General features: G+C 72.3%; 45 protein-coding genes, 9 tRNA genes, 1 pseudogene and 1 riboswitch (1 of these 56 running past the window's edge). Of the genes and pseudogenes, 26 read left to right on the top strand and 29 right to left on the bottom strand.

Annotated features, from left to right (window positions below):
• Positions 1 to 421 precede the first annotated feature (421 nt).
• Positions 422 to 961 (bottom strand): MarR family transcriptional regulator, encoded by a 540-nt coding sequence (locus tag ABZZ38_RS24290; RefSeq protein WP_356743509.1) that lies wholly within the window; start codon positions 959 to 961, stop codon positions 422 to 424.
• A gap of 143 nt (positions 962 to 1,104) precedes the next feature.
• Here ABZZ38_RS24290 and ABZZ38_RS24295 point away from each other — a divergent pair, with 143 nt between their 5' ends.
• Positions 1,105 to 2,364: an MFS transporter gene (locus ABZZ38_RS24295; protein ID WP_356743600.1), complete on the top strand. Its 1,260-nt coding sequence runs from the start codon at positions 1,105 to 1,107 to the stop codon at positions 2,362 to 2,364.
• Here the strand turns inward: ABZZ38_RS24295 and ABZZ38_RS24300 are convergent.
• Complete coding sequence (locus tag ABZZ38_RS24300; protein WP_356743511.1) at positions 2,361 to 4,028, bottom strand: ATP-binding SpoIIE family protein phosphatase; 1,668 nt, start codon at positions 4,026 to 4,028, stop codon at positions 2,361 to 2,363. The genes ABZZ38_RS24295 and ABZZ38_RS24300 overlap by 4 nt on opposite strands.
• A 163-nt stretch (positions 4,029 to 4,191) precedes the next feature.
• On the bottom strand, positions 4,192 to 5,592 hold the full coding sequence (locus ABZZ38_RS24305; RefSeq protein WP_356743513.1) for an NAD(P)/FAD-dependent oxidoreductase: 1,401 nt from the start codon (positions 5,590 to 5,592) through the stop codon (positions 4,192 to 4,194).
• Positions 5,593 to 5,944: 352 nt separating this feature from the next.
• On the opposite strand from ABZZ38_RS24305, the gene ABZZ38_RS24310 reads away from it, so the two are divergent.
• Both ABZZ38_RS24310 and ABZZ38_RS24315 read left to right on the top strand, forming a co-directional pair.
• The gene (locus ABZZ38_RS24310) at positions 5,945 to 6,817 is read left to right on the top strand and encodes a helix-turn-helix domain-containing protein (protein ID WP_356743516.1); all 873 of its coding nucleotides are present in this window, start codon (positions 5,945 to 5,947) and stop codon (positions 6,815 to 6,817) included.
• A gap of 393 nt (positions 6,818 to 7,210) precedes the next feature.
• The gene (locus ABZZ38_RS24315) at positions 7,211 to 9,148 is read left to right on the top strand and encodes a sigma-70 family RNA polymerase sigma factor (protein WP_356743518.1); all 1,938 of its coding nucleotides are present in this window, start codon (positions 7,211 to 7,213) and stop codon (positions 9,146 to 9,148) included.
• A gap of 171 nt (positions 9,149 to 9,319) precedes the next feature.
• Here the strand turns inward: ABZZ38_RS24315 and ABZZ38_RS24320 are convergent, their stop codons facing one another.
• Positions 9,320 to 11,410, bottom strand: coding sequence for an asparagine synthase-related protein (locus ABZZ38_RS24320; RefSeq protein WP_356743520.1), 2,091 nt, complete (start codon positions 11,408 to 11,410; stop codon positions 9,320 to 9,322).
• A gap of 573 nt (positions 11,411 to 11,983) precedes the next feature.
• Between ABZZ38_RS24320 and ABZZ38_RS24325 the strand changes: the two genes are divergently transcribed.
• The 4 genes from ABZZ38_RS24325 (at position 11,984) to ABZZ38_RS24340 (ending at position 17,388) form a co-directional block, all read left to right on the top strand.
• On the top strand, positions 11,984 to 13,432 hold the full coding sequence (locus ABZZ38_RS24325) for an MFS transporter (RefSeq protein WP_356743522.1): 1,449 nt from the start codon (positions 11,984 to 11,986) through the stop codon (positions 13,430 to 13,432).
• A 150-nt stretch (positions 13,433 to 13,582) separates the two neighbouring features.
• On the top strand, positions 13,583 to 14,755 hold the full coding sequence (lhgO, locus tag ABZZ38_RS24330) for an L-2-hydroxyglutarate oxidase (protein ID WP_356743602.1): 1,173 nt from the start codon (positions 13,583 to 13,585) through the stop codon (positions 14,753 to 14,755).
• Positions 14,756 to 15,055: 300 nt separating this feature from the next.
• Positions 15,056 to 15,829 carry a tRNA (guanosine(46)-N7)-methyltransferase TrmB gene (gene trmB / locus ABZZ38_RS24335; protein ID WP_356743524.1) on the top strand — a complete coding sequence of 258 codons (774 nt, stop codon included), beginning with the start codon at positions 15,056 to 15,058 and terminating at the stop codon, positions 15,827 to 15,829.
• A gap of 245 nt (positions 15,830 to 16,074) precedes the next feature.
• Entirely contained in the window at positions 16,075 to 17,388 is a 1,314-nt protein-coding gene (locus ABZZ38_RS24340) for a PrsW family intramembrane metalloprotease (protein WP_356743526.1), read from the top strand.
• A gap of 87 nt (positions 17,389 to 17,475) precedes the next feature.
• On the opposite strand, the gene ABZZ38_RS24345 is transcribed toward ABZZ38_RS24340, so the two are convergent.
• From ABZZ38_RS24345 to ABZZ38_RS24360, 4 genes are all read right to left on the bottom strand, one after another.
• Positions 17,476 to 18,537, bottom strand: a complete 1,062-nt coding sequence (locus ABZZ38_RS24345; RefSeq protein WP_356743528.1) for a M23 family metallopeptidase — start codon at positions 18,535 to 18,537, stop codon at positions 17,476 to 17,478.
• 71 nt (positions 18,538 to 18,608) lie between these two features.
• Positions 18,609 to 18,740: riboswitch (cyclic di-AMP (ydaO/yuaA leader) on the bottom strand.
• 227 nt (positions 18,741 to 18,967) lie between these two features.
• Positions 18,968 to 20,125, bottom strand: a complete 1,158-nt coding sequence (locus ABZZ38_RS24350) for a PP2C family protein-serine/threonine phosphatase (protein WP_356743530.1) — start codon at positions 20,123 to 20,125, stop codon at positions 18,968 to 18,970.
• 162 nt (positions 20,126 to 20,287) lie between these two features.
• Positions 20,288 to 20,361 (bottom strand) — tRNA-Met (locus ABZZ38_RS24355).
• A gap of 52 nt (positions 20,362 to 20,413) precedes the next feature.
• Positions 20,414 to 20,977: a carboxymuconolactone decarboxylase family protein gene (locus ABZZ38_RS24360; protein WP_356743532.1), complete on the bottom strand. Its 564-nt coding sequence runs from the start codon at positions 20,975 to 20,977 to the stop codon at positions 20,414 to 20,416.
• Positions 20,978 to 21,018: 41 nt separating this feature from the next.
• On the opposite strand from ABZZ38_RS24360, the gene ABZZ38_RS24365 reads away from it, so the two are divergent.
• Positions 21,019 to 22,473, top strand: coding sequence for a PLP-dependent aminotransferase family protein (locus ABZZ38_RS24365; RefSeq protein WP_356743534.1), 1,455 nt, complete (start codon positions 21,019 to 21,021; stop codon positions 22,471 to 22,473).
• Here the strand turns inward: ABZZ38_RS24365 and ABZZ38_RS24370 are convergent, their stop codons facing one another.
• The 5 genes from ABZZ38_RS24370 to ABZZ38_RS24390 form a co-directional block, all read right to left on the bottom strand.
• Positions 22,474 to 22,875: a DUF393 domain-containing protein gene (locus ABZZ38_RS24370; RefSeq protein WP_356743536.1), complete on the bottom strand. Its 402-nt coding sequence runs from the start codon at positions 22,873 to 22,875 to the stop codon at positions 22,474 to 22,476.
• A gap of 194 nt (positions 22,876 to 23,069) precedes the next feature.
• A tRNA-Lys gene (locus ABZZ38_RS24375) sits at positions 23,070 to 23,142 on the bottom strand.
• 196 nt (positions 23,143 to 23,338) lie between these two features.
• Positions 23,339 to 25,477 carry a DEAD/DEAH box helicase gene (locus ABZZ38_RS24380; protein WP_356743538.1) on the bottom strand — a complete coding sequence of 713 codons (2,139 nt, stop codon included), beginning with the start codon at positions 25,475 to 25,477 and terminating at the stop codon, positions 23,339 to 23,341.
• A gap of 209 nt (positions 25,478 to 25,686) precedes the next feature.
• Positions 25,687 to 26,304 carry a hypothetical protein gene (locus ABZZ38_RS24385; protein ID WP_356743540.1) on the bottom strand — a complete coding sequence of 206 codons (618 nt, stop codon included), beginning with the start codon at positions 26,302 to 26,304 and terminating at the stop codon, positions 25,687 to 25,689.
• A 264-nt stretch (positions 26,305 to 26,568) separates the two neighbouring features.
• Positions 26,569 to 26,919: a metallopeptidase family protein gene (locus ABZZ38_RS24390; protein WP_064072095.1), complete on the bottom strand. Its 351-nt coding sequence runs from the start codon at positions 26,917 to 26,919 to the stop codon at positions 26,569 to 26,571.
• A 69-nt stretch (positions 26,920 to 26,988) separates the two neighbouring features.
• On the opposite strand from ABZZ38_RS24390, the gene ABZZ38_RS24395 reads away from it, so the two are divergent.
• The 4 genes from ABZZ38_RS24395 (at position 26,989) to ABZZ38_RS24410 (ending at position 28,943) form a co-directional block, all read left to right on the top strand.
• Entirely contained in the window at positions 26,989 to 28,569 is a 1,581-nt protein-coding gene (locus tag ABZZ38_RS24395) for a metallophosphoesterase (RefSeq protein ID WP_356743542.1), read from the top strand.
• Positions 28,570 to 28,650: 81 nt separating this feature from the next.
• A tRNA-Glu gene (locus tag ABZZ38_RS24400) sits at positions 28,651 to 28,723 on the top strand.
• 46 nt (positions 28,724 to 28,769) lie between these two features.
• Positions 28,770 to 28,844, top strand: a tRNA-Asp gene (locus tag ABZZ38_RS24405).
• 22 nt (positions 28,845 to 28,866) lie between these two features.
• Positions 28,867 to 28,943 (top strand) — tRNA-Phe (locus ABZZ38_RS24410).
• A gap of 94 nt (positions 28,944 to 29,037) precedes the next feature.
• On the opposite strand, the gene ABZZ38_RS24415 is transcribed toward ABZZ38_RS24410, so the two are convergent.
• The 3 genes from ABZZ38_RS24415 to ABZZ38_RS24425 form a co-directional block, all read right to left on the bottom strand.
• Complete coding sequence (locus ABZZ38_RS24415; RefSeq protein WP_356743544.1) at positions 29,038 to 29,865, bottom strand: cytochrome c biogenesis CcdA family protein; 828 nt, start codon at positions 29,863 to 29,865, stop codon at positions 29,038 to 29,040.
• Entirely contained in the window at positions 29,862 to 30,593 is a 732-nt protein-coding gene (locus tag ABZZ38_RS24420; protein ID WP_356743546.1) for a thioredoxin domain-containing protein, read from the bottom strand. Before ABZZ38_RS24420 ends, ABZZ38_RS24415 begins: the two co-directional genes overlap by 4 nt.
• Positions 30,594 to 30,722: 129 nt before the next feature.
• Entirely contained in the window at positions 30,723 to 31,076 is a 354-nt protein-coding gene (locus ABZZ38_RS24425) for a hypothetical protein (protein WP_356743548.1), read from the bottom strand.
• 106 nt (positions 31,077 to 31,182) lie between these two features.
• Here ABZZ38_RS24425 and hrpA point away from each other — a divergent pair, with 106 nt between their 5' ends.
• The 3 genes from hrpA to ABZZ38_RS24440 all read left to right on the top strand — a co-directional run bounded on the left by hrpA (position 31,183) and on the right by ABZZ38_RS24440 (position 35,752).
• A complete protein-coding gene (hrpA, locus tag ABZZ38_RS24430; protein ID WP_356743550.1) occupies positions 31,183 to 35,130 on the top strand; it encodes an ATP-dependent RNA helicase HrpA in 3,948 nt (1,315 codons plus the stop codon).
• Positions 35,131 to 35,235: 105 nt separating this feature from the next.
• Positions 35,236 to 35,310: transfer RNA gene (locus tag ABZZ38_RS24435), tRNA-Asp, on the top strand.
• Between the two features lie 184 nt (positions 35,311 to 35,494).
• Entirely contained in the window at positions 35,495 to 35,752 is a 258-nt protein-coding gene (locus ABZZ38_RS24440) for a DUF6274 family protein (RefSeq protein ID WP_356743553.1), read from the top strand.
• A 486-nt stretch (positions 35,753 to 36,238) separates the two neighbouring features.
• Here ABZZ38_RS24440 and bldC read toward each other — a convergent pair whose 3' ends face one another.
• Positions 36,239 to 36,445 carry a developmental transcriptional regulator BldC gene (gene bldC, locus ABZZ38_RS24445; protein WP_003949541.1) on the bottom strand — a complete coding sequence of 69 codons (207 nt, stop codon included), beginning with the start codon at positions 36,443 to 36,445 and terminating at the stop codon, positions 36,239 to 36,241.
• 468 nt (positions 36,446 to 36,913) lie between these two features.
• The gene (locus tag ABZZ38_RS24450; protein ID WP_356743558.1) at positions 36,914 to 37,762 is read right to left on the bottom strand and encodes a hypothetical protein; all 849 of its coding nucleotides are present in this window, start codon (positions 37,760 to 37,762) and stop codon (positions 36,914 to 36,916) included.
• A 154-nt stretch (positions 37,763 to 37,916) separates the two neighbouring features.
• Between ABZZ38_RS24450 and ABZZ38_RS24455 the strand changes: the two genes are divergently transcribed.
• Together ABZZ38_RS24455 and ABZZ38_RS24460 are read left to right on the top strand one after the other, a co-directional pair.
• The gene (locus ABZZ38_RS24455) at positions 37,917 to 38,999 is read left to right on the top strand and encodes a Glu/Leu/Phe/Val dehydrogenase dimerization domain-containing protein (RefSeq protein WP_356743560.1); all 1,083 of its coding nucleotides are present in this window, start codon (positions 37,917 to 37,919) and stop codon (positions 38,997 to 38,999) included.
• A 368-nt stretch (positions 39,000 to 39,367) separates the two neighbouring features.
• Complete coding sequence (locus tag ABZZ38_RS24460; protein ID WP_031071635.1) at positions 39,368 to 39,619, top strand: DUF3073 domain-containing protein; 252 nt, start codon at positions 39,368 to 39,370, stop codon at positions 39,617 to 39,619.
• A 69-nt stretch (positions 39,620 to 39,688) separates the two neighbouring features.
• Here the strand turns inward: ABZZ38_RS24460 and purM are convergent, their stop codons facing one another.
• The 4 genes from purM to ABZZ38_RS24480 form a co-directional block, all read right to left on the bottom strand.
• Entirely contained in the window at positions 39,689 to 40,765 is a 1,077-nt protein-coding gene (purM, locus tag ABZZ38_RS24465) for a phosphoribosylformylglycinamidine cyclo-ligase (RefSeq protein WP_356743563.1), read from the bottom strand.
• Between the two features lie 43 nt (positions 40,766 to 40,808).
• Complete coding sequence (gene purF, locus ABZZ38_RS24470) at positions 40,809 to 42,335, bottom strand: amidophosphoribosyltransferase (protein ID WP_356743567.1); 1,527 nt, start codon at positions 42,333 to 42,335, stop codon at positions 40,809 to 40,811.
• Positions 42,336 to 42,519: 184 nt separating this feature from the next.
• On the bottom strand, positions 42,520 to 43,344 hold the full coding sequence (locus ABZZ38_RS24475; RefSeq protein WP_356743570.1) for an META domain-containing protein: 825 nt from the start codon (positions 43,342 to 43,344) through the stop codon (positions 42,520 to 42,522).
• An 88-nt stretch (positions 43,345 to 43,432) separates the two neighbouring features.
• A complete protein-coding gene (locus ABZZ38_RS24480; protein ID WP_356743572.1) occupies positions 43,433 to 44,239 on the bottom strand; it encodes a sterol carrier family protein in 807 nt (268 codons plus the stop codon).
• Between the two features lie 104 nt (positions 44,240 to 44,343).
• Between ABZZ38_RS24480 and ABZZ38_RS24485 the strand changes: the two genes are divergently transcribed.
• Positions 44,344 to 44,748: a nuclear transport factor 2 family protein gene (locus ABZZ38_RS24485; RefSeq protein WP_356743574.1), complete on the top strand. Its 405-nt coding sequence runs from the start codon at positions 44,344 to 44,346 to the stop codon at positions 44,746 to 44,748.
• Here the strand turns inward: ABZZ38_RS24485 and ABZZ38_RS24490 are convergent.
• From ABZZ38_RS24490 to purS, 5 genes and pseudogenes are all read right to left on the bottom strand, one after another.
• Positions 44,745 to 45,650 (bottom strand): annotated as a pseudogene (locus tag ABZZ38_RS24490) (M23 family metallopeptidase). The gene ABZZ38_RS24485 and the pseudogene ABZZ38_RS24490 sit on opposite strands and share 4 nt — an antisense overlap.
• 25 nt (positions 45,651 to 45,675) lie before the next feature.
• The gene (locus ABZZ38_RS24495; RefSeq protein WP_356743576.1) at positions 45,676 to 46,176 is read right to left on the bottom strand and encodes a winged helix-turn-helix domain-containing protein; all 501 of its coding nucleotides are present in this window, start codon (positions 46,174 to 46,176) and stop codon (positions 45,676 to 45,678) included.
• A 102-nt stretch (positions 46,177 to 46,278) separates the two neighbouring features.
• Entirely contained in the window at positions 46,279 to 48,528 is a 2,250-nt protein-coding gene (purL, locus tag ABZZ38_RS24500) for a phosphoribosylformylglycinamidine synthase subunit PurL (RefSeq protein WP_356743578.1), read from the bottom strand.
• Positions 48,525 to 49,205 carry a phosphoribosylformylglycinamidine synthase subunit PurQ gene (gene purQ, locus ABZZ38_RS24505; protein WP_356743580.1) on the bottom strand — a complete coding sequence of 227 codons (681 nt, stop codon included), beginning with the start codon at positions 49,203 to 49,205 and terminating at the stop codon, positions 48,525 to 48,527. Before purQ ends, purL begins: the two co-directional genes overlap by 4 nt.
• Positions 49,202 to 49,447 carry a phosphoribosylformylglycinamidine synthase subunit PurS gene (purS, locus tag ABZZ38_RS24510; protein WP_073756364.1) on the bottom strand — a complete coding sequence of 82 codons (246 nt, stop codon included), beginning with the start codon at positions 49,445 to 49,447 and terminating at the stop codon, positions 49,202 to 49,204. Before purS ends, purQ begins: the two co-directional genes overlap by 4 nt.
• Positions 49,448 to 49,789: 342 nt before the next feature.
• Between purS and ABZZ38_RS24515 the strand changes: the two genes are divergently transcribed.
• The 8 genes from ABZZ38_RS24515 to ABZZ38_RS24550 all read left to right on the top strand — a co-directional run bounded on the left by ABZZ38_RS24515 (position 49,790) and on the right by ABZZ38_RS24550 (position 54,751).
• Entirely contained in the window at positions 49,790 to 50,125 is a 336-nt protein-coding gene (locus ABZZ38_RS24515; protein WP_356743582.1) for an Lsr2 family protein, read from the top strand.
• Positions 50,126 to 50,238: 113 nt separating this feature from the next.
• Positions 50,239 to 50,310, top strand: a tRNA-Gly gene (locus tag ABZZ38_RS24520).
• A gap of 66 nt (positions 50,311 to 50,376) precedes the next feature.
• A tRNA-Gly gene (locus ABZZ38_RS24525) sits at positions 50,377 to 50,449 on the top strand.
• 256 nt (positions 50,450 to 50,705) lie between these two features.
• Positions 50,706 to 51,620: an ABC transporter ATP-binding protein gene (locus ABZZ38_RS24530; RefSeq protein WP_356743584.1), complete on the top strand. Its 915-nt coding sequence runs from the start codon at positions 50,706 to 50,708 to the stop codon at positions 51,618 to 51,620.
• Positions 51,621 to 51,711: 91 nt separating this feature from the next.
• Positions 51,712 to 52,455 carry an ABC transporter permease gene (locus ABZZ38_RS24535; protein WP_356743604.1) on the top strand — a complete coding sequence of 248 codons (744 nt, stop codon included), beginning with the start codon at positions 51,712 to 51,714 and terminating at the stop codon, positions 52,453 to 52,455.
• Positions 52,456 to 52,543: 88 nt separating this feature from the next.
• Complete coding sequence (locus ABZZ38_RS24540; RefSeq protein ID WP_356743586.1) at positions 52,544 to 53,971, top strand: histidine kinase; 1,428 nt, start codon at positions 52,544 to 52,546, stop codon at positions 53,969 to 53,971.
• Between the two features lie 25 nt (positions 53,972 to 53,996).
• Positions 53,997 to 54,656, top strand: coding sequence for a response regulator transcription factor (locus tag ABZZ38_RS24545; RefSeq protein ID WP_356743588.1), 660 nt, complete (start codon positions 53,997 to 53,999; stop codon positions 54,654 to 54,656).
• 22 nt (positions 54,657 to 54,678) lie between these two features.
• Positions 54,679 to 54,751, top strand: a tRNA-Gly gene (locus ABZZ38_RS24550).
• A gap of 45 nt (positions 54,752 to 54,796) precedes the next feature.
• Here ABZZ38_RS24550 and ABZZ38_RS24555 read toward each other — a convergent pair.
• Together ABZZ38_RS24555 and ABZZ38_RS24560 are read right to left on the bottom strand one after the other, a co-directional pair.
• Complete coding sequence (locus ABZZ38_RS24555) at positions 54,797 to 55,696, bottom strand: phosphoribosylaminoimidazolesuccinocarboxamide synthase (protein ID WP_356743590.1); 900 nt, start codon at positions 55,694 to 55,696, stop codon at positions 54,797 to 54,799.
• Between the two features lie 83 nt (positions 55,697 to 55,779).
• On the bottom strand, positions 55,780 to 56,972 hold the 3' portion of the coding sequence (locus ABZZ38_RS24560) for a N,N-dimethylformamidase beta subunit family domain-containing protein (RefSeq protein ID WP_356743592.1). Its footprint extends 268 nt past the window's final position; only the last 1,193 of its 1,461 coding nucleotides appear in the window; the start codon falls outside the window, past its right edge; its stop codon occupies positions 55,780 to 55,782.

Raw genomic sequence — 56,972 nt, forward strand, 5'->3', positions numbered from 1 at the left:
GGCTTTCCTCCGGGCGCTTCCCTTCGGTATTTCGTGTTTCCAGCTTAGCAGATCCGTTTTCCGTTTCCGCCACCCGCTGGAGCGGGCTGCCGGGCCGTTCTCCGCTTTCGCGTTTCCCTTTCCGGCGATTCCGACTCTATCAGATCCTTTCGGGCCTGATTCCCAGTCAGAGGGGCTGTCATCCCGACCCGTTGGGCCGTTCCGACGTTTCAAACTCTAGCGGATTTCCCGGGCGACTCATAATCGGGTCTTCGAAATGAATTTCGGCATGCCGAAAAACATCCCGGTCGGGAGATCGTGCTGAGTTTGGTTGCCGCATTCGCGGCGGGATGGGTCGCCGCAGAACCGTTCCGGCCCCGCGACAACTCGAAGAACCCTACGGATCGGCAGGGGCCGTGTCAAGCCCCACCCGCCGGGGCTTCTAGTCCAGGCCCGTCAGCCGGCCGCCAGCGTCGGGCTGGGCGTGCTCGACCCGCCGCAGGAGACGGATCAGGAGCTCACCCAGCACGCCGCGCTCCTCGCCCGACAGGTCCTGGAGGAGGTCCTCCTCGAAGGACGTCGCCATGCGCATCGCCTCGAGCCACTTGGCCCGGCCCTCGTCCGTGAGCTCGACGATGACCCGCACCCGGTTGTTCTCGTCGCGGTCGCGGGTGACCAGACCGTCGGCCGCCATGCGGTCGATGCGGTGGGTCATGGCCGCGGGGGTCAGCCCCAGCCGCTTGGCCAGCTCGCCCGGACCCAGGCGGTAGGGGGCGCCGGACAGTACGAGGTGCTTGAGGACCTCCCACTCGGCGTTGCTGATGCCGAGCTCGGCGACCTGACGGCCGTACGCGACGTTCATACGGCGGTTCAGCCGGCCGAGCGCCGACACCACCTTCTCGACCTGGGGGTCGAGGTCGCGGAACTCGCGCTGGTAGGCGGCGATCTGTTCGTCGAGGCTCGGCTCCGGCGTATCGGACATGAGCAGCAGTATCCCACGGCACGGCTTGGCGTCGAAGTTCTTCTATGTGTAGAGTTAAGGATCGAACTTTAGTATTGAAGTCTTCCGAGGTAAGACCTCCAGTCTCGAAGTGGGTGAGTGTGACCAAGGCGATGGGCGCGGCGATGCGCCGGATCCAGGCAGGGAACGTGCTGAGCGCGTTCGGGCTCGGGTTCACCGTTCCGTATCTCTATGTGTATGTGGCTCAGGTGCGGGACCTGGGCGCCGGTACGGCGGGGGCCGTGCTGGCGGTCTTCGCCATGGCCGCTCTCGTCGTCCTCCCCTTCACCGGGCGGGCCATCGACCGTCGGGGTCCTCTGCCCGTGCTGGTGGGGGCCGCGTTGCTGGCCGCCGTCGGTGCCCTGGGCATGGGGCCGGCCGACAGTGTTCCCACCGTCGTCCTCGCGGCGGCGCTGCTCGGTGCCGGTACGGCCGTCATGCAGCCGGCGCTCGCCACGATGATCGTGTGGTGCTCGTCCACGTCCACGCGGACCCGCGCGTTCGCCACGCAGTTCTTCCTGCAGAACCTCGGGCTCGGGATCGGCGGCCTGATCGGTGGCCAGCTCGTCGACGAGAGCCGGCCGGGCAGCTTCCTGCTGCTCTTCTCGATCGAGGCGGCGATGTTCCTGGTGCTGGCCGGGGTCGCGGCGACCGTGCGGATGCCGCGTACGCCGTCGATCACGGACGCCCGGCCCGAGGGCAGGGGCGGCGCGCGCACGCTGCTCGGGCACCGGGCGATGGTGCAGCTGTGCGTGCTGGGGTTCGTGCTGTTCTTCGCCTGCTACGGGCAGTTCGAGTCGGGGCTCGCCGCGTACGGGACGGAGGCCGCCGGGATCGAACCGTCGACGCTCGGTGTCGCCCTGGCCGCGAACACGGCCGTCATCGTGGCGGCTCAGTTCCTGGTGCTGCGGTTCGTGGAGCGGCGGCGCCGGACGCGGATGATCGCGGCGGTCGGGCTGATCTGGACCGTGGCGTGGCTCTTCGCGGGGTACGCGGGGCTCGGGCACGGCAGCCAGGCGATGGCGACGGCCGCGTTCATCACGACGTACGGGCTGTTCGGGCTCGGCGAGGCGATGCTGTCGCCGACCGTGGCGCCGCTGGTCGCGGACCTGGCGCCGGAATCGATGGTCGGGCAGTACAACTCGGCGTTCGCGCTCGTCAAGCAGCTCGCGCTGGCGGTGGGGCCGGCCGTGGGCGGGCCCATGGGGGCCGCGCTGCACGGGCCGTACGTCGTGACCTTCGTCCTCTTCTCGCTGGGCATCACCCTCCTGGCCCTGAGGCTGGGCAGGAAGCTGACGCCGGCGCAGGACCACCCGTACCTCGCCGCGAAGTCCCGGGTGGTCGCCCGGCACACACCGGAGTCCGCCGTGGAGACGACCGTCTAACCCGGCAGCGCGAACTCGCACCAGACGGCCTTGCCGCCACCGGGCGTGCGGCGGCAGCCCCAGGACGAGGCGATCGTGGCGATGATCGAAATGCCACGACCCGCCTCGTCCTCCGTTTCGGCGCGGCGGCGGCGCGGCAGATGGTCGTCGCCGTCCGTCACCTCGATGATCAGGCGCCGGTCGGTGCGGCGGAGCCTGAGACGCATGGGCGGCGTGCCGTGCTGGAGGGAGTTCGCCACGAGTTCACTGGTGGCGAGGACACCCAGGTCGCGCAGTTCGACGGGGAAGCGCCAGCTGGAGAGCACTCCGGAGGCGAAGGCACGCGCGCGTGGAGCCGCTTCCACGCCGCCGAGCAGGTCGAGCGCGGCATTGTGGAAGAGCTCGGCGTCCGGGCCCGTACGGCTGGGGTGCTGGAGGACGAGGACGGCGACGTCGTCGTCGTGTTCCGCGGTCACGCCGAGGGAGCGCAGCAGACGGTCGCAGACGACCTGGGGGCTGCCGGTGGCGCCGGACAGGGCCCGCTCCAGGGAGGCGACGCCCTCGTCGATGTCCTCGCGGCGCCGCTCGACCAGGCCGTCGGTGTAGAGGACGGCGGTGGAGCCGGGCGGCAGGGCGATGGAGCCGGAGGTGTGGAGCCAGCCGCCGGTGCCGAGGGGCGGGCCGGTCGGCTCCTCGGCGCGGCGCACGGTGCCGTCCTCGTCCCTGACCAGGATCGGCAGGTGGCCAGCGGAAGCGTAGACGAGGCGGCCTTCGTTCGGGTCGTGGACGGCGTACACACAGGTGGCGATCTGGCTGGCGTCGATCTCGGCGGCCAGCCCGTCGAGGAGCTGCAGCACCTCGTGGGGCGGCAGGTCGAGGCGTGCGTAGGCCCGTACGGCCGTGCGCAGTTGGCCCATGACGGCCGCCGCACGCACACCACGGCCCATGACGTCGCCGATGACCAGCGCGGTGCGGCCGGCGCCGAGGGTGATGACGTCGTACCAGTCGCCGCCGACGGCGGCGTCCGTACCGCCCGGCTGGTACGTGGCGGCGACGCGCAGGTCGTCGGGCTGCTCCAGCTCCTGGGGGAGGAGGGACCTCTGCAGGGTGACCGCGGTCTCGCGGTGGCGCCGTTCGCTGGCGCGCAGCCGCTCGGCGGCGTCGGCGTGGTCGGTGACGTCCGCCGCGTGGACGAGGATCCCGCCGCCCGCGTCCCCGGGCGTGTCGACGGGGAGGCAGGTCACCGTGTACGACCCGCCGTGCGTACGGCGGGACTTGACCGTGCGGGGCTTTCCGCTGCGCAGCACCTGGTCCATCAGGGGGAGCAGGCCGAGCTCGGTCAGCTCGGGGCAGCCGCCCGCGACGGGGGTGCCGGGGGCCCGGTGGCCGAAGGCGGTGGCGTAGGCGTCGTTGACGTACGCGATGCGGTGCTCAGGGCCGTACGCCAGGGCGACCAGGCCCGGGAGGCGGCCGAGGATCTCGCGTACGGAGAAGTCCTCCAGGGCGGGGACGTCGTCGGGCAGGGGGTCCGGTGGCTGACCGGGCTCACCCTTGCCTGACTCACCTCGCGCCGCGGGGACGGAGCCGTCCCCCCGCTGCGCCGGCGAGACCCCAGGGTCGGTTCCGCGCGCGGCGGCGCGGCGCTGCGTTCCGGGGAGCCGGGCGCTCCAACGCGTGAAATTCACGGATCTGTATGCCTCATGGTGTCGTTGCCGTGCCGAGTCACTCTGTGCAGGTGTGAGCCCACCTATGGTCACACGTCCAGTGTGACCGAGCGCACTGACAATGGCGTCGGCATTTGCTTCAGCCGCTTCGGCTGCTTCGGCCCTGTGCCAGCTCACCGTTATGTCAGTCGGACTTGGCTCCGCCGTCCGCGGTTCCGCCTTCCGCGATCTCCTTGGGGTCCGGTTGTGGCGGCGGTCCGGCGGCGAGTTCGAATTCGGCGCGCGGGTGTTCCAGCGATCCGAGGGAGACGATCTCGCGTTTGAAGAGCCCGGCCAGCGTCCATTCGGCGAGCACGCGCGCCTTGCGGTTGAACGTGGGCACGCGGCTGAGGTGGTAGGCGCGGTGCATGAACCAGGCCGGATAGCCCTTGAGTTTGCGGCCGTAGATGTGGGCGACGCCCTTGTGGAGGCCGAGCGAGGCGACGGACCCGGCGTACTTGTGGGCGTACTGCTTCAGCGGCCTGCCCTGGAGGGACGCGACGAGGTTCTCGGCGAGGACCTTGGTCTGCCGCACGGCGTGCTGGGCGTTGGGCGCGCACTCCTTGCCCGGTTCCTTGGCCGTGACGTCGGGGACGGCCGCCGCGTCCCCTGCCGACCAGGCGTGTTCGACGCCCTCGACGGTGAGGAAGGGGGTGCAGGCGAGGCGGCCCCGTCCGTTGAGGGGCAGGTCGGTGGAGGCGAGGACGGGCGCGGGTTTGACGCCCGCCGTCCATACGACGGTACGGGTGGGGAAGCGGGTGCCGTCGCTGAGGACGGCGACGCGGCCCTCGCAGGACTCCAGGCGGGTTTGGAGGCGTACGTCGATGTTGCGGGCGCGCAGCTCACGGACGGTGTACTTGCCCATGTCCTCCCCGACCTCGGGGAGGATGCGGTCGGTCGCCTCCACGAGCACCCACTTCAGGTCCTCGGGCTTGATGTTGTGGTAGTACCGCGCGGTGTAGCGGGCCATGTCCTCCAGCTCGCCGAGGGCTTCGACACCGGCGTATCCGCCGCCGACGAAGACGAAGGTGAGGGCGGCGTCACGGATGGCGGGGTCGCGGGTGGAGGAGGCGATGTCCATCTGCTCGATGACGTGATTGCGCAGCCCGATGGCCTCCTCGACCGTCTTGAAGCCGATGCCGTAGTCGGCGAGGCCGGGGACGGGGAGTGTGCGGGAGATGGAGCCGGGCGCGATGACCAGTTCGTCGTAGGCGACCTGGACGGGGCCGGCGCCCTCCTCGTCGGTGGCGAGGGTCGTGACGGTCGCGGTGCGCTTGGCGTGGTCGACGCTCTTGGCCTCGCCGATGACGATCTTGCACTTGTCGAGGACGCGGCGCAGCGGCACCACGACATGGCGGGGGGAGATGTTGCCGGCCGCCGCCTCGGGCAGGAAGGGCTGATACGTCATGTACGGGTCGGGGGTGACCACGGTGATCTCGGCCGTACCACCTCTGAGCTGCGTCTTGAGCAGCCGCTGGAGGTGCAGGGCGGTGTACATCCCGACGTAGCCACCGCCGACAACGAGAACGCGCACAGGTTCGGTCACCCTCCCATGACGCAACGGGCTCCCGCGTTTGTCCACAGGCCCGTCAATTTATGTGACCGGCGGGCGAGGGAGACGCGGGGTGGCGCGAGCGCCGTGCGAGCGGGTGGATCCGCAGGTCAGGCGGTGAGAGCGGGGTGGTGCGGGGGGCTGTAATCGGGAGTGATCCGGTCCTTGCTCCGATCGGGGGGCGCACCGGACGGAACTGCCCCTTCTGAATTGACCCCGACTCAACTATGTTCGTATGTCGTCGGGGTGTCCGGTCGTTGCGCATGACCTGAGCACGTTGGGTCGGGACCCCGGTTGGTCAGGGCGGGGAGTCTCCGGGGGGAGACGTCATTACCGGGGGAAACGCATGCACATTCAGGATTCGCATTGGCAGGCCGTCGTCACGTCGTCGGACGGGGCCGGGTCCGGGTCCGGTATCGGTCTCGATGCCGGCAGCAGGATCGGCGGCGGTAACGGGATCGGTGCCGGTGGCGGCATCGGTGCCGGGAGCGGCCTCGGCGGCGGAAGCGTACGTGCCGTGAGCGGCGGAGGGCGTACGGCCCCGCTGCGTGTGGACGCACAGCGCAATCTGGAGCACGTCCTGCGGGCGGCCCGCGAAGTGTTCGGCGAGCTGGGGTACGGCGCGCCGATGGAGGACGTGGCGCGGCGGGCCCGCGTCGGGGTCGGCACGGTCTACCGCCGCTTCCCGAGCAAGGACGTCCTGGTACGCCGCATAGCCGAGGAGGAGACCTCCCGGCTGACCGAGCAGGCGCGGGCCGCGCTGGGTCAGGAGGACGAGCCCTGGTCGGCGCTCTCCCGCTTCCTGCGGACGTCGGTGGCCTCGGGCGCCGGGCGGCTCCTGCCGCCGCAGGTGCTGCGCGTCGGCGTGGACGGGGACGGTGCCCCGGCCGGCGCGCTCGACAACACGCCGCTGCCGCAGCAGCGCGGGGCTTCCGCCCCGGGTGGGGCCGTCGCGTCCGGGCTGCGCGTCGTCGCGCCGCGTCCGGCACCGGCGGAGGAGCTGGACGACGCGGGCGCGTCGGAGCTGCTGGAGGTCGTCGGCCGGCTCGTCGACCGGGCCCGGGAGGCGGGTGAGCTGCGCGGCGATGTGACGGTGGCCGATGTGCTGCTGGTCATCGCGACCGCGGCGCCCTCGCTGCCGGACGCGGCCCAGCAGAGCGCGGCGTCGGAACGGCTGCTGGACATCCTGCTGGAGGGGCTCCGCTCCCGGCCCATGTGACGCGCGTCGCCGGGTGGGCGCCGCGGCGCCCACCCGCCGCGCCGCCGAGGACGGGCGTGGTCCGGCGGTTCGGCGGTTCGGCGGTTCGGCGGTTCGGCGGTTCGGCCGAGCATGGTTCGCGGTTCGGCGGTTCGGCGGTTCGGCCGAGCATGGTTCGCGGTTCGGCGGTTCGGCGGTTCGGCCGAGCATGGTTCGCGGTTCATCGCGGGCGTGGCTTGGGGTTCATCGCGGGCGTGGCTCGGGCTTATACCCCGAACGGGTGGGGAATCGTGCTCTATTTCGGTGAACCTCCCCGGATGAGTGGTTGACGGGCCAACGGCTCCGGCCGGGGTGGGGCTCTGTGGCACGCTGGCCCGGAATTCCGGTCCGAGCAGTGGTACGGGGGCGTCCGCGATGAGCGGTGAGGATCGCGGCGAGCCGCTGGGCGGCACCCATCGGACCGACCGGGCCGACGGTCCCGGCCGGGGTGGCGGTGAGGCGAGTGTGCCGGCTCAGCGATGGGGCGGCTCTTCCGATTCCGTCCTTCCGCCGCCGCCGCTCGAGCTGCCGCCGTCGGACGCCGAGTTGGTGCGGCGGATGCGGGACGGTGACGACGGCGCGTACGAGGAGCTGTTCCGCCGGCACGCCGCGGCGGTCCGGCGGTACGCCGGCACGTGCTGCCGGGACGGACACACCGCCGACGACCTGACCGCCGAGGTGTTCGTCCGAACCCTCCAGGCCGTGCGCGGCGGCGCGGGGCCCGAACACGCCGTGCGGGCGTATCTGCTGACGACGGTACGGCGGGTGGCGGCGGCCTGGACCCGGACCGCCAAACGCGAGCAGTTGGTCGAGGACTTCGCGGTGTTCGCCGCGCAGTCGGCGCGTACGGCGGAGGTGTCCCAGGCGGACACGCTCGACGTGGGCGCCGACGTGCGAGCCATGCACGCGGCCGAGCGATCGCTGGCGCTCCAGGCGTTCCGCTCGCTGCCCGAGCGGTGGCAGGCGGTGCTGTGGCACACGACGGTCGAGGAGGAGTCACCGAGCGAGGTCGCGCCGCTGTTCGGGCTGACCGCCAACGCGACGGCGGTGTTGGCGAGCCGGGCGCGTGAGGGGCTCAAGCAGGCGTACCTACAGGCCCATGTGAGTCAGTCCCTGACGACGGGCGGTGACTGTGCGCGCTATGCCGACCGGCTCGGCGCGTACGCCCGGGGCGGGCTGCGGACTCGGGCCGAGCGGGGGCTGCGCAAGCACTTGGAGGAGTGCGCCCGGTGCCGGTTGACGGTGGGCGAGCTGCAGCAGGTCAACGCCGGAATCCCGGCGCTGCTGCCGGTCGCCGTCATCGGCTGGTTCGCCGCCGGGGCGTCCCTCAAGGCCGCGGGGGTGGTGGCCGCCGGGGGCGCGGCGGGTACGGCGGGCGCCGGCGCGGCTGCGGCGGCAACCGGGTCAGCGGGCGGTTCGGCGGGCGGTTCGGCGGGGGCCGGGGGCGCGGCGGCCGAGGGGCTGGGCGCGCCCGTGAAGGCCGGTATCGCGGCGGCCGTGGCCCTCGCGGCGACCGCCGGGCTCGTGTGGGCCCTGTCGGGCAACCCGTCACCCGTTCCCCGGGCGGAGGCCGTGCCGCCGCGGGCGGAGCCCGTCGTACCACGGGAACCGGCTCCCCGGCCGGCCCCGACACGTCACAGGCCCGGCCGGACACCACTACCGGCACCGGCACCGTTGCCCATACCGAGCCCCGCTCCGCCCCGTACGCCGACGCCCACCGCCGCCCCGGCGCGGCCCGCGCCCGTCCGTACCGCGCCCGTCCGTACCGCGCCGCCCACCGCCGCGCCCGCCCGCCCGCCGGCCCCGGAACCGACGCCGACCCGCGTGCCCGGGCCACGGCCCACCGCCACGCCGCCTCCGCCGCCCGCGCCCGCCGTGTACCGGCTCAACGAGCTGCGGTACGACCTCGTCGGCGACCACACCGGGCCGGAGGTGCGACTGGGCCGGTCCAGCTGGCTGTGGCAGCGCTGGGGCATGTCCATCGGCGGCACGAGGTACGGGCACGGCGTCACCGTGCACGCGCGGTCGTCCGTCACCGTCGACCTGAACCGGTCGTGCGCCACGTACGACGCGCTCGTCGGCGTCGACGACATGGCGCTGGGGCTGGGAGCGGTGCGCTTCTCCGTGTACGGGGACGGCGGCACCCGGCTGTGGCAGTCGCCCGTGCTGCGCGGCGGCGACGCGGCGGTGCCGGTGCACGTCGCGATCACCGGCCGTACGACGATCCGGCTCGTCGTCGAGCCGCACGCGCCGACACCTCTGGCCGCGGCGGCCCCGGCCGACTGGGCGCAGTCGCGGATCAGCTGCCGCTGACGGTGCAGTCGGGCAGCGCGGCACGTCGTCGGGCGTCAGCCGCGCACCGGCGGAGGACGCCCGGCCGGCCGCGGCGTGAGCCCCCGCCCCCGAGGGGCTCAGCCCTCTATCGCGCCCCGGGCACAGCGGCACCCCGGCCCTGCGCGGCAGCCAACCGCCGCCTTCCGGGGGTCAGGAGCGCAGGGTCGGGCGTGGGGGGACGCCCGCGGCCACCGCGCGTTGCCGGGGTGCCGCCGTGCCCGTCCAGCAGGTGCCGCGGCGGGCGAGGAGGCGGCGGAGCCAGAGTTCCGTGGAGACCAGGTCCGCGAGGCCGTCCAGGGGGAGCGGTTCGCCCTCGGAGGCGGCGCGCAGGGCCTTGCGGACCACGCGGGCCTCGATCAGGCCGGCGTCCGCGAGGAGCGGGGCGTCGAAGAGGGCCATCAGCTGGGGCAGGGCCAGGCGCAGGCCCGCGCGGGTGGCGGCGGCCGACGGGGCGTGGGAGGGGGCGCCCCAGCCCGGGGGCAGGTCGTGGACGCCGGCGCCCGCGAGGACGGCGCGCAGGACGGCGGCGCGGGCGCCCGGCTGGACGCGGAGGGATTCCGGGAGGTCGCGGCAGGCCCGTACCACCTGGTTGTCCAGAAAGGGGGCGTGCATCCGCTGGCTGCGGATCTCCGCGGCCTGCTCCAGGATCCGGTGGTCCGCCGCGTGCCGTGCCAGGGCCGCACGCGCGCGTGCCTCGCCCGGCCGCTGGACGGACGTCGCCCGGATCGCCGCCTGCCCGAGGCGAACCGATACTTCAGCGAGCGCCTCACCCGTGAGCCATCGCGCCGCGGGGCCCGGCCGGGACCAGGCCAGGGCCGAGAGGGAGGCGCCCAGCGGGCCGCTCGCCGAGGGCGCCGCACGGTTGGCGGCCAGCAGCAGATCGGCGGCGGTCTCCAGGCCGGTCCGGTAGGGCGTACGGGCCAGCTTGCGCGCCGCCCGGTAGACGGTGAGCGGCACCAGCAGCGAGCCCGCCGTGGGCCCGCTGGCCTTGGCGAGCGCGGTGACGGGGCGCAGCAGGTGGCGCCGGCGGCGGTCCATCAGCAGGTCGGCCAGGCGTGCCGGGTGGGCGTCGAGGACCTGCCGGGCGCCGTGCCCGGTGAAGTGGTCGGCGCTGCCCGCGGCGAGGCGGCGGCGGTGCCGTTCGGCGGTCACCAGGGAGGGTCCGGGCTCATCGGTCAACGGGCCCTCCAACTCAACGTAGGGGAGCGCCTCCTCGGCCGCGGCGACCACCACATGGTGCAGCCGGGGGTTCTCCGCGATGAGCCGCGCCCGCTCCAGTTCGTCGTCGCGTCCTCCCGTGGCCAGGTCGTTGAAGGTGACGGCGAGGAGTCGCTCTCCCGCGCCCGTCCCGTGGCCGAGGATCGTGCCGGGCGCGCCGGGAAGTCCGGCCGCCAGCAGGGCCAGGGTGCTGGACGCGCTGCCGCCGGACAGGTCCGCGCCGATCCCGGGGGCGGGCGCCCCGCGGGCCGCGCGCCGGTCGGCGGGGCCCATCCCGGGCACGGGGCCGGGGTCGGGCGGCAGGGTCTCGGGCGCGTGCCTCGGGGCGGTGAGCCGGGCCCGTACGGCCTCGACGAGTGCGTCCCGTACGCCTTCCACGGCCCGGTCCGGGTCGATCTGCGGGCCCGCGACGGCGAGGGAGGCGACCGGTTCGTAGCCGGTGATCTCGCGCGAGCCCTCGCGCAGCACGAGCGCGTGGCCGGGGGGTACGCGTTTGACGCCGACGTACGGGGTGGAGTCGCGCAGCGCCTCGGGCGTTTCGGGGCAGGCGAGCAGCGCCGCGAGGTGGCCGATGTCGAGCTGCGCCTCGATGAGGTCGGCGAGCGGCAGGGCGGCCGTCGCGTACGCCGTGCCGTTCGCCCACGGGGTGTGGAAGACGGGGCGCGCCCCGGCCAGGTCCCCGGTGACGATGATGCGCCTGCCGGTCTGCACGACGGCGGTGTAACTGCCGGGCCAGGCGGTGAGATGGCGCATCGCGCCGCCGCGCGCCGCGAACAGCCCGACCCTCAGTTCCTCGTCGCTCGCGGCGCAACAGCCCAGTACCGCGAGGCGGGTGAAGGGATCGGCCGAGACGACCCGCACCTCGTCGGGACGCCAGTCACCGACCGCCCACAGCGGATCGGGATCCCCCCACAGGAGTTGCGCGCCGACCGGGTGCACGGTGCGACTGTCGTCGTCCGCACCGACGGCACCTGCCGTACCGAAGCTCGCGGCGATACTGCTCCACCCCACCAGCCACCGCATCGCCGCCTCCACCGCCTGTGGACAACCTCAGCACCAGATGAGGACATGCTGCCACGACAACGGCGCACAGGAGGGCTCCAGGGACGCGCGTACAAAAAGGGAACACGCCCCTGGCATTGGCCATATGACGATGGTTCGACCGGCGGAGCGATGGGCATCATTCAGCCAATCTGAACCGTCCTTGTACGTTCCCGGCACGATCTCGACCCCCAGCCCGGGAGGCGCCCTTCGCCTCCCGGACCGGTCCGCCGCCCGCGGGGATTGAGGCGGCGGTGTCCCCCAGCCCACTGGTTCCAGTACGCAGCGGGCCGACCCACGCAGGTCTCATGGAAGCGCTCCCCGCGAGGACCGGGCCAGAGCGCACGTACGGGCGCACGGCCACACGGCCGGAGCACGGCGGCGTGGTGGCGGGCGCGCGGACGGCGACCGGCCATCCGCCCGTACGCACAACAATCTCGCCATACGGGACACCACCTCTTAACGGTCGGGATCCGGCGAACTACGCTGGGTTTACGAATGCCGCGCGCCTATGCCTGGCGTCGCGGCGGCCGTCTGGGTGTCGAGGGGTGGCGCATGTCCAGGGAGCAACGCGGGCCGAACGAGAAGCTCGGCACCGTTCTCGCCCTCGCGGGAATCAGCAACGCCGGCCTCGCCCGGCGGGTCAACGACCTCGGAGCGCAGCGCGGGCTGACCCTCCGGTACGACAAGACGTCGGTGGCCAGGTGGGTTTCGAAGGGCATGGTGCCCCAGGGCGCCGCGCCGCACCTGATCGCGGCCGCGATCGGGCAGAAGCTCGGCCGGCCGGTGCCGCTGCACGAGATCGGTCTGGCGGACGCCGACCCGGCGCCGGAGGTCGGCCTGGCCTTCCCGCGGGACGTCGGCGAGGCGGTGAAGGCGGCGACCGACCTGTACCGGCTGGATCTGGCGGGACGGCGGGCCGGCGGTGGCGGCATCTGGCAGTCGCTGGCCGGTTCGTTCGCGGTGAGCGCGTACGCGACGCCCGCGTCCCGCTGGCTGATCACCCCCGCCGACTCGTCGGTCGAGCGGTCGGTGCCTCCCGAGGAGGGGCCCGAGGGCCATGACGGACCCGAAGGCGTGGGGCACGCGCGCGTGGGCCACAGCGATGTGGCGAAGCTGCGCGAGGCGGCGGAGGACGCCCGGCGCTGGGACTCCAAGTACGGCGGCGGGGACTGGCGTTCGTCGATGGTGCCGGAGTGCCTGCGGGTGGACGCGGCCCCACTGCTCCTGGGGTCGTATTCGGACGAGGTCGGCCGGGCGCTCTTCGGGGCGACCGCCGAGCTGACCCGGCTGGCGGGCTGGATGGCGTTCGACACCGGCCAGCAGGAGGCGGCCCAGCGGTACTACATCCAGGCGCTGCGGCTCGCGCGGGCCGCGGCGGACGTGCCGCTCGGCGGGTACGTCCTGGCGTCGATGTCGCTGCAGGCCACCTACCGGGGCTTCGCCGACGAGGGCGTGGACCTCGCGCAGGCGGCGCTGGAACGCAACCGGGGCCTGGCGACGGCGCGGACCATGTCGTTCTTCCGGCTGGTGGAGGCGCGGGCGCACGCCAAGGCGGGTGACGCGGTGGCGGCCGGGGCGGCGCTCAAGGCGGCGGAGGGGTGGCTCGAGCGGTCGCGGGAGGGCGACGCGGACCCGACCTGGCTGGGTTTCTACTCGTACGACCGGTTCTGCGCGGACGCCGCCGAGTGCTACCGGGATCTGAAGGCGCCGCGCCAGGTGCGCAGGTTCACGGAGCAGGCGCTGTCGCGGCCGACGGAGGAGTACGTGCGCTCGCACGGCCTGCGCCTGGTGGTGAGCGCCGTGGCCGAGCTGGAGTCGGGCAACCTGGACGCGGCGTGCGCGGCGGGCACGCGCGCGGTGGAGGTGGCCGGGCGCATATCGTCGGCGCGTACGACCGAGTACGTACGGGACCTCCTGCACCGGCTGGAGCCGTACGGCGACGAGCCCCGGGTGGTGGAGCTGCGCGAGCGGGCGCGACCGCTGCTGATGGCTCCGGCGTGAGCCGTGTCCCACCTGGTTTAAGGCCATTGTCAGTGGGCCAGTGCAGTATCTGGGGTGGGAGGTGGCACGGTGTCCGCGTACGGCGACGACAAAGACGGCAAGGCCGAAGAAGTCGGAAAAGTCGGCACAGGTGGCTGTTACGACTGCGACGTGCTCGTGATCGGCGGCGGGATCGTCGGCCTGTCCACGGCGTACGCGATCACCCGCGCCGCTCCGGGCACCCGTGTGACCGTGCTGGAGAAGGAGCCCGGACCCGCCCGCCACCAGACCGGGCGGAACAGCGGCGTGATCCACAGCGGCATCTACTACCGGCCCGGCTCCCTCAAGGCGCGGTACGCGGTGCGCGGCGCCGCCGAGATGGTGAAGTTCTGCGCGGAGTACGACCTGCCGTACGAGGTCACGGGCAAGCTGATCGTCGCGACCGAGCGGGACGAGCTGCCCCGGCTGCACGCCCTGGTCCAGCGGGGCCGGGAGAACGGCATTCCGGTACGGGAGCTGGGGCCGGCGCAGATCACCGAGTACGAGCCGCGGGTACGGGGCCTCGCCGCGATCCACGTCGCGACGACCGGCGTGTGCGACTACGGCGCGGTCGCCGCGCAGCTCGCCGAGTCGTCCGGCGCGGACATCCGGTACGGCGCGGAGGTCACCGCCGTCGACCGGCGGCCGTGGGGCGTCGCGGTGCGCACGGCGACCGGGACGATCGTCCGCGGGCGGGCGCTCGTGAACTGCGCGGGGCTGCACTGCGACCGGGTCGCGCGGCTGGCGGGTGACGACCCGGGCGTGCGGATCGTGCCGTTCCGCGGCGAGTACTACGAGCTGGGGCGACCGGAGCTGGTGCGGGGCCTGGTGTACCCCGTCCCCGACCCGGCCTTCCCCTTCCTGGGCGTCCACCTCACACGCGGTATCGACGGCGGCGTCCACGTCGGGCCGAACGCGGTCCCGGCGCTGGCCCGCGAGGGGTACGGCTGGTCCACGGTCCGCCCACGGGACCTGGCCTCCACCCTCACGTGGCCCGGCTCCTGGCGGATCGCCCGCCGCCACTGGCGGTACGGCGCCGGCGAACTCCACCGGTCCGCCTCGAAGGCCGCCTTCACGGAGGCGGTGCGCCGCCTGCTCCCCTCCGTCGAGCCGGGCGACCTGCGCCGCGCCCCGGCGGGCGTCCGGGCCCAGGCGGTGCTGCGGGACGGCACGCTGGTCGACGACTTCCTGATCCGTGAGGCACCCCGCACGGTGCACGTTCTGAACGCCCCGTCCCCGGCGGCGACGGCATCCCTCCCGATCGGCCGCGAGATCGCGAAACGAGCGCTGGCCCACCTGGGCTGACCCTCCCGGGCCGCCCGCCGCGCGCCGCTCGACCCGGCCCGCCGCTCGACCCGGCATGCCGGGCTCGGGCTCGGACCCGCCGGGCTCGGGCTCGGACCCGAATCCGCCGGTTCGGGCCGCCGCCCCGGCTCCCGGGCCCCCACCGTGTCGGGGGAACGTCTCGGGGGCTGCCGTGTCGGCCCCCGCGCCCCGAATCCGTCCGGCGCCCAGCACCGGCACCCGCACCCGCACCCGGGGCGCGCCGCCCCTCGGCGCCGGCCCTGCCGCCCCCTCGCGCGGGCGCCGTAGAATCGGGGCATTGTGTCTGAGATCCCAGAAACCGCCCTCCCCCGCCGCCCCAAGGGCGAGCCCCGCTTTCCCGAGGGGCCCGCGCCCGACCCCGCCGGGTCGCACTTCGAGCGGCGGATCCGCAGCTTCCAGCCCCGGCGCAGCCGCGTCACGCCCGGGCAGGCCGACGCCCTGCGGCGGCTGTGGGGCGCGTGGGGCCTCGACATCGACGGGCAGCGGGTCCTCGACCTGGACGAGATGTTCGGCGGGTTGCCGGTCGTTCTGGAGATCGGGTTCGGAATGGGCGAGGCCACCGCGCAGATGGCCGCCGACGCCCCGTCGACCGGCATCCTCGCGGTCGACGTGCACACGCCCGGCCAGGGCAATCTGCTCGGCCTCGCCGACAAGGCAGGCCTGACCAACGTACGCGTGGCCAACGGCGACGCGATCATCCTGCTGCGGGAGATGCTGACGCCCGACGCCCTCGACGGCGTGCGCGTGTACTTCCCCGACCCCTGGCCCAAGAAGCGGCACCACAAGCGGCGGCTGATCCAGCCGGAGTTCCTCTCCCTGGCCGCGTCCCGCATGAAGCCCGGGGCCGTCCTGCACTGTGCGACGGACTGGGAGCCGTACGCGGAGCAGATGCTGGAGGTGCTGACCGCGCACCCCGACTTCGAGAACACCCAGGCCGACGGCGGCTACGCGCCCCGGCCCGCCTTCCGGCCGCTGACCCGGTTCGAGGGGCAAGGGCTGGACAAGGGCCACGTGGTGCACGACCTGCTGTTCCGGCGCGCGCAGCGGTCCTGACCGGTCCGCGGGGCCCGCGGGGCCCGCGATCAAAGCGGTCTGCCGGTCCTCGCGTCCGCCCGCTCCAACCGTCCGTCTGCTCCGATCGTCCGTCTGCTCCGATCGCGCCGACCCCACCGATCCGACCAACCGCACCGACCCGACCGAGCCCACCGACCCGACCCGACCGAGTCCACCGATCCGACCGATCCGTCCTCGTCACCAACTCGTCGCGGTCTGTCAGTGGTCCTCGTTAGGGTCGTTGTGTGACCCACTCGTTCCCGCCCCACCACCCTGCCGTCCCGGCGTACGAGGACCAGCCGTCCTTCGACGCCGTGCCGGAGCGTGCCCGTTGGCGCTACAAGCCCCGCCGCCTGTGGCGCAGCAGGGTCGTGCGGGTCGGCGCGGTGTTCACTCTCCTCGCCCTCTGCGGGCTGGTGATCCTCGCCCTCGTGCGGGAGCAGACCGGCACCCAGGGCTTCCTGGTGGGCCTCGGCCTCGCCATGCTGCCGGTGCCGCTGCTCATGGCGGCGTTCCGCTGGCTCGACCGGGTCGAGCCGGGCCCCTGGCGGAATCTGCTGTTCGCCTTCTCCTGGGGCGCCTGCGCGGCGGCGCTCGTCGCGATCATCGCGAACAGCTTCGCGACCCGCTGGATAGCCACCGCCACCGCCGACCCCGCGGCCGCCGACACGCTCGGCGCGACCGTCATAGCGCCCGTCGTGGAGGAGAGCGCCAAGGCGGCGGCCGTGCTGCTCCTCTTCCTCTTCCGCAGACGTGACTTCACGGGAATCGTCGACGGCGTCGTCATCGCGGGTTTCACGGCGACCGGCTTCGCCTTCACGGAGAACATCCTCTACCTGGGCAACGCCTTCGGGGAGGACCAGGAGTTCGGGACGTCGGGTATCGCGTCCGTCACGGCCGCGACCTTCTTCGTACGGATCGTGATGTCCCCGTTCGCGCACCCGCTGTTCACCGTGCTCACCGGCATCGGCTTCGGCATCGCCGCCCTCACCGCCCGCCGCAAGCGGGTACGCCGCGTCGCGCTGCCGCTGCTGGGGCTCGCGCTGGCGATGGGCGTGCACGCCCTGTGGAACGGGTCGGCGGCCTTCGGGCCGTGGGGGTTCTACGCGGTGTACGGCGCGTTCATGGTGCCCGCGTTCGGGTTGCTGACGTGGCTGGTGATCTGGACCCGGCAGCGTGAGCTGCGGACCATATCCGGTGAGCTGCCCGCGTACGCGGCGGCGGGCTGGCTCTCCCCCACCGAGCCGCTCGCCCTCTCCTCGATGCGGGCGCGCGGTCTGGCCCGCGCGTACGCGGCGCGCTCCTTCGGCCCGGCGGCGGCGCGCGCGGTGGGCGAGTACGAGGCGTTCGCGACGTCGCTGGCGTTTCTGCGCCACCGGGCCCGCCGCGGTGCGGTGGGCCCGGACTTCGTGGCGCGGGAGCAGGAGCTGCTGCACCACCTGTGGCAGCGCAAGGAGATGGCGGGACCGGCACTCACGTACGCGGCGCGCGCGACGGGCCGGGTGTGGGCGCCTCCCCCGTACCTCGACTACGGCGGCTACAACCCGTACCGCAGCTAGGCGGCCCCACTCCGGCCCCACTCCTGCGTCCTCCGGACCGCGCCGGAAGGCGAGGCGTCGGGCCCTCAGGCCTCGGGCCCTCAGGCGTCAGACGTTCAGGCCCTTGCCGCGCAGCCACGCCATCGGGTCGATCCCGTCGCCGCCGGCCGTGTGCACCTCCAGGTGCAGATGCGGCCCGGTCACGTTGCCGGTGGCGCCCACCCGCCCGATGGTCTCGCCGGTGCCGACCTGCTGCCCGGCGCTGACGGTCATCGAGGACAGGTGGCAGTACCAGACCTCGGTGCCGTCCTCCAGCTCCAGCACGATGCGGTAGCCGTACGCGCCCGACCAGCCGGCCGACTTCACGGTGCCGCTGTGGACGGCCTTGGCGGGCGTGCCCGTCGGGGCGGCCAGGTCGAGGCCGGTGTGGTAGCCGGAGGACCACATGGAGCCGGACTGCCCGTAGGTGGAGGTGATGGTGTACGAGGACGTCGGCAGGGACCAGCTCGCGGCCAGCTTGGCCAGGCGCTCGGTCTCCGCCTTGGCGGCGGCTTCCGCCTCGGCCTTGGCCTCGGCCTTCGCCTTGGCCTCGGCGGCCTGCTTCTCGGCGGCGGTCTGCTGGGCCTTGGCCGCGGCGGCGGCCTGCTCGGCGGCTTGCTTCTCGGCGGCGGCCTTGGCCGCCGCGTCGGCGGACGCCTGCTGCTGTTCGGCCTGCTGGAGGATACGGGCGCGCAGTGCCTCGCCCGCGGTGGCCGCGCCGTCCTGCTGTTCGGTGGGGCGCTCGGCGGTGGTGAGGGTCGCGGCGGTGAGCGGCGCGGTGTTCACGGCGGTGTCGCCGGCCACGTCGTCGTCGGAGATCAGGGAGCCGACGCCCGGCAGGGACTCGGCGTCCGGCAGGCTGTCCGCGATCGCTCCGGGCAGATCGGGCAGGGATATGGAGACCTGCGGCTTGTCCTGCGCGGTGGCCATGCCGCCCGCGCCGACGGCCGCGATGACACCGACGCCGAGGACGGTGGAGCTACGCGCGAGCCCGCCGCGCTGCTTGGCGATCCGGTGGCGGCCCCGGACGGGGCGGACGGTTTCCTCGGTGGGGTTCCATTCCTCCCACTGTCTGTCAGCGGGGGCACCGGAACCGTATGAAGCGGCGGCGTAGGGGGCCGAGAGGGGCACGCGGACCCCTGGGGCCTCCGGGGCCGACGGCGCTTCGGAGGCAGGCCTGTTGGACGCCACTGAGGCGCACTCCTTTCCTTCCTTCTCGCCTACCGGGTTAGCTGACGGGTTCGGAGCAGGAAGGTCTCCTACGGGCGGTGGGCCCGATGCACCCCAAGGTGGTGGTTCCCCGGTTCCCTTGCGGAATTCGGCGCGCGCGCACGGTGCCGTCACTCTTGAGACGGCTGGGACGACCGCGCTGCGTTATCGAACGTTAATAGACGCGGGGCCGTGATTCCAAGCCGTTCCTACTGATCATTAACTACTGAGCGCGGGACTTACCGGGCCACATACGGGCAGATCAGCGCAACATGACTGCCTCTCAGGACACGCACGCCCCACCCCACTTCCTGACAGTTCGTCAATTGTTATGCGGAGTGGTGCAGGGTGATCACTCCTCGTGTCCGCCGGGCCCGTCCCCCTCGGGCCGGTTCAGCGCCAGCAGCGCCATGTCGTCGGTCGTCGCCCCGCCCCCGGTATGCCGCCGTACGTCCTCGACGAGCACGTCCAGCAGCTCCTGCGGTCCCGAGAAGCCGCGCCCCGCCAGCCGGGCGGCCGGGTCGTAGAAGACGCCGCCCGCGTCCCGCGCCTCGGAGAGTCCGTCCGTGTAGAGGAGGAGCGTCGCCCCTGGCGGGTACGGCACCTCATCCGCCCGGTCCGGCCACGCCCCCAGGTCCACCATCCCGAGCGGCAGCGTGGGCTCGGCCGGCTCCAGCCGCTCCAGGGTCCCGTCGGCGTACAGCAGCAGCGGCTCGGGGTGACCCCGGTTGACCACCCGTACCACCGCCTCCCCACGCGGCACTTCGGCCAGTACGGCCGTGGTGAACCCCTCGAAGGCGTCGAGCCCGTCGCGCCGCGTCCCCTCCCGCGCGAGCGCCCGCTCCAGCCGCTGCGTGACGCCCTCCAGCGAGCTCTCCTGCTCGGCCGCCTCCCGGAACGCCCCCAGCGCCACCGTCACCGTCTCGACGGCGCCCATCCCCTTCCCGCGCACGTCGCCGACCACCAGCCGCACCCCGTGGGGCGTGTCCTGCACGGCGTAGAGGTCACCGCCGATGAACGCGTCCGCCTGCGCCGCCTCGTACCGGGCCGCGACCCGCAGTCCGCCGATCCGCTCGGCGGGCGTCGGCAGCACGGCGCGCTGCGCGGCCTCGGCGATGCTCCGCGCCGACGCGAGCCGCTCCCCGCTGCGCCACACGACCCGGTGGATGAGCAGCGCGAGCGCCGCGACCGTGACCAGGGTGATGAGCTCGGTGAGCGAAGCGGCCTCGCCCAGCGTGCCGCTGTGCAGACGCAGCCCCACCACGGCCAGTACGGCGAAGAGTCCGGCCAGCAGGGTGGCGCGGGCGGTGAAGAACGGCGCCGCGACGAGAGGGGCGGCGGCGAAGAGCGGCACGGCGGTGAACCGGGGCGGGGTCGCCAGGTCGTACGCGATGCCGCCGGCGATCAACAGGGCGGGCAGGGCGCGCAGGAACCGATGCGTCGCCCGGCGCCGCACGCCGCCGACGCCACCGCGCCCGCCGTCACCACCGCCCGCGCCGCCACGCCCCACCGCTGTTCTCCTGCCGCCCGCTCCACCCACCACGGCTGCGGACGGTAACGCGCCCCGGGCTGGCTGTCCGGAGCCGCGCCGCACGGCGACGGCGACACACCCCGATGCGCCGTACATACGACGAAGACCCGGTGCACAAGGCACCGGGTCTTCGTCGTTCAGTAGCGGGGACAGGATTTGAACCTGCGACCTCTGGGTTATGAGCCCAGCGAGCTACCGAGCTGCTCCACCCCGCGTCGGTAAACACCACCTTACGCCATCGGAAGCAAGATCATCACCAGGTGCGTCTCAGCGGCCCGCGCGCTCGTCGGTGCCCGGCGCCTTGGCGGTGCTGATGGCGATGCGGTTCCAGGTGTTGATGGTGAAGATGAGGGCGAGGAGCCGGGCCAGCTCCTCCTCGTCGAAGTGCGCCGCCGCACGGGCGTAGACGTCGTCCGGCACCCCCGCGTGCGCGACCAGCGTGACGGCCTCGGCCAGGGCGAGCGCCGCCTGCTCCCGCTCGGTGAAGAAGTGCGCGGCGTCCTTCCAGACCGCGACCATGTGCAGCCGCTCCTCGCTCTCGCCCGCCTTGCGCGCGTCGCTCGTGTGCATGTGCAGGCAGTACGCGCAGCCGTTGAGCTGTGAGGAACGGATCTGGACCAGCTCGACGAGGGCGGGGTCGAGGCCCTCGCGGGCGGCGGCGTCGAAGCCGATCAGCGCCCTGAACGCCTTCGGCGCGGCCTTGGCGAAATCGACCCGGGAACCCGTGGGAGCCACCCCACCGGCCGAAGCCGCAGAAACCGTGGAACCCGTGGAAGCGGTGGAAGCGGTGGGCGTCGTGGGAACCGTGTGCGTCTGCGTCGTCATACCCATGAACCTACGGGCCCGAAAGACCGTCTGTAGGGTGCACTTCCATGCCGGATTCATGGGTCAATTCCGCGGAGCGCACCGGCTCCGACCTCCACCTGGAGCTGTCGCGGACGGGCAGTCGCCGGGCCGCGCTCATCGCCGCGCTGCGCGACGCCGTACGCAGCGGCCGGCTCGCCCCGGGGACACGCCTGCCGCCTTACCGCTCCCTCGCCGCCGACCTCGGCCTGGCCCGCAACACGGTCGCCGACGCCTACGCCGAGCTGGTCGCCGAAGGCTGGCTCACCGCCCGCCAGGGATCCGGCACCCGGGTCGCCGAGCGCGCCGCGCCCCCGCGGCCGGCGCGCGTGCCCGTCCGCGTACCCGTCCGCACACCGGGGCAAGGGCAGGGGCCGGGACAGGGACCGGCCCGCCCCGCACACGACCTGCGGCAGGGCGTCCCGGACGCCTCCTCCTTCCCCCGCACCGCCTGGCTCGCCTCCGCCCGTCGCGCCCTGGCCGCCGCACCCCACTCCGTCTTCGGCCCCGGCGACCCCCAGGGCCGTATCGAGCTGCGCACCGCCCTCGCCGACTACCTGGCACGCGCGCGTGGCGTCCACACCGACCCCGAACGCATCGTGATCTGCTCAGGCTTCGCCCACGCGCTGCGCCTGCTGTTCGGCGGGGGCGTCCTGGGCGGGCCGCTGGCCGTGGAGTCGTACGGGCTCGGCTTCCACCGCTCCCTCCTGGACGCCGCCGGGGTCCGTACGCTCCCCCTCGCACTCGACGACCACGGCGCCCGCACCGAGGAGCTCGCCGGCCTCGGCCGCCGCGTACAAGCCGCGCTCCTCACCCCCGCCCACCAGTTCCCGACCGGCGGCCCGCTGCGTCCGGAGCGGCGTGCGGCGGTCGTCAACTGGGCGCGCGCACACGGCGCGCTCGTCCTGGAGGACGACTACGACGGCGAGTTCCGCTACGACCGCGAACCGCTCGGTGCCGTCCAGGGCCTCGACCCGGACCACGTCCTCCACCTCGGCTCGGTCAGCAAGAGCCTCTCCCCGGCGGTACGCCTCGGCTGGATGGTGCTTCCCGAGCGTCTCGTCGATCCGGTACTCGCCGCGAAGGGCGAACGGGAGGCGTGGGCAGGCGTCCTGGACCAGCTCACCCTGGCGGACTTCATCGAGTCGGGGTCGTACGACCGCCACGTCCGGCGGATGCGGCGGCGCTACCGCGACCGCCGGGACCGGCTCGTCACCACCCTCGCCGCCCGCGCCCCGCACATCGAGGTCACCGGCATCGCGGCCGGGCTGCACGCCGTGCTGCGCCTGCCACCGGGGACCGAACGCTCCACGGTGAAGGCCGCCACCTGGCAGGGCGTCGCCCTCGACGGTCTCGCCGTCTTCCGCCATCCCGACGCCACCATGCCCGCGCCGGACGGCCTCGTCGTGGGCTACGCCGCCGCGCCGGACCACGCGTACGGCGCTGCGGTGGACGCCCTGTGCCGGGCGCTGCCGCCGCGGTGATCACATGGCGCGGGTGGCGTGCTGTTCGCGCCGGGCGGGTACGGCGCATGCCGCCGTGCCGCCCGGCATGCGGTGACGGTTCCTCGCCACGACCCGGTAGAGGCCGTGGGCGGCCCACCGCAGGGGAGGCAGCGTGAGCAGCGCGCCGAGGGGCGCCCACCCGCCGCCCGCGCTCAGGAGGACCTTCGCCACGGCCTGGGCACCGCCGTACACCGTGCCGGCCGGGGTCACCCACAGCACCTCGTGCCCGGCGCGCTCCGGTGTCACCCCGAGCGCCGCCAGGTCCGCGAACTGCCACGGGACGATCTCGCAACAAGGCCGCAGACGCCGCTCGATGAACGTCACCGATGTCGTGCAGAAGCCGCAGTCCCCGTCGAAGACGAGCACAGGTCGAGTCCTCATATCCCCATGATGCGGGCTCGGCCACCCGAAGAGCCTGGCACCGGCCACCCCTCCGCCACCGGCCCGGGCTGCCGAACTCACCTGCCCCAGGCGGCCGTCAACGACGAGCGGCCGGCAACGACGAAGCGCCCCACCCGGCCGGAACCGGAGGGGCGCTCTCGCGGACCGGGGGCCACGCCCCTGTCCGCCGCACGTAGGCCGTGTGGGACTCGAACCCACAACCAACGGATTAAAAGTCCGCTGCTCTGCCAATTGAGCTAACGGCCCGTGACCCGCAGCATAGCCCGCGCGCCTCGCGTCATGCCGAGCATAGCCGTCCCGGGCTGCGGGAGCCGATCGAGTATCGGCTCCTCCGCCCGGCGAGCCGGACGCGAGGCCCAAGGGGGCCGGGCGGAAGCCGGACGGAGAACGGGCCTGTGCGGCAACCGAAGTGCCGCACAGGCCCGCTCGTCATGCGTGGGGATCAGCCGTTGCGCTTCCAGCGCGGCTTGTCGTCACGGCGGCCGAAGGAGGAGCCGGTGTTCGCGCCGCGGTGGTCGTCCCGACGGCCCTGCGGGCGGTCGTTGCGGTCGTGGCCGCGGAAGCCGCCCGTGGGGCGGTCGTCGCGACGGTCGCGGTTGAACGGGCGGTCGCTGCCACCCCGGTGGTCACGGCGCTCGAAGGGGCGGCCGTTCCGGTCGCCACCACGGTCATCGCGGCGGTCGTCACGGCGGTCATCGCGACGGAAACCACCCGAGGGGCGGTCGTCACGACGCTGGAAGCCACCACGGTCGTTGTCCCGGCGGTCCCGGTTGAACGGACGGTCGCCACCACGGTCATCGCGACGGTCGTCACGGCGGTCGTCACGACGGAAACCACCCGAGGGGCGGTCGTCACGACGCTGGAAGCCACCACGGTCGTTGTCCCGGCGGTCCCGGTTGAACGGACGGTCGCCACCACGGTCATCGCGACGGTCGTCGCGACGGAAACCACCCGACGGGCGGTCGTCACGACGCTGGAAGCCACCACGGTCGTTGTCCCGGCGGTCGAAGTTGCCCCGGTCGTCACGGCGCTGGTAGCCGCCGTCACGACGCTCGTCGCGCGGCTGCTCCGGTACGGAGATGGCGGCGACCGCCTCCGCGACCTCGGCCTCGGCCGCCTCCATCACCTCGGCGACGGCTGCCTCCGGGTCCTCACCGCGCTCGCGGGCGGCGCGGGCGACCAGGCGGTCGGCCTCCTCGCGCAGCTCCACGGCCCGGCGCTGGAGGCGCTCCAGCTGCTGGGTGAGGTCGGCGACCTCGCGCTCGGCCTGCTTGGCGGCGTTGTTCGCGGAGTCGGCCTGCACCTCGGTCAGCGAACGGGCGCCGGTGATCTCGGCGACCTCGGGGTCGAACGCCCCGGCGCCGCCCACGATGTGGCGCGAGGCGTCGACGCCCGCGTCCTCCATCAGGCGGAAGATCTGGCGCCTCTGGTGCGGCAGGGCCAGCGAGACGACCACGCCGGACTTGCCGGCACGGGCGGTACGGCCCGAGCGGTGCAGGTAGTCCTTGTGGTCACCGGCCGGGTCCACGTTCAGGACGAGGTCGATGCCGTCGACGTGGATGCCGCGCGCGGCGACGTCCGTGGCGACGAGGGCGTTGACGTAGCCCTTCTTGAAGTCCTCGAGGACCCGCGTACGGGCGCCCTGCGTCATGCCGCCGTGCAGCGCGTCGGCCTTGACGCCCGTGTCCTGCAGCTGCTCGGCGATACGGTCCGCGCCCAGCTGGGTGCGGACGAAGATGATGGTGCGGCCCTTGCGCGCGGCGATCGCGGCGGTGACGGGCGCCTTGTCCTTGGGCTTCACGACCAGGACGTGGTGGGTCATGGTGGTGACGTTGCCCTGGGCGCTGTCGACCTCGTGGACGACCGGGTCGGTCAGGTAGCGCTTGACCAGCGTCGCGATCTCGTTCTCCATCGTCGCGGAGAAGAGCAGGCGCTGGCCGCCGGCCGGGACCTGGTCGAGCAGCTCGGTGACCTCGGGCAGGAAGCCCAGGTCGGCCATCTGATCGGCCTCGTCGAGGACGGCGACCTGGACGGCCTCCAGCGAGCAGGCGCCGCGGTTGATCACGTCGCGCAGGCGGCCCGGGGTGGCCACGAGGATGTCGACGCCGCGCTCCAGGGCGTAGATCTGGTTGCCCATCGACGTACCGCCGCAGACGACCTTCATCTTGAGGCCGAGGACGTCGCCGTACGGCTGGAGGGCGTCCGCGACCTGCATCGCGAGCTCACGGGTCGGGGTGAGGATGACGCCGCGGGGCTTCTTCTTGTCGGTGTGGCCGCCGGCCAGGGTGGCGAGCAGCGGAAGACCGAACGAGAGGGTCTTGCCGGAGCCGGTACGGCCACGGCCGAGGATGTCCTTGCCGGCCAGGGCGTCCGGGATGGTCGCGACCTGGATCGGGAAGGGGGTGGTCACGCCGTTCTGGGCGAGCTTGCGGACGACGCCCTCCGGCAGACCGAGGTCCGCGAAGGTGATGGTGGGCTCGTCGTCGGCGGTCACGGTCTCCTCGACCGCCTCGTCGACGGCCTCAACCAGGGCCTCGTCGGCCTCGGGCAGGACAGCGTGGTCAGAACTGAAAATGGACATGCGAATTGCGAAACCTTCCGGAGTCTCGGCACGCGCCCGTCAACTCCGTGTTTCGCAATTCGACCGCCTCGATGCGGTCAGCCACGGCAAGGGAGAGTACGCGCCACACGCGGCGCGCTTCTGTTCGCTGCGCCGGGCAAATGGGAAATGGGATCAAACGATCTACCACCATACGCACCTACCCCCACCTGACGCAAACCCGGGCCGGGTCAGGCGGGCGCGACCTGCGGTGATGCCATCGGTTGGGGCACCGGCGCCCACATCGCCCCGGTACGTGTCGTGTCGGCCGCGGGCGAGGCGGACGGCGGGTCCGACGGCTTCGGGCCCGGGTCGGTGGGCGGGTCCGTCGGGGTGGGCGTGGGCTCCGGAGGCGTGGACGCGGGCGGCGTGGGCTGCTCGCTCGGAGAGGCCTCGCCGCCGCCACCGCCCCCGCCGGTCCCCCCGGTCCCCCCGGCCCCGCCGGTGGGCGTCGGCGCCTGGGGCCGACCCGGCCCGTCACCGCCCGCCTTCCCCGGCGAGGGCTTCCCCGACGGCGCGGCGGACCGGCCGGGCGCCGCGGAGGCCCCCTCCCCGCCGCCCTCCGGGTCCGCGTCCGCACCGGGCTTCCCGCCCGGACGGCTCCCGGTCCGCACGTCATGCCGCCCGCCCGGCGCGCCGACGCCGCCGTCCGGCTCGGCCGCCGCCGCACCCGGCGTACCGGCCGAGCCGGACGGCGCGGGCTTCACGCCCTCGTCGGTCACGCTCATGCAGCCGCTGAGCGAGCCTGCGGAGGCCGCGACCGCCAGTGCGGTGACGGCCCATCGGACGGGGGCGGGCAACTGGCGCACGCGGGCACCTCCACGGGGCGCGGGACGGGATTACCCTGCCCAACTCCCCAGGCTCCACAAGGACACGCCTGACATGCACGCAACTGCGCCACGACCGCTCCGCAACCGCGCCGGGGTGCACCGCAATCCCACCGCGACCGCCCGCCCCGAGGCCGACCCCGGTCCCACCGCAGCCCGCCCGAGTCCCACCACAGCCCCCTCCGCGGCCCGAGGCACCGCCGTTACCCGGAACGCCGCCGAGGCACCGGCGAGTCCCGCGGCCCGTCAGCCGTACCCGAGCTCGTGCAGCCGCTCGTCGTCGATCCCGAAGTGGTGGGCGATCTCGTGCACCACCGTGACCTCGGTCTCGGCGACCACGTCCTCGCGCGAGTCGCACATCCGCAGCGTCGGCCCCCGGTAGATCGTGATCCGGTCCGGCAGCACGCCCGCGTACCACTCCCCCCGGTCGGTCAGCGGGGTCCCCTCGTACAGGCCCAGCAGATCGGGATCGTCCGGCGACGGCTCGTCCTCCACGAACACCGCGACGTTGTCCATCAGCCGCGTCAGCTCGGGCGGGATCCTGTCCAGCGCCTCGGCGACCAGTTCCTCGAACTCCTCGCGCGTCATCTCCAGCACCCGGCCATTGTCACGGATGACCCGGATGTACGGGCATAGCCGCCCGCGCGCCCGGGCATACGTGCGGCCATGGCCGCCCGAGCTGCCCTCCGCACCACCTACGCCCGCGCCGTCCGCCACTACCGCTCCCGCCACACCGGCCCCACGTCCGCCCTGGTCCACGCCCCGCACCCGTACGTCCGCGCCCTCGGGCTGCTGGCCGTCGTCCTGCTCGGCGCCTGGCTGGGCCTCCTGATCGTCGGCAGCGTCCGTACGCCCGTGGGGCCGATGGACACGAGCATGACCCTGCGCCCCTCGCTCTCCGGCGGCACGAAGATCAACGTCTCTCCGCTCGGCGCGCTCACCCTCGACTCGCACCACGCCCCCATCCGCCTCGACGTGGACGTCGACCAGCTCGATCCGGTCCGCGCCCAGGCCCTGGTCCAGCACCCCGAGCGCCTCTCCGGGCTCCAGGAGGAGATCACCGACGACGTCGCGGACGGCACGCGCGAGCTGGCGTTCCGCTCCTGTGTCGCCGTCGTCTCCGGCGCCACCGCTCTCGGCCTCGCCGTCTACCGCCGCCCGCGCCGCGCGCTGGCCGCCGGCGGGCTGGCACTGGCGCTGCTCGCCGCCTCGGGCGTGTCGGCCTACGCCACCTGGAACCCGAAGTCCGTCCTGGAGCCGAAGTTCTCCGGACTCCTCTCCTCCGCCCCCTCCGTGGTCGGCAGCGCCCGCTCGATCGTCAGCGAATTCGACGTCTATCAGAAGGAACTGGCGCGGCTCGTCACGAATGTGACCAAACTGTACGACGCGACCTCGACGCTCCCGACGTACCAGCCGGACCCCGGCACCATGCGGGTGCTGCACGTCTCCGACATCCACTTGAACCCGGCCGCGTGGGAGATCATCCGCTCGCTGGTCGAGCAGTACCGGATCGACGTGATCATCGACTCGGGCGACACCATGGACCACGGCACCGCCGCCGAGAACGGCTTCCTCGACCCGATCAGCGACCTCGGCGCGCCCTATGTGTGGGTGCGCGGCAACCACGACTCAAAGGTCACCCAGCAGTACCTGGAGGGCCTGAAGAACGTCCACGTCCTCGACGAGGGCCGCGCCGTCACCGTCGCCGGGCTGCGGGTCGCCGGGACGGGCGACCCGCAGTTCACACCGGACCGCTCGGTCGTGGCGGCGGGCGACGACGCCGAGCGGGTGGCCGGCATCCGGCTGGCGGCGGCGCTGCGCGGCCAGGAACGGGCGGGCACGCCGGTCGACATCGCGGTGGCCCACAACCCGGTGGCCGCCCGGGAGACCGACGGCGAGGTGCCCCTGGTCCTGTCCGGCCACGTCCACCAGCGCAAGACCGAGCTCCTCCCGAACGGCACCCGCCTCAGGATCGAGGGCTCGACGGGCGGCGGCGGCCTGCGCGCCCTCCAGAACGACGAGCCGGAGAAGGTCCGCACCTCCGTCCTCTACCTGGACCGGGACACGCGGCACCTCCAGGCCTGGGACGAGATCACGCTGGGCGGCCTGGGCCTGACGACGGCCGAGGTCAGCCGCCACCTCCCGGAGGAGAACCGCCCGGGCGCCCCCTACCCGACGCCCTCGCCGTCCCCCTCCGCGCCCTCCTCGACAGGGCCCTCCCGGGCGGTGACTCCCACGCCCCGATAAAGCGTTTTGGCGAACCGTCCCCGCATCCCATATGCTTCTCACGTCCCCGACGCGCTGATGAAGCGCCCAGGCGGGCCATCAGCCCTCATCGTCTAGTGGCCCAGGACGCCGCCCTTTCAAGGCGGTAGCACGGGTTCGAATCCCGTTGGGGGCACGCACAACCGTGTGCGAGACTTGCTCTCGCACAATGCTTTACCTCTGGTCCTGTGGAGCAGTTTGGAGTGCTCGCCACCCTGTCAAGGTGGAGGCCGCGGGTTCAAATCCCGTCAGGACCGCTGCGGATCGAAAGATTCGCGTGGCTGGGTAGCTCAGTTGGTACGAGCGTCCGCCTGAAAAGCGGAAGGTCGCCGGTTCGACCCCGGCCCCAGCCACCACACGAAGGCCCCGTCCTCGGACGGGGCCTTCGGCGTACCCGGTGCCCGGGGCCCGCCGGTGACGGGGCGTCCGGCTCGCGGGCGCCCCGTCACCTCAGGTGCGCGCGCGGGTCCGCCGGGCCCGGGTGGCGAGGACGACGGTGACCGTCACCACGACGCCGAGCAGCAGTGCCCAGTCCGGGACCGCGCGGCCCAGGGCCGACACCCGGGTCTCGACCGCGTACGAGGCGTCCACCGAGAGCAGGCCCGGCAGGGCGGTCGTCCCGTCGAAGACCAGGAAGAGCACGCCCAGCACCACGAAGAACGCGCCCGACAGGACCGACGTGCTGTGCAGCTCCAGGCGTCGGCCGAGCCGAAGCGGGCGCCCCCGCAGCCAGCCGCGCCGCCCCAGGTCGTACCGCTCCCACAGCAGGGCCAGCAGGAAGAGCGGGACGGCCATGCCCAGCGCGTACACGGACAGCAGCAGGCCCCCGTACACCGGGCTGCCGCTGAGCGCCGCCACCGTCAGTACGCTCCCGAGGATCGGGCCCGCGCAGAAGCCGGCCAGGCCGTACACCAGGCCCAGGGCGTACACGGACAGCACCGACACCGGGCGGATCCGGCCGCTCACCTCCGCGATCCGGCGCGAGGCGAAGCCCAGGCCCAGGATCTGGAGCACGCCCAGCGCGATGATCAGCCAGCCGCCGGCCGTCACCAGGAGGTCCCGGTGGCCGTAGAACAGCCGGCCCGCGAGGGACCCGGCCGCGCCCAACGGCACCAGCGTGGTGGCGAGGCCCGCGTAGAAGACGCCGGTACGGGCCAGGAGCCGGGCCGGGCTGTCGATCGAGTACGCGAAGAACGCCGGGAGCAGCAGCGCGCTGCACGGGCTGAGGAGCGCCAGCAGACCACCGAGGAAGGCGGCCAGATAGCCGATGTCCGTCACTTCGCCGCCTCTGCCGGCTTCGCGGCCCCACGCTTCGCGGCGTCGCGCTTCGCCGCCTCGATCGCGGCGGTGAACGTCTCCATGGGCTGTGCGCCCGCGATCGGTCGCCCGTTCACGAGGAAGGACGGCGTGGACGTCGCGCCCAGGGCGTATGCCTGTTCCTGGTCCTCGGCCACGGCCCGCCGTGCCGCCGCGCTGTCGAGGTCACGCGCGAAGCGGGCGAGGTCGGCCACGCCGGCCTCCCGGGCGAGCGCGAGGAGCCGGTCCTCGGCGAAGCCCTTCTCCTTGGCGCCCTCCGCGTACGCGGCGCGGTGGAACTGCCGGAACCGCCCCTGCTGCCCGGCCGCCCACGAGGCGCGCGCCGCGCCCTCGGACTCGGCGCCGAAGATGGGGAAGTTGCGCCACTCGATGCGCAGGGTCCCCTCGTCGACGTACTTCTCGATCAGGGCGGGCTCGGTGTCGCGGGCGAACTTCCCGCAGTACCCGCACGCGAAGTCCGCGTACTCGATGAGGACGACGGGGGCGTCGGCACGCCCGACGGCCAGCGGGTCCTTGGCGTCGCGCCGCGCGTACCTCTCCGGCTCGGGGTGGACGACGGTCTGCTGTTCCACGGCGACGGACGAGGTGGTGGGGGCGTCGGGCCTGGTCGCCGTGTAGGAGGCGAGGGCCGCGAGCGCGGCGGCGACGGCGACACCGGCGCCGATGAGGTAGGGCGTGGTCTTGGGCATGGGGAAAGAGCTCCTGAGCGCAGAGAGAACCGCAGAGAAAGAAGCGGGGAAGGACGCGGGAGGACGCGGCGAAGGGCGCGGAAGGGAACGCGCGGAAAGAGGGGACCGTACGTGCGCGCCGTACGGCCGCTATACGCGCAGGATCGACAGGTCCATCGGCGACGGCGCCACGCGCCACGGCGGCGCCCGCTCCGGCCGTACCCCCGCCGCCGCGTCGTCCACGCTCCAGGTGCCGGCCGCCGTCGCACGGGTGCCGTACGGCGTGGGCAGCAGCTCACCGTGGGACGCCGGGCGCGGCGGCACGGCCGGCGCCAGCCCGCCCTCGTCGCCCGGGGAGCCGCACGCGGGCCCGCTGCCGTGGCCGACGGCGACCACCACGGCGTCGTGCGCCACGGCACGCGGGCCGCAGACCAGCAGCGCGCCGACCAGTACCAGCACCGCGGCCGTCAGCAGACGGCGCCACCGGCTGCCGGCACGGGGCATGGGGCACCGCCTTCCCGGGTCGCTCCGGAGATCATCGACTCGCCGGAAATGCTACGGGGAAATCGGTTCGCCACTCCGTCGCCGCGGGTGAGATCCTGGATCAGGTATGTCTACTTCCCTCGCCGACCTCCAGACCCTGCTGACCGAGGTCTCGCTGCGCGACGCCCACCGCCTCGGCCGCCGTCTCGAAGGCTCCCGCCGCATCCGCAAGCCCGAGGCGCGGCAGGCCGTGCTGGACGAGATCGCCGCCGAGGCCGCGAAGGCCGCTGCCCGCACGGCCGAGCGGGCGGCCCGCGTGCCCGGGGTCACGTACCCCGAGCAGCTGCCGGTCAGCCAGAAGAAGGACGACATCCTGGAGGCGATACGCGACCACCAGGTCGTGATCGTCGCCGGTGAGACGGGGTCGGGAAAGACGACCCAGATCCCCAAGATCTGCCTGGAGCTCGGCCGCGGCGTGCGCGGCATGATCGGCCATACGCAGCCGAGGCGGATCGCCGCCCGCACGGTCGCCGAGCGCGTGGCGGAGGAGCTGAAGACACCGCTGGGCGAGGCGGTCGGCTGGAAGGTCCGGTTCACCGACCAGGTGAACCCGGACGCGACCTTCGTGAAGCTGATGACGGACGGCATCCTGCTGGCCGAGATCCAGACGGACCGCGAGCTGCGCGCGTACGACACGATCATCATCGACGAGGCCCACGAGCGCAGCCTCAACATCGACTTCCTGCTCGGCTATCTGGCCCAGCTGCTGCCCAAGCGCCCCGACCTCAAGGTCGTGATCACCTCCGCGACCATCGACCCCGAGCGCTTCTCCCGCCACTTCCGCGACGCGCCCATCGTCGAGGTCTCCGGCCGTACGTATCCGGTCGAGGTCCGCTACCGCCCCCTCCTGGAGGAGGACTCCGAGGACTCCGACCGCGACCAGATCACCGCCATCTGCGACGCCGTCGAGGAGCTCCAGGCCGAGGGCCCCGGCGACATCCTGGTCTTCCTCTCCGGCGAGCGGGAGATCCGCGACACGGCCGACGCCCTGGAGAAGAAGAAGCTCCGCAACACCGAGGTCCTCCCCCTCTACGCCCGCCTCTCGCACGCCGAGCAGCACCGCGTCTTCCAGGCCCACTCCGGGCGCCGCATCGTCCTCGCGACGAACGTCGCCGAGACGTCCCTGACGGTCCCCGGGATCAAGTACGTCATCGATCCGGGCACCGCCCGCATCTCCCGCTACAGCCACCGCACCAAGGTCCAGCGCCTGCCGATCGAGCCGATCAGCCAGGCCAGCGCCAACCAGCGCAAGGGCCGCTGCGGCCGTACGTCGGACGGCATCTGCATCCGGCTGTACGACGAGGACGACTTCCTGTCGCGCCCCGAGTTCACGGACGCCGAGATCCTCCGTACGAACCTGGCGTCGGTCATCCTCCAGATGACGGCGGCGGGGCTCGGCGACATCGAGAAGTTCCCCTTCATCGACCCGCCGGACCACCGCAACATCCGCGACGGCGTGCAGCTCCTCCAGGAGCTCGGCGCGATCGACCCCACCGAGAAGGACCCGAAGAAGCGCCTCACGCAGCAGGGCCGCAAGCTGGCCCAGCTGCCGGTGGACCCGCGGCTGGCCCGCATGGTCCTGGAGGCCGACAAGAACGGCTGCGTGCGCGAGGTCATGGTCATCGCGGCGGCGCTGTCCATCCAGGACCCGCGCGAGCGGCCGGCCGAGAAGCAGGCACAGGCCGACCAGCAGCACGCCCGCTTCAAGGACGAGACGTCCGACTTCCTCGCCTTCCTCAACCTGTGGCGCTACATCCGCGAGCAGCAGAAGGCGCTGTCGTCGTCGGCGTTCCGCCGGATGTGCAAGTCCGAGTACCTCAACTACCTGCGCATCCGCGAATGGCAGGACATCTATACGCAGTTGCGTACGGTCGCCAAGCAGATGGGCATCCACCTGAACGACGAGGACGCGCCCGAGGAGCGGGTCCATGTCTCGCTGCTCGCCGGGCTGCTCTCCCACATCGGGATGAAGGACGTGAAGGAGGGCGCGAAGAACGAGTACCTGGGCGCCCGCAGCGCCAAGTTCGCGATCTTCCCCGGTTCGGCGCTCTTCAAGAAGCCGCCGCGTTTCGTCATGTCCGCCGAGCTCGTCGAGACGTCCCGCCTGTGGGCCCGGGTCAACGCGAGGATCGAGCCCGAGTGGATCGAGCCGCTGGCCGGCCACCTGCTGAAGCGCACGTACTCCGAGCCGCACTGGGAGAAGGACCAGGCGGCGGTCATGGCGTACGAGAAGGTCACGCTGTACGGCGTGCCGATCGTCGCCCAGCGCAAGGTGAACTACGGCCGCATCGACCCCGAGACGAGCCGCGAGCTGTTCATCCGCCACGCGCTGGTGGAGGGCGACTGGCGGACGCACCACAAGTTCTTCGCGGACAACCGCAAGTTGCTGACCGAGGTCGAGGAGCTGGAGCACCGGGCCAGGCGCCGCGACATCCTCGTCGACGACGAGACGCTCTTCGACTTCTACGACCAGCGGGTCCCCGAACACGTCGTGTCGGGTGCGCACTTCGACTCCTGGTGGAAGCACAAGCGGCGCGACGAGCCCGATCTGCTCGACTTCGAGCGCGAGATGCTCATCAACGAGAAGGCGGGCGCGGTCACCAAGGCCGACTACCCCGACTCGTGGCGGCAGGGCGAGCTCAAGTTCCGGGTGACGTACCAGTTCGAGCCGGGCGCGGACGCGGACGGCGTCACCGTGCACATCCCGCTCCAGGTGCTCAACCAGGTCACGGACGAGGGCTTCGACTGGCAGATCCCGGGCCTGCGCGAAGAGGTGGTGACCGAGCTGATCCGGTCCCTGCCGAAACCGATCCGCCGCCACTACGTCCCGGCGCCGAACTACGCGAAGAGGTTCCTGGAGAAGGCCCAGCCCCTCCAGGAGCCGCTGACCGTCACGCTCGCGCGCGAGCTCCGGGGGATGGTCGGCGTCCCGGTCACGGCCGACGACTTCGACCTGTCCCGGGTCCCCGACCACTTGCGGATCACCTTCCGGATCGTCGACGAGCGGCGCCGGAAGCTGGCCGAGGACAAGGACCTGGAGACCCTGAGGCTCCAGCTGAAACCCAAGGCCCGCCAGGCGCTCTCCAAGGCCGCGGCGGCGGCCACGGCCGGCCCGTCGGGCTCCGGTGGCTCCCTGGAGCGCACGGGTCTGACGGCCTGGACGATCGGCACCCTGACGAAGGTGTTCGAGACGCGCCGCGCGGGCCAGCCGGTCAAGGCGTACCCGGCCCTCGTCGACGAGGGGCCGGCGGCGAACACCGTCTCCGTACGGCTCTTCGACACGGAGGCCGAGCAGGCGCGGGCGATGTGGCGCGGCACCCGCAAGCTGATCATGCTCAACATCCCGGTGAACCCGGCGAAGTTCGCCTCGGACAAGCTGAGCAACCAGCAGAAGCTGGCCCTCTCCCGGAACCCGCACGGCTCGGTCCAGGCGCTGTTCGAGGACTGCGCGACCGCCGCCGCCGACCGGCTCATCGCCGAGCACGGCGGCCCGGCGTGGGACGAGGAGTCGTTCCGGAAGCTGTACGACAAGGTCCGCGCCGACCTCGTCGAGCTGACGATCCGCACGGTGGACCAGGTGCAGCAGATCCTGGCCGCCTGGCAGGCCTGTGAGCGCCGTCTGAAGGCCACCAACAGCCTCGTCCTGGTCAACAACGTCCAGGACGTACGCGAACAGCTCGCCGCCCTCGTGCCGCCCGGCTTCGTGACGAAGACCGGGCTGCGGCGCCTCCCGGACCTGATGCGCTATCTGGTGGCCGTGGACCGACGGCTCCAGCAGATGCCGACGTCCGTCCAGCGCGACACCACGCGCATGGAGAAGGTCCACGAGATGCAGGACGAGTACGCCTGGCTGCTGGAGCAGATGCCGAAGGGCCGTCCGGTGCCGCAGGAGGTCCTGGACATCCGCTGGATGATCGAGGAGCTGCGGGTCAGCTACTTCGCCCACGCCCTGGGCACGGCCCACCCCGTCTCCGACAAGCGCATCCTGAAGGCGATCGACGCGGCGGCGCCGTAGTGATGGTCCCGTACCGGCGCCGTCGCCTTGGGTGAGTTCGACCGGACCCTCTGACCTGCTGTACAGTCTCTCTCGCAGCCAAGGAAAAAACCGGCTGCGAAACCTGGTCCTGTGGAGCAGTTTGGAGTGCTCGCCACCCTGTCAAGGTGGAGGCCGCGGGTTCAAATCCCGTCAGGACCGCGTCACGTGCGAAGCCCCGTATCCTCACCGGATGCGGGGCTTCGCCGCTGTACGGCATCCCTACGGCTCCCCCATCGGGCCCGGGTCCTCAGGATCCGGGCCTTTCCGTCGTCTTGACGGGGGCAACCGCCGACCGGTACCCAAGCAACAGGGACGCGGGAGTCCTTCAGCGGAGGTGACGCGGATGGCTGCGGCGTCCACGATCAGACCGGTCAGGCACGAGACCCGCGCGCTGCTCCGCGCGCATCTGGCGGCCGCTTCCGGCTATCGCCACATCACCCGGTGCTGCGTCGTCTGTCACCGTCTTCTGAGACTCGCCATGGAGCTCACGGACGACACCGACCCCCGGGCCGGGGACACACCCGTGATCCGCGGCGTGACGACGCCGAGGGCGGAAGGCCGTGACAACACACGCGAAGAAGCCCGTGAAGAAGCCCGCTGAGGGCCTTCTGACGGACCGTGAGGCGCCACCCGCGAGCCCGCCGGACACCCCACACCGTGTGACGCGAGTCACGAAAGTCATTTGGGAAGCGCCTTACCTTACCCCCTCCCTACAACGACCCAATTTAATATGTGCAATTGCACCACTCCGGAGGGGTCCGGCACAGGTCGGGCCACACCCCTCCCGGAGCCGCCCCCACGGCCACCACCACGGCCACCACCAGGGTCACCACCAGGGCCGGCCGCGGCGGAACCGGAGCGGAACCGGGCCGGGGAGCAGGACCGGACAGGGGCCCGGACCAGGGCGGGAGCAGGGCGGGAGCAGGGCGGGACCGGCCCGGGCCCCGGGCATAAAAAGATCGCGCTGGACCCGGCGGAGTCCAGCGCGATCGATGACGAAGGCCCGTTGGGGCGGGCGCCCGTCGGTGGAGCTAATGGTGGGCGAACCGGGTTGGGGGACCCGGAAAAGCCCGGTTCATCGGGGTGTTCAGGCCTCGCTGCGCTGCTGCGGAATACCCGCCAGCAGTGCGCGGACCTCTGCCTCGCGGTACCGGCGGTGCCCACCCAGCGTACGGATGGACGTGAGCTTGCCCGCCTTCGCCCAACGGGTCACCGTCTTCGGGTCCACGCGGAACATCGTGGCTACCTCAGCGGGGGTCAGCAGCGGCTCGGCATCAGGGGTGCGAGCGGTCATGAGCGGCCTCCTCGGGAGAACCGAACCTTCTCGGTTCTTTCCTCTAAATTCTGCACCTTGACCCGCGTTGCCCGAAATGGCAGACGCGAGCCGAGTCGGTTATAGGACGAACGGCTTGTCCTCGGCACTACAACTACACCATCTGTCCAGCCACGTTCGGCCAAACCGACGGAATTGCCCTCTCAGGTGTTCATCAGCGGCGGAAGCCGATGGACCATGCCATAACGGACAGTCACGTCACAGTGACGATCAGTCACAGAGCGAGCAGGAGCCATCAGACCCCCCATAGCGTGCAATGCGTATCCTTCCGTCCATAGCGGGACGGAAGAAGCCCCTCCCGGACTCCTTGTCCTATTTTGGCATGAGGTCGGGTGATGGACGCAAGAGCCCGGTTAGTGCTGTCCATCACGCTTGACACAAAGGCCCGTATCGGGACCAACGTCCCCCGGCGGCGAGGACAAGATCATCTCAGTTGGCGAACTGCAGGTACCGCACCGTTCGCCACCGCTCCGCCAGCCGCTCGTACGCCACCCGCGCACCCTCGCCGTCACCGGCCCGCAGCGCCGCGATGCCCTCCGCCACATCCGCCGCCGACCGGTCCCCGGCCAGCAGGGCGTCCGGCAGCGCGTGCACCAGGCCGCCGTAGTCCAGCTCCACCAGCGAACGCGGGTGGAACTCCTCCAGCCACCGCCCGACGTCCACCAGGCCCTCCGTGAGCGGCCCCTCGTCGATCGACTCGCGCAGCGCCTTCAGCGCCCGCGCCACCCGCCGCCGCGCCTGCACCATCGGCGTCCGGTAGCGCAGCACCGGCGCCTTGTCCGGGCCGGCGCCCGCGGCCACGTACTCCCGCTCCTCGTCGGAGAAGAGCGCGAACCAGCGCACCGGCACCTGCCAGACGGCCGTACGGATCCACGGCCGGGCGTCCGGGTTCTCCTCGCGCCACCGCTCGTGGTCCGCCTCCGCCTGCCCGCGCACCACCGGCGGCAGCGCCGCGTCCAGCACGGCGGCCGGCAGCAGCCCCGGCAGCTCCTGAAGGGCCAGCCAGCCGCGCAGCCGCGTCCGCCACGGGCACACGCACACGACGCCGTCCAGCTCGGCCACGAACGCGTCGGCGCTCTCGTGCGCGGGCACCGGGGCCGGCGGCGTCGCCACCAGCCCGGCCAGCGCCCGGCGCAGCTCGTCCTGCGCGGTCGGGGGGTCCGCACGGCGCGCGTAGCGGGCCCAGTGGTCGCGCTCCGGCTCCGGGAAGGCCGCCAACGGCTCGTACACGCGCAGGTAGGACGCGTAGGGGACGGGGACCGAGGACACCGCTGACATGGGGCAGATCCTTCCACGCCCGTACTCCGTGAGGGGGTGATCCTCGGCACTGGGTCCCTCCTACGCCCAGGTAGGACTTACCCTCTTGCCGTCAAGGTCCTCCCCCACCCGCAGGGGGGCCTCATTCGCCGCTTCGTACTTGGGAGTCACCACCGTGACCGATGTGACCGACGGCGTCCTGCACACCCTGTTCCAGTCGGAGCAGGGGGGCCACGAACAAGTCGTGCTGTGCCAGGACCGTGCCTCCGGCCTGAAGGCCGTCATCGCCATCCACTCGACCGCCCTGGGCCCGGCCCTCGGCGGTACCCGCTTCTACCCGTACGCCTCCGAGGCCGAGGCCGTCGCCGACGCGCTGAACCTCTCCCGGGGGATGTCGTACAAGAACGCCATGGCCGGTCTGGAGCACGGCGGCGGCAAGGCCGTGATCATCGGCGACCCGGACAAGATCAAGACGGAGGAGCTGCTGCTGGCCTACGGCCGGTTCGTCGCCTCCCTCGGCGGCCGGTACGTCACGGCCTGCGACGTCGGCACCTACGTGGCCGACATGGACGTCGTCGCGCGGGAGAACCGCTGGACCACCGGCCGCTCCCCCGAGAACGGCGGCGCCGGCGACTCCTCGGTCCTCACCGCCTTCGGTGTCTTCCAGGGCATGCGCGCCTCCGCCCAGCACCTGTGGGGCGACCCGGCGCTCAAGGGGCGCAAGGTCGGCGTCGCGGGCGTCGGCAAGGTCGGCCACTACCTGGTCGAGCACCTCCTCGAGGACGGTGCCGAGGTCGTCATCACGGACGTACGGGACGCGTCGGTGCGGCGCGTCACCGACAAGTTCCCGCAGGTCACCGTGGTGCCGGACACGGACGCGCTGATCCGTACGGAGGGCCTGGACCTCTACGCCCCCTGCGCACTCGGCGGCGCGCTGAACGACGACACCGTGCCGGTCCTGACGGCGAAGGTGGTGTGCGGCGCGGCCAACAACCAGCTCGCGCACCCGGGCGTCGAGAAGGACCTCGCCGACCGCGGGATCCTCTACGCGCCGGACTACGTCGTCAACGCGGGTGGCGTAATCCAGGTCGCCGACGAGCTGCACGGCTTCGACTTCGACCGGTGCAAGACGAAGGCGGCCAAGATCTTCGACACCACGCTGGCCATATTCGCACGTGCGAAGGAAGACGGCATTCCGCCGGCCGCGGCGGCCGACCGGATCGCGGAGCAGCGGATGGCCGAGGCCCGCCGCCGCTGATCGCGGAGCGGGGGCGCCGCGGTTGACACCGGCCGCCCGCCGGCGGGGCGTGGGTCGTTCGCTCGGGCCGTCCCGGGGAGTCTCGGAGGAACATCCGAGGGTCTTCGGAGGGATCAGAGAGAGAAGACTCACGCCGGTCGGCGGGTCGCCCGGCAGGAAGAGGTTAAAATCGCAGCTGACCAGCGAGGACAGGGCACCTCGTCGGTCCGGCTCCCAGGCGCGTCATGCGGGCGGCGTACCGTATGGCGGCGGAAGCAGGTACCGTTGAAGCCCTACGGGCCGGTCTCTCCACGGGGAGTCCGTTCCGACTCATGAACGCGTGTCAAGACTCTGGGGCCGTCGAGCCCCGTCACCGAGGGGGTCGAGCCATGGGGCGCGGCCGGGCCAAGGCCAAGCAGACGAAGGTCGCCCGCCAGCTGAAGTACAACAGCGGTGGGACGGACCTCGCACGGCTGGCCAGCGAGCTGGGCGCATCGACTTCGAGTCAGCCTCCGAACGGGGAACCGTTCGAGGATGACGACGAGGAAGACGACCCGTACGCCCGCTACGCGGAGTTGTACAACGACGACGAGGACGAGGACGAGGAGTCCGGTCCGTCGTCTCAGCGTCGCGGCGCTTGACGCCTGCACTCTTCAGACCCGGTCCGGGGCCCCGCCCCGGACCGGGTTCTGTGCTGTCCGGCGCCCCGGTCAGGCGGTGGCGTAGTCGCCGACCAGCTCGGCGCCCGTGCCGTGCGCGCCGCGCTCGGTGATCTCACCGGCGACCCAGGCGTCCACACCGCGGTCGGCCAGGGTGGTCAGCGCCACGTCGACCGACTCCGCCGGGACGACGGCCATCATGCCGACGCCCATGTTCAGGGTCTTCTCCAGCTCCAGCCGCTCCACCCGACCGGCCGTGCCGACCAGGTCGAAGACCGCGCCGGGCGTCCAGGTGGACCGGTCGACCGTGGCGTGCAGCCCGTCCGGGATCACCCGGGCCAGGTTGGCGGCGAGACCGCCACCCGTGATGTGGCTGAACGCGTGCACGTCGGCCGTCCGGGTGAGCGCCAGGCAGTCCAGCGAGTAGATCCTGGTGGGCTCCAGCAGCTCCTCGCCGAGGGTGCGGCCGAACTCCTCGACCCGCTGCTCCAGGCTCATGCCGGCGCGGTCGAACAGCACGTGGCGTACGAGCGAGTACCCGTTGGAGTGAAGGCCGGAGGACGCCATGGCGATCACCACGTCACCCGTACGGATGCGATCGGGGCCCAGCAGGCGGTCGGCCTCCACCACGCCCGTACCGGCGCCGGCGACGTCGAAGTCGTCCGGGCCCAGCAGGCCGGGGTGCTCGGCGGTCTCGCCGCCGATGAGGGCGCAGCCGGCCAGGACGCAGCCCTCGGCGATGCCCTTGACGATGGCGGCGACCCGCTCGGGGTGGACCTTGCCGACGCAGATGTAGTCGGTCATGAACAGCGGCTCGGCGCCGCAGACGACGATGTCGTCCATGACCATCGCGACCAGGTCGTGGCCGATCGTGTCGTAGACGCCCATCTGGCGGGCGATGTCGACCTTCGTGCCGACGCCGTCGGTGGCGGAGGCGAGCAGCGGGCGCTCGTAGCGCAGAAACGCGGAGGCGTCGAAGAGGCCGGCGAATCCGCCGAGGCCGCCGAGAACCTCGGGGCGCTGCGTCTTCTTCACCCACTCCTTCATCAGCTCGACGGCGCGGTCGCCCGCTTCGATGTCGACGCCCGCGGCTGCGTAGCTGGCACCGGTGGTCTCAGTCTCAGACATGACTGTGAGAACTTTCGTGTCGTACTGCAGGGATTGCGGGGTCCTACGGGCGGCGCAGCGCGTCGGCCGCGGCCGTGGCGGCGGGCCCGGCGGCCAGCTCGGTCTCCAGCAGCTGCTTGCCGAGCAGCTCGGGGTCCGGCAGCTCCATCGGGTACTCACCGTCGAAGCAGGCGCGGCAGAGCTTCTGCTTGTCGATGGTGGTGGCCTCGATCATGCCGTCGAGGGAGATGTACGAGAGGGAGTCGGCGCCCAGCGACTTGCCGATCTCCTCCACCGTCATGCCGTTGGCGATCAGCTCCGCGCGGGTGGCGAAGTCGATGCCGAAGAAGCACGGCCACTTCACCGGCGGGGACGAGATCCGGATGTGGACCTCGGCGGCGCCGGCCTCGCGGAGCATCCGGACGAGCGCGCGCTGGGTGTTGCCGCGGACGATCGAGTCGTCGACGACCACCAGGCGCTTGCCCTTGATGACTTCCTTGAGGGGGTTCAGCTTCAGGCGGATTCCCAGCTGGCGAATCGTCTGGGACGGCTGGATGAAGGTCCGGCCGACGTACGCGTTCTTGACCAGGCCCGCGCCGAAGGGGATGCCGCTGGCTTCCGCGTATCCGATCGCGGCGGGGGTGCCGGATTCCGGGGTCGCTATGACCAGGTCGGCGTCGACCGGGGCTTCCTTGGCCAGTTTCCGGCCCATCTCCACCCGGGAGAGGTACACATTCCGGCCGGCGATGTCGGTGTCGGGACGCGCCAGGTACACATACTCGAAGACACAGCCCTTGGGCTTCGCTTCCGCGAATCGAGAGGTGCGGATGCCGTTCTCGTCGATGGCGATCAGCTCGCCCGGCTCGACCTCGCGAACGTAGGCGGCGCCGCAGATGTCGAGGGCGGCGGACTCGGAGGCGACGACCCAGCCGCGCTCCAGGCGGCCGAGGACCAGCGGGCGGATGCCCTGCGGGTCGCGGGCGGCGTAGAGGGTGTGCTCGTCCATGAAGACGAGGGAGAAGGCGCCCATGACCTCGGGGAGGACCTTCGCGGCGGCCTCCTCGACGGTCAGCGGCTTGCCGTCGTCGTCCGTCTGGCCCGCGAGGAGCGCGGTGACCAGGTCGGTGTCGTTGGTGGCCGCCACCTGGGTGGAGCGGCCGTTGTCCTTGGGGAGGCCGGCGACCATCTCGGCGAGCTGCGCCGTGTTGACGAGGTTGCCGTTGTGGCCGAGCGCGATGGAGCCGTGCGCGGTGGCCCGGAAGGTCGGCTGCGCGTTCTCCCACACGGACGCACCGGTGGTCGAGTAGCGGGCGTGACCGACCGCGATGTGGCCCTGGAGGGAACCGAGAGAGGTCTCGTCGAAGACCTGGGAAACGAGGCCCATGTCCTTGAAGACGAGGATCTGGGAGCCGTTGCTGACCGCGATTCCCGCGGATTCCTGGCCCCGATGCTGGAGGGCGTAGAGCCCGAAGTACGTGAGCTTTGCGACCTCTTCACCCGGAGCCCAGACACCGAAGACGCCACAAGCGTCCTGGGGGCCTTTTTCGCCGGGAAGCAGATCGTGATTGAGTCGACCGTCACCACGTGGCACGCCACCGAGTGTAGGCGAGATCGACCACTGGTCCGAATTGGCTACCGGGCCGCGGACCCGGTCCTTCCGCCGATCGTCCAGCCCGCGCCCCGCTGACCAGCGGGCTTTGTCCGATCGCGGGGCGCGCGGGGTGTGACGGACCTCGCAGTGGCCGACCGAAATCACCCGCCGGTCCGCCGCGGGGCTACTTGGCGGTCGCGTTCGCCGCGAAGCCCGTGCCGTCCGGGGCGGTGAGGGTCAGGGTGCGGTCGTCGATCGTGTACGTGACCTTGCCGGTCATCACCTTGAGCAGGGCCCGCTCCAGGTCCATCCCGGCTCCGGGGCACAGTTTGCGTGTCGTGACGGCGGGCCCGAACGTGATCGTCCCGCCGTCGACGGCGGCCTTGGCGGAGAACCGGTTGCAGCCGAGGGTGCCGCGTACGGAGCCGTCCTCACCGAAGACGAAACGGGCCTTGCCGCGTGCGCCGGCGGGCAGGGACGTCGCCGTGCCGTCCTCGGTGAGCGAGTCGACGGTCCACTCGGTGGAGACGAGCGGGGCCGGGGGCTGTTCGGTGAGCTGCACGGTGTCGCCGCCGGACGTCGTGAGCGTCAGCCTGTCGCCGTCCAGCTTCGCCCTGAGCGTGCCGTCCAGCGCGGACTTGAGGGCGTTCTCGAAGGCCTGCACCGGCTCCGGGCACGCCATCTCGGTCATCCCGGCGTCGCGGAGGGTGATCGTGTCGCCGTCGACGGTGGCCTTGGCGTTGAAGTGGTTGCAGCCGTACGTGCCGGTGGCCTGCCCCTTGACGTCGATCTCGACATGGGAGCCGGGCGGGGCGGCGCTCTTCCTGCCGTCCACGGTGACGCTGTCGACGGCCCAGTGAACACCGGTGACCGGCAGGTCCGGGCGGTCCGAGCCGCCGCCGTCCCCCGCGCCGGAGCCCTTCTGGCCGCCGCACGCGGCGAGGGCCAGGGCGAGGAGCGGGGCGAGGGCGGCTGCCGCCGTGAGGTGCTGCTTCTGCGTGGTGGACATGCCGATGTGACGGAATGTCCCTCCGCGCGGTTCCCTCGCGGTCCCTCTCCCGGGCGCCGGGGCCCGCGTGGGCCCCGGCAGCGGCGTCTCAGCCCAGGACCGGCAGCAGGGGTGACAGGTCGGCCCGCTCACCGCTCGCCTGGACGTGGGCCGCGGCGAGGGCGTCCGCCCACGTCGTACGGCCCGTGGCGAGCCGGATCCAGGTGAGCGGGTCCGTCTCGACGACGTTCGGCGGGGTGCCGCGCGTGTGCTTCGGGCCCTCGACGCACTGCACGACCGCGTACGGCGGCACCCGGACCTCCACCGAGCCGCCGGGGCCCTTCGCGGCGAGCGCGTCGGCCAGCAGCCGGGTGCAGGCGGCCAGCGCCTCGCGGTCGTACGGGATACCCAGCCCGGTTGCGTCGTTCAGGTCGTCGGTGTGGACGATCAGCTCCACGGTGCGGGTCACCAGGAAGTCCCCGAGGCGCACGCCGCCGAACCGGGTCGTGAGCAGCCGCTCGTCCCCGGACGCCGCGAGCGTCTCCTCGAACTGCCGCCCCGTTTCCGCGTACAGCTCGGCGAGAGCGGCCGGGTCGTCGGCCGCCGCAGCGGCGATCTCACGCGTGTCCTCGTCGACCTGCCCGGCGTACTTCCGCGTGGCGGGCGGCCAGTCGAGCAGCGTCAGGTCGAGGGAGACGGGCTCGGGCCCGGTCGCGCCCCGGACGACGGAGCGCACCCCCATGGTGATGTGCGCGGCCAGCTCGCGCACGGTCCACTCCCCGAGCCGGGTCGGCAGGGCGAGCTGCTCGGGGGTGAGGGTGACGACCGCGTCCCGTACGTGCGCGAACTGGGCGAGCACGGCGGCGCGGGTCCTGGCGGAGTCGTAACTACGGTTGCGCTTCCTGGCCGTTGGCATGGGAAGAGACTAGCCCGCCGCCACATGGCGCGGGCCACGTACCGGGCGGACGATGGAGGGGAGCGGGCACGAACCGGTACCGATACGGAAGGGGTGTGGCACCCATGGCCGAGCACCCGGACAGTGCCCTGGTGCGCCGGGGTTACGAGGCATTCGGCAAGGGCGACATGGACTCCCTCGCCTCCCTGATGACGGCGGACTGCGCCTACCACTGCCCGGGGTCGAACCAGATCTCCGGGCACTTCAAGGGCCGGGACAACGTCCTCGGACTGTTCGCCAAGGTCTTCGAGCTGTCCGGTGGCAGCTTCCGCGCCGACCTCCAGGGCGTCTTCCCGGACGGGCGCGGGCACGTCATGGCCGTCCACAAGTGGTACGCCGAGCGCGGGGACCGCGGCATCGAGATGAGAGGCGGGCTGTTCTTCACGATGGTGGGCGGCAAGATCACCGACGTCGACGAGTGTGTCGAGGACATCGACGAGACGGACGCCTTCTGGGGCACCGCCGACTAGGCGGCTTCGGGTGCCGGGTCCGGCTCCGGTGCCGCCTCCGGCGCCGACGCCGGCCACTTCGCCGTGAAGGTCTCGCCGTTCGCCGGCACGCCCACGCCGCGCCAGGTGAACGGCACGCCCCGGGCCGTGTCCGGGTCCGGGCCGTCCATCAGCTGGAAGTGCAGGTGCGGCTCCGTGGAGTTGCCGGAGTTGCCGCAGCGGGCGATCCGCTGACCGGCGACGACCCGGTCCCCCGGGCGGACGGCGAGGGAGCCGCGCTGGAGGTGGGCGTAGGCCGCGTACGTACCGTCGCCGAGGTCGAGGACGAGGTGGTTGCCGACGACCCGGCGCGCGCCGCCCAGGGCGCGGCACACGCTCTCGAAGAGCAGCAGGTAGAGCAGCCCGGCGAGGGAGTTGCGGCTCAGGTGGTCGCGCTGCTCGTCCTCCGCGCGCACCACCGTGCCGTCGGCGACCGCGAGCAGCGGGGCGCCGAATGCCGGGAAGTCGCCGTTGCGCCGGGCGACCGGCCACAGCCAGGCGAACCCGGGCCGTGAGCGCCTCCCCTGCCCGCCCTGCCCCTCGGGTCCGCCGTGCCCCTCCGGCCTCGGTCACGATGTCGATGGCGTACGTCTGTCCGTACTGGTGCGTGCCATGGCTCGGCACCTTGTCGGCCGGGCTGTTCAGCGCGGACCAGGTGCCGGTCACGGGCGGGCCGACCTCGACCGGTGGCCCGGGGGCTCGGCGGCGGTACGGCGCTGCCGGCCGTGGCTGAGCGCGCCGCCGATGGCGACGGCCGCCAGCGCCGGCAGCCAGCCCAGCCAGTAGTTGTACGGCAGGTCGACGAAGGGCGAGACGATCGCCTGGACCAGGAAGACCGCCCACAGCAGGCGGACGGGTATCGCGGCGGACTTGCGTGCGGTCATACCGTTCCCCCGGTGTCTGCGGTGATCACGTGCGCGCGGTCGACAGCGCCACGAGCAGCGGCACCACGCGTCCCGGCGGGACCTCGTAGCGGCCCCGCCCGGCGGTGTGGAGCCAGCCCGCGCCGGTCAGTTGGCGCAGGTGGTGGTAGATCTGGCCGGTCGTGCCGATCTCCTCAAGCGCCGCCAGCTCGGCGGCGGTGCGCCGGCCGCCGAGGATCTCCCGCAGCAACCGCAGCCGGACCGGGTGCCCGAGCGCCGCGAACGGTTCGGCGGCCTCGGACCAGTCGTCGGCCATCTGGTGCGCGACGAGGGCGCCGTCCTGCCACTCGTACTGCTCGCCCGTCGGCAGCCGTACGGCTCCGGTGAACAGCACCCCGCCGTCCCCCGCACCGGCCTCCGCAAGCTGCGCCTTGAGCCCTTCCAGGGCCCAGAAGTCACCCTCGCCGACGGGCGATGCGGCACGGTCGCCGCTCTCCAGCGCCGCCATGCGCCGCTCCAGTTCCGCGACACGCTCCTCCAGCTCCATGACCAGAAGAATACGTAATTACGTAATGGCGTGCAACGGTCACACGACAGAGCCCCCGCCCGAACCGTGAGGTCCGGGCGGGGGCTCCGGCAGACGGACGCGTCAGGCGAGCAGGGCCGGGATGGTCCCCTCGTGCGCCGTACGCAGCTCGCTCAGCGGGATGGAGAACTCGCCCTGGACGTCGACCTCGTCGCCGTCCACGACACCGATGCGCGTCGCGGGCAGACCGCGCGCGCCGCACATGTCGGTGAAGCGGAGCTCCTCGCTGCGCGGGACGGCCACGACCGCACGGCCGGCCGACTCGCTGAAGAGGAACGTGAAGGCGTCCAGACCGTCCGGGACGACCAGGCGCGCGCCGTTGCCGCCGCGCAGGCAGGACTCGACGACCGCCTGCACGAGCCCGCCGTCGGACAGGTCGTGCGCCGCGTCGATCATGCCGTCGCGGGATGCGGCGATCAGGATCTCGCCGAGCAGCTTCTCCCGGTCCAGGTCGACCCTGGGCGGCAGGCCGCCCAGGTGGCCGTGGACCACCTCGGACCAGGCCGAGCCGCCGAACTCCTCCGCCGTCTCCCCGAGCAGGTAGAGCAGCTGGCCCTCTTCCGCGAAGGCGATCGGCGTACGGCGGTTCACATCGTCGATCACACCGAGGACGGCCACGACGGGCGTCGGGTGGATCGCCACGTCACCGGTCTGGTTGTACAGCGAGACGTTGCCGCCGGTCACCGGCGTCCCAAGCTGCAGGCAGCCGTCGGCCAGACCGCGCGTCGCCTCGGCGAACTGCCACATCACGGCCGGGTCCTCGGGCGAACCGAAGTTCAGGCAGTCGGAGATGGCGAGCGGCTTGGCACCGGAGGCGGCGACATTGCGGTACGCCTCCGCCAGCGCCAGCTGGGCACCCGTGTACGGGTCCAGCTTCGCGTACCGGCCGTTGCCGTCGGTGGCGATCGCCACGCCGAGGTTGGTCTCCTCGTCGATGCGGATCATGCCGGAGTCCTCGGGCTGGGCGAGGACCGTGTTGCCCTGCACGAAACGGTCGTACTGGTCGGTGACCCACGCCTTGGAGGCCTGGTTGGGGTGGGCGACCAGCTTCAGGACCTGCTCGCGCAGCTCCCGCGCCGACTGCGGCCGGGGCAGCTTGTTCGCGTCGTCGGCCTGGAGCGCGTCCTGCCACTCCGGGCGCTCGTACGGCCGGTGGTAGGTCGGGCCCTCGTGGGCGACGGTGCCGGGCGGCACGTCCACGATGAGCTCGCCGTGCCAGAAGATCTCCAGGTGGTCCCCGTCCGTGACCTCACCGATGACGGTGGCGGTCACGTCCCACTTCTCGCAGATCTCCATGAACCGGTCGACGTGCTGCGGCTCGACGATCGCGCACATGCGCTCCTGCGACTCGCTCATGAGGATCTCCTCGGGCGAGAGCGTCGCGTCGCGCAGCGGCACGGTGTCGAGCTCGACGCGCATACCGCCGGAGCCGGCGGACGCGAGCTCACTGGTCGCGCAGGACAGGCCCGCGCCACCGAGGTCCTGGATGCCCGCGACCAGCTTCTCCTTGAAGATCTCAAGGGTGCACTCGATGAGGAGCTTCTCCTGGAACGGGTCACCCACCTGGACGGCGGGCCGCTTGGTCGGCTTTGTGTCGTCGAAGGTCTCGGACGCGAGGACCGAGACGCCGCCGATGCCGTCGCCGCCGGTGCGGGCGCCGTACAGGATGACCTTGTTGCCGGGGCCGGACGCCTTGGCGAGGTGGATGTCCTCGTGCTTCATCACACCGATGCAGCCGGCGTTGACCAGCGGGTTGCCCTGGTAGCAGGAGTCGAAGACGACCTCGCCGCCGATGTTCGGCAGGCCCAGGCAGTTGCCGTAGCCGCCGATGCCCGCGACGACGCCCGGCAGGACGCGCTTGGTGTCGGGGTGGTCGGCCGCGCCGAACCGCAGCGGGTCCACGACCGCGACCGGGCGGGCGCCCATGGCGAGGATGTCGCGGACGATGCCGCCGACGCCGGTGGCCGCGCCCTGGTAGGGCTCGATGTAGCTGGGGTGGTTGTGCGACTCGACCTTGAAGGTCACCGCGTACCCCTGGCCGACGTCGACGACGCCGGCGTTCTCGCCGATGCCGACGAGCATCGCGTCGTTCTCCGGCACCTTCTCGCCGAACTGCTTCAGGTGGACCTTGCTGCTCTTGTACGAGCAGTGCTCGGACCACATGACGGAGTACATGGCGAGCTCGGCACCGGTCGGGCGCCGTCCGAGGATCTCCCGGATGCGCTCGTACTCGTCCCCCTTGAGGCCGAGCTCGGCCCAGGGCTGTTCGACGTCCGGGGTCTCGGCAGCGTGCTTGACGGTGTCGAGAGTCATGCGCTGACCAACTTCTTGAGGATCGAGGTGAAGAAACCGAGCCCGTCGGTACGGCCCGTACCGATCAGCGGCTCGATCGCGTGCTCGGGGTGCGGCATCAGCCCGACGACGTTGCCGGCGGCGTTGGTGATGCCGGCGATGTCGCGCAGCGAGCCGTTGGGGTTGCCGTCCAGGTAGCGGAAGGCGACCCGGCCCTCCGCCTCCAGCTCATCGAGGACCCGCTCGTCGGCGACGTACCGGCCGTCGATGTTCTTGAGCGGTACGGAGATCTCCTGGCCGGCTTCGTAGTCGGCGGTCCAGGCGGTCTCCGCGTTCTCCACGCGCAGCTTCTGGTCGCGGCAGATGAAGTGCAGGTGGTTGTTGCGCAGCATCGCGCCCGGCAGCAGGTGCGTTTCGGTCAGCACCTGGAAGCCATTGCAGATACCGAGGACCGGCATACCGGCCTTCGCCTGCTCGATGATCGTCTCCATCACGGGCGAGAACCGCGAGATGGCCCCGGCGCGCAGATAGTCGCCGTAGGAGAAACCGCCGGCGAGCACGACCGCGTCGACCTGCTTCAGGTCCTTGTCACGGTGCCACAGCGAAACGGGCTCGGCGCCCGCGAGCCGGGCGGCGCGCAGGGCGTCCCTGTCGTCGAGCGTCCCCGGGAAGGTGACGACTCCGATACGAGTGGTCACGACTCCACCTTTACGACGAAGTCCTCGATGACGGTGTTGGCGAGGAAGGTTTCGGCCATCTCGTGGATGCGGGCGAGGGCGGCGTCATCGACCGGCCCCTCCACATCCAGCTCGAAGCGCTTTCCCTGACGGACGTCCGCGATCCCCTCGAAACCGAGGCGGGGCAGTGCGCGCTGCACCGCCTGTCCCTGCGGGTCGAGGATCTCCGGCTTGAGCATGACGTCGACTACGACGCGTGCCACTGGCACTCCCGGTGGTGTGTTGCGTGGGCGGTTCCCTCAGCGTACCTGTCTCCAAATTCTACGCGGGTAGACATCTGGAGGACCCTACAAGTGCGCGTCGGTCATCCCGGAAGAACCCGTTGAGAACTCCACGGGAAAATCCCGGAAAAGAAACCTCCACAGCATTGCGGCGGACACGCTGATGCAATTGGCTGGGCTTCACATTGTGACGCCTTTAGCTGTACAAAGGAATACACAGGAAAGCGGCATTGCCGCCGCAACGGCGCGCAACAGTCCTCAACAGCCATAAGTCGGTGTCACCGCACGTCAAGGCGGCAACACCGCGCGAAAGGACCGATATCCGTGGCGCAGCGCGTAGTGGTCACGCTCTTCGACGACATCGACGGCGGAGAAGCGGCGGAAACGGTCATGTTCGGGCTCGACGGCACGATGTACGAGATTGACCTCAGCACCGCCAACGCGAAGAAACTGCGCAAGGCCCTCGCCCCGTACGTGGCGGCCGGCCGGAAGCGCTCCGGCAGCGCCACCGCCGCGAGATCGCGGGCGTCGTACACGCACACCGCCCTGGAGCCCGACCCGGCGGCCGTCCGCGCCTGGGCGCAGTCCAACAAGATGGACGTACCGGCGCGCGGACGCATCCCCAAGCGGGTCTACGAGGCGTTCCGCGAGGCGAGCTGACGGCGGTCCGAAGGACACCCCTCGGACGCCGAGTTGCGCGACACCCCCGGTGATCGGCTAGAGTCTGGATCACGCCGAGGGGCGAGGCCGGAAGGCCCCACCTCACGCAGCGTGCGGGTGTAGTTCAGTAGTAGAACATCCCCCTTCCAGGGGGAAGGCGCAGTGTGCGATTCCTGTCACCCGCTCTACATCACGTATCGATCAGGTACAGTGGTGTTCGCACCGCCCAGTGAGAGCTGAGCGGCAGCACTGCGGACGTGGCTCAGTTGGTAGAGCATCACCTTGCCAAGGTGAGGGTCGCGAGTTCGAATCTCGTCGTCCGCTCAGAGTGCGAAGGCCCCGATCATCACGATCGGGGCCTTCGGCGTTTCCCGTCGCTCCGACGTTCATCCCACGGACCCTCCGCTCCGTCCCCCACGTCGTCCACGGTCGTCCACCGCCCTTCTCGCGGCGCCTCAGGCGCGCTTCTCACCATGCCCCAGGCGAGTGGCCCTTCGCGGGCGCCCCGATGACATTTGTCATCGGGGATCGATGACAGCGCGTCCTGCCCCCGCGCGCCGGGCGGCGGAAGCCTGGAGCCATGACCGATGTGATCGAAGCGGAAGACGTCCGGCGCCGTTACGCCGGCGGCTTCGAGGCCGTGACCGGCATCACCTTCTCCGTCGGGCGCGGCGAGATCTTCGCCCTGCTCGGCACGAACGGCGCGGGGAAGACCTCCACCGTCGAGCTGCTGGAGGGCCTGGCCCGCCCCAGCGGCGGCCGGGTGCGGGTCCTCGGCCACGACCCGTACCGCGAACGGGCCGCCGTACGGCCCCGGATCGGCGTGATGCTCCAGGAGGGCGGCTTCCCCTCCGACCTGACCGTCACCGAGACCGTACGGATGTGGTCCGGGTGCACCAGCGGGGCCCGGCCGATCGGGGAGGCGCTGGAGATGGTGGGCCTGTCCGCCCGGGCCCGTGTGCGCGTCAAGCAGCTGTCGGGCGGTGAGCGGCGGCGACTGGACCTGGCGCTGGCCCTCCTGGGGCGGCCCGAGGTGGTGTTCCTGGACGAGCCGTCGACCGGGCTCGACGTGGAAGGGCGGCGCGACACCTGGGAGTTGGTGCGCGCGCTGCGCGAGGACGGTACGACCGTGCTGCTCACCACGCACTACCTGGAAGAGGCCGAGACGCTCGCCGACCGGCTGGCCATCATGCACGGGGGGCGCGTCGTGACGGCCGGCACCCCGGCCGAGGTGACGGCGACCCGGCCCGCCCGCATCCGCTTCGTCCTGCCCGACGGCATACCCGCCGGGCGGCTGCCGCTGTCGCTGCGGGCCGCCGAGTCGCCGGGGCGGCGGGTGGAGATCCGTACGCACGAACTGCAGGACGCCCTCGGTGAACTACTGGCGTGGGCGCGGGACAACGGCGTACGGCTGGAAGGGCTCGACGCCCGCTCGGCCTCCCTCGAAGAGGCGTTCCTCGACATCGCGCGGCAGACGGACAAGGCGGAGGTGTGACATGGCGACGACCGGTGTGACGGATGCCACCGACACGGCGGGTACGGCCGGTGCGGCGGCGCGGAAGGTGACGACCGGGGTGGCCGGGCGGATGGCGGCCCTGGGGCGGGCCGAGCTCACCCTTCTCGTACGGAACCGGTACGCCCTCTTCGTGGCGCTGCTCATGCCCCTGCTCATGGTCGGCGTCATACGCTCCTCGGTCGCCGGCGTCGGGCTCGAAGGAACCGGGATGAGCGTGGCCGAGGCGTCGCTGAGCGGTGGCATCGTGATGGCGCTGCTCCTCGTCGTGTACCTCAACCCGGTCTCCGCGTATGTGGCGCGGCGCGAGGAGCTGGTGCTGAAGCGGCTGCGTACGGGGGAGGTGTCGGACCGGGAGATCCTGGCCGGCACCGCGCTGCCCGCCGGCGTGCTGGGGGTGGCGCAGAGCGTGCTGATGGTGGTCGCCGGCGTGGCGTTCCTGGACGTGCGGGCCCCGGAGAGGCCCGAACTCCTCGTGGGGGGTGTGCTGCTGGGGCTGGTGCTGCTCGTGACGCTCGCGGCGGTGACGGCGGGCCTGACCCGCACCGTGGAGAGCGCCCAGATCACGACGATGCCGCTGTTCGTCGTCTCGTCGGCGGGCTCCGGCCTGTTCGTCCCGCTGGAGGTGTTCCCGGAGAAGATGGCCTCGTTGTGCGAACTGCTGCCGCTGACGGGCGTGATGACGCTCGTCCGGGCCGGCTGGCTCGGTGGGATCGAGCCGGGGGAAGCGGTGGGTGCCGTGACGACCACGCTGGCCTGGACGGTGATCTCGGTGTTTGCTGTGCAGCGGTGGTTCCGCTGGGAGCCGCGCCGCTGAGCCGGGGGGCGACCGGGGGAAGGTCGGGGCCGGTCGGGCTCGGCCGAGGTAAGTCGGGGGTGCCGAGGTGGAAGTGGGGGGCCGTGAAGTGAGGCTGACGGGCTGGTGGAGCCGGCGGAGCAACCCGGAGAAGGTCGAGCTCTACACCCGATGGTCCTACCACCTGTTCGCCCTGATCGAGGTCGCGTCGATAGGCCTCGGCGTACTCAGCCGATCGCCGCAGCCGCTCGGTGGATGGCTGCTCCTGCTGGTCACCGCGCACGCCGCGCTGGGCGGCGTGCTGGCCTCGCTCGCACTCGACTGGACCGTAGGGCGGCGGGCACGTCGCCCGTACCGGCTCATGGCGGTGCACGGCGGGGTGTCGGCCGTGATCGCCGCGGGGGCGCTCGCGCTGTACCGGTTCGGCGCGATGGACGACACGGGCGCGGCGGCGACCCTGACCACCGGAACCCTCGGTTTCGGCATCGCCGCGCTGGTGCTGGCCCTGCCGAAGGTGCGGCACATGCTGTACCTGGTGCTCGGCACGGCAGCCGGCACCGGGCTGGTGGGCCTCGCGCTGGGGCTGCCCCCCGTGCAGGCGGGCGCCTTCTCGGTCGGGGTCACGTTCGCCGGGGTGGGGCTCGCGTTCACCAGCGGCTTCTCGGCGTGGCTGCTGCGGTCGGTGTGGGAGCTGGACGCGGCTCGTGAGCTGCAGGCACGGCTCGCGGTGGCGGAGGAACGGCTCCGCTTCGGGCGCGACCTGCACGACGTGATGGGCCGCAACCTGTCCGTCATCGCGCTCAAGTCCGAGCTGGCGGTGCAGCTCGCCCGGCGCGGCCTGGCCGAGCGGGCGGTGGAGCAGATGGCGGAGGTGCAGCGGATCGCGCAGGACTCCCAGCGGGAGGTCCGGGACGTGGTGCGCGGTTACCGCGAGGCGGACCTGCACACCGAACTGGAGGGTGCGCGCGGCGTGTTGGCGGCGGCCGGCATCGCCTGCGCCGTCGAGTCCGCGGAGGCCGCCCTGCCGGCGCGCGTGCAGTCGGCGCTCGCGTGGGTGGTGCGGGAGGCCGCGACGAACGTGCTGCGGCACGGGGACGCCCGCCGCTGCACGGTGTCGGTGGGCAGGGAGGAGGGGTGTGCGGTGCTGGTCATCGAGAACGACGGGGTGTCGGGAGCCCCGGGCGGGGGCGCGCTGCCGGCCGGGACGGGGGCCGGCGGGGGATCGGGGCTGGCCGGGCTGCGGGAGCGCCTCGCCGCGCTGGACGGCACGCTGGAGGCGCGCCGGGTGAGCGGCGGGCGGTTCCGGGTGACGGCACGCGTACCGGTGTCGCCGGGGAGCCCTGCGGCTGCTGGGGCTGCGGCGGCTGCCGTGGCGCCTGCGACGTCTGCCGCGCCGCTGACGCCCGCCGAGCCCGTGGCACCCACCGCTCCTATGACGCCCGCCGAGCCTGAGACATCGGCCGCGCCCTCGACAGCTGCGGCAGCCGTGGCACCCGCCGCGCCCGTGCGGGCGTCCGGCCCGGAAGGAGCCCGGTGAACCCCCTGCGGGGCGGCCACGCCGGATGGGGCCCCGTGAGCCCCGTACACACGACCGCCCCGGAAGGAGCCCCGTGACCCCCGTACGCGTCCTGCTCGCCGACGACGAGCATCTGATCCGGGGCGCGCTCGCCGCGCTGCTGGCCCTGGAGGACGATCTCGTGGTCGTCGCCGAGGCGGCGTCCGGGCCCGAGGCGCTCGCCATGGCGCGGGCGCACCGGCCCGACGTGGCGGTGCTGGACCTCCGGATGCCGGGCGCGGACGGTGTGAAGGTCGCCACATCCCTCCGGGCCGAGCTCCCCGCGTGCCGCACCATGATCGTGACCAGCCATGGCCGCCCCGGGCACCTGAAGCGGGCGCTCGCGGCGGGCGTGCGCGGCTTCGTGCCGAAGACCGTCAGCGCCCAGCGGCTCGCCGAGATCATCCGCACCGTCCACGCCGGGAGCCGCTATGTGGACCCGGAGTTGGCGGCCGACGCGATCTCCGCCGGGAACTCACCGCTGACCGCGCGGGAGGCCGAGGTGCTGGAGCTGGCGGCGGACGGGGCGCCGATCGCGGAGATCGCCGAGCGGGCGTCGCTCTCCCCGGGGACCGTACGGAACTATCTGTCGTCGGCCGCTTCGAAGCTGGGTGCGGAGAACCGTCACACGGCAGTGCGTAGGGCACGCGAGCGAGGTTGGGTATAGTGGTTTCCGCGCTACGGCGCATGCGGACGTAGCTCAGTTGGTAGAGCGCAACCTTGCCAAGGTTGAGGTCGCGAGTTCGAGCCTCGTCGTCCGCTCGGAGATAAGCCCCCCGGCCGGTCGGCCGGGGGGCTTACGCGTGCTCAGGACCAGCTGGTGCCGGTCAGCCGCTCGTACGCCTCCACGTACTTGCCGCGGGTCGCGTCCACGACCTCCCGCGGGAGCGCAGGCGGCGGCTGCTCGCTGCGGCGGTCCCAGCCGGACGCCGGAGAGGTCAGCCAGTCACGGACGTACTGCTTGTCGTACGAGGGCTGGGCGTGCCCCGGCTCCCAGATGTCGGCGGGCCAGAAGCGGGACGAGTCCGGGGTCAGGACCTCGTCCGCGAGGCACAGGCCGTCGCCGTCGAAACCGAACTCGAACTTGGTGTCCGCCAGGATGATCCCCCGGTCCCGGGCGATGTCGCGGGCGCGGGAGTAGATCGCGAGCGTCGACTGGCGCAGCTGCGCGGCGGTCTCGGCCCCGACCTGGCGGGCCACCTCCTCGTACGACACGTTCTCGTCGTGATCGCCGACGGCCGCCTTGGTGGCGGGCGTGAAGATGGGGGCGGGGAGCTCGGAACCGTCGGTGAGACCCTCGGGGAGCGCGAGCCCGCAGACCGTACGCGACTCGAGGTACTCGGTGAGGCCGGAGCCCGTCAGGTACCCGCGCGCCACGCACTCCACGGGCACCATGCGCAGGGACTTGCAGATCAGCGTGCGGCCCGCCCAGTCCGCCGGGGCGTCCGCGGGCAGCTCCGTGGACAGGACATGGTTCGGGACCAGGTCGGCGAGCTGGTCGAACCACCACAGCGACAGCTGGGTGAGGACCCGGCCCTTGTCGGGGATCTCGGTGGGAAGCACCCAGTCGTAGGCGGAGATGCGGTCGCTGGCGACCATGACGAGGTCGCCCGCCTCGTTCCGGTACAGATCACGCACCTTTCCGGTGTGCAGATGCACCAGACCCGGCACCTCGACGGGCTCGGGCTTTTCGACGAATCCGGACACGGTTCCTCCCCGTGGTTCTGTACCGACGCACCGATTCTCCCGCATGCGGAGGCGCGGCCTCGGCCAGGGGGTTCAGGGGGTGTTTAGTCCCGTTTGCAGATGCGGTCCAGGAGGTTGGCCGTGGCGCGCTGGATACGGAGGTCGACATGACCCGGGCGGTCCAGAGCGGGAGACCAGGCGAAGGTGCCGGAGGCGAAGACGAGGGCGCCGGACGGGGCCCGGTACAGGGACGTCTCCTGGTGGCGGAGAGCACCCTCGGTGTCCTGGTAGGGGGAGTGGGCGAGCAGGATGCGGTGCTGGTGCTCGGGGAGGGCGGTGCGCGGGAAGTACCGGTCGGCCTCGCCGGCGACCATGCCCGGCAGTTCGTCGCCGTCACCGGCGCCGGTGGCGTCCCACAGCCAGTGGTCGGCGTTGCGGACGACCAGCGGCCGGGGCTCGGGGACCCGGCCCGCGTACTGGATGCCGAGCAGTTGCTGCTCGGGGCGGTCGACCTCCCGCCAGAGGGCGGGTTTGCCGGGGCCGCGGCGTTTTCGGCAGGTCAGGAGCCGGTCCGGGACACCGGAGGCGGACGGGCCGAGCTCGACCTGCCAGTACATGGTGTTGGCGGAGAGGAAGACGAGCGAGGTGCCGTGGTCGCGGGCGAGCTCCACCGTGCGCCGCATGGGGACGGACCAGTACTCGTCGTGGCCCGGGAAGATCAGGCCGCGGTAGCGGGTCGGGTCGACGCGGCCGGCGTGCAGGTCGCGGGCGTCGGCGTAGGCGAGGTCGTAGCCGTACCGCTCGGCCCAGCGGATGAAGTCGTACGCGTGGCCCACGTGCAGCGGAAGCCCGGCGCCGGCGTACGGACGGTCGAAGGAGACCGTGGTCGCGGCGTCCTCCTCGCCGAGCAGACGGCCCTCCTCGTCCCAGGCGTGGTAGAGGCTGGCGCCGGTGCGGCCGTCCTCCGGGTAGAGGTTGTAGGCCTGCCAGGTGATGTCCGGCAGCAGGAGCAGAAGGTCGGCGGGGTGCTGGTCGCGGACCGTGAAGGGGATGTGGGAGCGGTAGCCGTCGGCGGTGGTCAGGACCGCGACGTACGCGCCGATCGACCAGTACGACGGGACCTGGAGCCGCCAGGAGAGCCACCAGTGGTGGCAGGAGACGGTGCGGTCGGCGGTGAGCGGGGGCGGCTGGACGATGCCGGAGAGCCGCGGGCTCGTCGTGATCTTGGACGCGCCGTCGCCGGCGTAGTGACCGATCCGGTAGATGTCGACCGAGAACTGCTGGGGCGGGTCCACGG

Origin of the sequence: Streptomyces sp. NPDC006368, from assembly GCF_040612535.1 — a bacterium.
GTDB lineage: Bacteria > Actinomycetota > Actinomycetes > Streptomycetales > Streptomycetaceae > Streptomyces.

Bases quoted from the DNA above. Each gene is read 5' to 3' on its own strand.
- ABZZ38_RS24370 (WP_356743536.1), bottom strand. From the start codon at position 22,875: ATGAGGACTCGACCTGTGCTCGTCTTCGACGGGGACTGCGGCTTCTGC.
- ABZZ38_RS24315 (WP_356743518.1), top strand. From the start codon at position 7,211: ATGAGCGGTGAGGATCGCGGCGAGCCGCTGGGCGGCACCCATCGGACC.
- ABZZ38_RS24395 (WP_356743542.1), top strand. From the start codon at position 26,989: ATGGCCGCCCGAGCTGCCCTCCGCACCACCTACGCCCGCGCCGTCCGC.
- purM (WP_356743563.1), bottom strand. From the start codon at position 40,765: ATGTCTGAGACTGAGACCACCGGTGCCAGCTACGCAGCCGCGGGCGTC.
- ABZZ38_RS24460 (WP_031071635.1), top strand. From the start codon at position 39,368: ATGGGGCGCGGCCGGGCCAAGGCCAAGCAGACGAAGGTCGCCCGCCAG.
- ABZZ38_RS24310 (WP_356743516.1), top strand. From the start codon at position 5,945: ATGCACATTCAGGATTCGCATTGGCAGGCCGTCGTCACGTCGTCGGAC.
- ABZZ38_RS24480 (WP_356743572.1), bottom strand. From the start codon at position 44,239: ATGCCAACGGCCAGGAAGCGCAACCGTAGTTACGACTCCGCCAGGACC.
- ABZZ38_RS24475 (WP_356743570.1), bottom strand. From the start codon at position 43,344: ATGTCCACCACGCAGAAGCAGCACCTCACGGCGGCAGCCGCCCTCGCC.
- ABZZ38_RS24450 (WP_356743558.1), bottom strand. From the start codon at position 37,762: ATGTCAGCGGTGTCCTCGGTCCCCGTCCCCTACGCGTCCTACCTGCGC.
- ABZZ38_RS24530 (WP_356743584.1), top strand. From the start codon at position 50,706: ATGACCGATGTGATCGAAGCGGAAGACGTCCGGCGCCGTTACGCCGGC.
- hrpA (WP_356743550.1), top strand. From the start codon at position 31,183: ATGTCTACTTCCCTCGCCGACCTCCAGACCCTGCTGACCGAGGTCTCG.
- ABZZ38_RS24365 (WP_356743534.1), top strand. From the start codon at position 21,019: ATGCCGGATTCATGGGTCAATTCCGCGGAGCGCACCGGCTCCGACCTC.
- ABZZ38_RS24485 (WP_356743574.1), top strand. From the start codon at position 44,344: ATGGCCGAGCACCCGGACAGTGCCCTGGTGCGCCGGGGTTACGAGGCA.
- ABZZ38_RS24440 (WP_356743553.1), top strand. From the start codon at position 35,495: ATGGCTGCGGCGTCCACGATCAGACCGGTCAGGCACGAGACCCGCGCG.
- bldC (WP_003949541.1), bottom strand. From the start codon at position 36,445: ATGACCGCTCGCACCCCTGATGCCGAGCCGCTGCTGACCCCCGCTGAG.
- ABZZ38_RS24380 (WP_356743538.1), bottom strand. From the start codon at position 25,477: ATGTCCATTTTCAGTTCTGACCACGCTGTCCTGCCCGAGGCCGACGAG.
- ABZZ38_RS24425 (WP_356743548.1), bottom strand. From the start codon at position 31,076: ATGCCCCGTGCCGGCAGCCGGTGGCGCCGTCTGCTGACGGCCGCGGTG.
- ABZZ38_RS24290 (WP_356743509.1), bottom strand. From the start codon at position 961: ATGTCCGATACGCCGGAGCCGAGCCTCGACGAACAGATCGCCGCCTAC.
- ABZZ38_RS24535 (WP_356743604.1), top strand. From the start codon at position 51,712: ATGGCGGCCCTGGGGCGGGCCGAGCTCACCCTTCTCGTACGGAACCGG.
- ABZZ38_RS24360 (WP_356743532.1), bottom strand. From the start codon at position 20,977: ATGGGTATGACGACGCAGACGCACACGGTTCCCACGACGCCCACCGCT.
- ABZZ38_RS24420 (WP_356743546.1), bottom strand. From the start codon at position 30,593: ATGCCCAAGACCACGCCCTACCTCATCGGCGCCGGTGTCGCCGTCGCC.
- ABZZ38_RS24545 (WP_356743588.1), top strand. From the start codon at position 53,997: ATGGGGCCCCGTGAGCCCCGTACACACGACCGCCCCGGAAGGAGCCCC.
- purL (WP_356743578.1), bottom strand. From the start codon at position 48,528: ATGACTCTCGACACCGTCAAGCACGCTGCCGAGACCCCGGACGTCGAA.
- ABZZ38_RS24325 (WP_356743522.1), top strand. From the start codon at position 11,984: ATGTCCAGGGAGCAACGCGGGCCGAACGAGAAGCTCGGCACCGTTCTC.
- ABZZ38_RS24320 (WP_356743520.1), bottom strand. From the start codon at position 11,410: ATGCGGTGGCTGGTGGGGTGGAGCAGTATCGCCGCGAGCTTCGGTACG.
- ABZZ38_RS24495 (WP_356743576.1), bottom strand. From the start codon at position 46,176: ATGGAGCTGGAGGAGCGTGTCGCGGAACTGGAGCGGCGCATGGCGGCG.
- ABZZ38_RS24295 (WP_356743600.1), top strand. From the start codon at position 1,105: ATGCGCCGGATCCAGGCAGGGAACGTGCTGAGCGCGTTCGGGCTCGGG.